Annotated in this window: 38 protein-coding genes; 6 read left to right on the forward strand and 32 right to left on the reverse strand. The window is 42.3% G+C overall.

Going from position 1 to position 55,010, the window contains the following annotated elements; translation table 11 throughout:
• A partial coding sequence (locus DW103_RS11940; RefSeq protein ID WP_147381210.1) for a hypothetical protein occupies positions 1–2,049 on the reverse strand: 2,049 nt, incomplete at its 3' end.
• Positions 2,050–3,164: 1,115 nt separating this feature from the next.
• On the opposite strand from DW103_RS11940, the gene DW103_RS11945 reads away from it, so the two are divergent.
• The 3 genes from DW103_RS11945 to uxaC all read left to right on the forward strand — a co-directional run bounded on the left by DW103_RS11945 (position 3,165) and on the right by uxaC (position 6,594).
• The gene (locus DW103_RS11945; protein WP_122276429.1) at positions 3,165–4,208 is read left to right on the forward strand and encodes a sugar kinase; all 1,044 of its coding nucleotides are present in this window, start codon (positions 3,165–3,167) and stop codon (positions 4,206–4,208) included.
• A gap of 293 nt (positions 4,209–4,501) precedes the next feature.
• Positions 4,502–5,170, forward strand: coding sequence for a bifunctional 4-hydroxy-2-oxoglutarate aldolase/2-dehydro-3-deoxy-phosphogluconate aldolase (locus DW103_RS11950; protein WP_122276431.1), 669 nt, complete (start codon positions 4,502–4,504; stop codon positions 5,168–5,170).
• 20 nt (positions 5,171–5,190) lie between these two features.
• Entirely contained in the window at positions 5,191–6,594 is a 1,404-nt protein-coding gene (uxaC, locus tag DW103_RS11955; RefSeq protein WP_122276503.1) for a glucuronate isomerase, read from the forward strand.
• Positions 6,595–6,667: 73 nt separating this feature from the next.
• On the opposite strand, the gene DW103_RS11960 is transcribed toward uxaC, so the two are convergent.
• The 11 genes from DW103_RS11960 to ribF all read right to left on the reverse strand — a co-directional run bounded on the left by DW103_RS11960 (position 6,668) and on the right by ribF (position 21,917).
• Entirely contained in the window at positions 6,668–10,207 is a 3,540-nt protein-coding gene (locus DW103_RS11960) for a cell envelope integrity protein TolA (protein ID WP_122276433.1), read from the reverse strand.
• A 36-nt stretch (positions 10,208–10,243) separates the two neighbouring features.
• Positions 10,244–11,047: a metal ABC transporter permease gene (locus DW103_RS11965; protein WP_122276435.1), complete on the reverse strand. Its 804-nt coding sequence runs from the start codon at positions 11,045–11,047 to the stop codon at positions 10,244–10,246.
• Between the two features lie 76 nt (positions 11,048–11,123).
• Complete coding sequence (locus tag DW103_RS11970; RefSeq protein ID WP_370453483.1) at positions 11,124–12,053, reverse strand: Abi family protein; 930 nt, start codon at positions 12,051–12,053, stop codon at positions 11,124–11,126.
• A gap of 195 nt (positions 12,054–12,248) precedes the next feature.
• Positions 12,249–12,671 (reverse strand): phospholipase, encoded by a 423-nt coding sequence (locus tag DW103_RS11975; protein WP_122276437.1) that lies wholly within the window; start codon positions 12,669–12,671, stop codon positions 12,249–12,251.
• 6 nt (positions 12,672–12,677) lie between these two features.
• Entirely contained in the window at positions 12,678–13,898 is a 1,221-nt protein-coding gene (locus tag DW103_RS11980) for a 3-phosphoshikimate 1-carboxyvinyltransferase (protein WP_122276439.1), read from the reverse strand.
• Between the two features lie 127 nt (positions 13,899–14,025).
• Positions 14,026–15,384: a Gfo/Idh/MocA family protein gene (locus tag DW103_RS11985; protein WP_122276441.1), complete on the reverse strand. Its 1,359-nt coding sequence runs from the start codon at positions 15,382–15,384 to the stop codon at positions 14,026–14,028.
• 27 nt (positions 15,385–15,411) lie between these two features.
• The gene (locus tag DW103_RS11990) at positions 15,412–16,458 is read right to left on the reverse strand and encodes a PmoA family protein (protein ID WP_122276443.1); all 1,047 of its coding nucleotides are present in this window, start codon (positions 16,456–16,458) and stop codon (positions 15,412–15,414) included.
• Between the two features lie 82 nt (positions 16,459–16,540).
• Positions 16,541–18,541 (reverse strand): hypothetical protein, encoded by a 2,001-nt coding sequence (locus tag DW103_RS11995; RefSeq protein WP_122276445.1) that lies wholly within the window; start codon positions 18,539–18,541, stop codon positions 16,541–16,543.
• Positions 18,542–18,641: 100 nt separating this feature from the next.
• Positions 18,642–19,916: a lipopolysaccharide biosynthesis protein gene (locus tag DW103_RS12000; protein WP_122276447.1), complete on the reverse strand. Its 1,275-nt coding sequence runs from the start codon at positions 19,914–19,916 to the stop codon at positions 18,642–18,644.
• A gap of 3 nt (positions 19,917–19,919) precedes the next feature.
• The gene (locus tag DW103_RS12005; RefSeq protein ID WP_122276449.1) at positions 19,920–20,975 is read right to left on the reverse strand and encodes a M20 family metallo-hydrolase; all 1,056 of its coding nucleotides are present in this window, start codon (positions 20,973–20,975) and stop codon (positions 19,920–19,922) included.
• Positions 20,976–20,990: 15 nt separating this feature from the next.
• Entirely contained in the window at positions 20,991–21,917 is a 927-nt protein-coding gene (ribF, locus tag DW103_RS12010) for a riboflavin biosynthesis protein RibF (RefSeq protein WP_122276451.1), read from the reverse strand.
• A 436-nt stretch (positions 21,918–22,353) separates the two neighbouring features.
• Here ribF and DW103_RS18130 point away from each other — a divergent pair, with 436 nt between their 5' ends.
• Positions 22,354–22,506, forward strand: coding sequence for a hypothetical protein (locus DW103_RS18130; protein ID WP_158576695.1), 153 nt, complete (start codon positions 22,354–22,356; stop codon positions 22,504–22,506).
• A gap of 36 nt (positions 22,507–22,542) precedes the next feature.
• On the opposite strand, the gene DW103_RS12015 is transcribed toward DW103_RS18130, so the two are convergent.
• The 9 genes from DW103_RS12015 to rpoN form a co-directional block, all read right to left on the reverse strand.
• Positions 22,543–23,835: a murein hydrolase activator EnvC gene (locus DW103_RS12015; protein ID WP_122276453.1), complete on the reverse strand. Its 1,293-nt coding sequence runs from the start codon at positions 23,833–23,835 to the stop codon at positions 22,543–22,545.
• Positions 23,832–24,701, reverse strand: coding sequence for a DUF4292 domain-containing protein (locus DW103_RS12020; RefSeq protein WP_122276455.1), 870 nt, complete (start codon positions 24,699–24,701; stop codon positions 23,832–23,834). The genes DW103_RS12015 and DW103_RS12020 overlap by 4 nt, the downstream gene beginning before the upstream one ends.
• Complete coding sequence (locus DW103_RS12025; RefSeq protein ID WP_122276457.1) at positions 24,685–26,448, reverse strand: lipopolysaccharide assembly protein LapB; 1,764 nt, start codon at positions 26,446–26,448, stop codon at positions 24,685–24,687. The genes DW103_RS12020 and DW103_RS12025 overlap by 17 nt, the downstream gene beginning before the upstream one ends.
• Positions 26,449–26,453: 5 nt before the next feature.
• Positions 26,454–26,888 carry a dUTP diphosphatase gene (dut, locus tag DW103_RS12030; RefSeq protein ID WP_122276459.1) on the reverse strand — a complete coding sequence of 145 codons (435 nt, stop codon included), beginning with the start codon at positions 26,886–26,888 and terminating at the stop codon, positions 26,454–26,456.
• Between the two features lie 99 nt (positions 26,889–26,987).
• On the reverse strand, positions 26,988–28,823 hold the full coding sequence (locus DW103_RS12035) for a 4-hydroxy-3-methylbut-2-en-1-yl diphosphate synthase (protein ID WP_122276461.1): 1,836 nt from the start codon (positions 28,821–28,823) through the stop codon (positions 26,988–26,990).
• A gap of 87 nt (positions 28,824–28,910) precedes the next feature.
• Positions 28,911–29,417, reverse strand: a complete 507-nt coding sequence (purE, locus tag DW103_RS12040; protein WP_122276463.1) for a 5-(carboxyamino)imidazole ribonucleotide mutase — start codon at positions 29,415–29,417, stop codon at positions 28,911–28,913.
• A gap of 25 nt (positions 29,418–29,442) precedes the next feature.
• Positions 29,443–29,823 carry a glycine cleavage system protein GcvH gene (gene gcvH, locus DW103_RS12045; protein WP_122276465.1) on the reverse strand — a complete coding sequence of 127 codons (381 nt, stop codon included), beginning with the start codon at positions 29,821–29,823 and terminating at the stop codon, positions 29,443–29,445.
• Between the two features lie 16 nt (positions 29,824–29,839).
• Entirely contained in the window at positions 29,840–30,460 is a 621-nt protein-coding gene (locus DW103_RS12050; protein WP_122276467.1) for a hypothetical protein, read from the reverse strand.
• An 11-nt stretch (positions 30,461–30,471) separates the two neighbouring features.
• Entirely contained in the window at positions 30,472–31,929 is a 1,458-nt protein-coding gene (rpoN, locus tag DW103_RS12055; RefSeq protein WP_122276469.1) for an RNA polymerase factor sigma-54, read from the reverse strand.
• A gap of 180 nt (positions 31,930–32,109) precedes the next feature.
• Between rpoN and DW103_RS12060 the strand changes: the two genes are divergently transcribed.
• The gene (locus tag DW103_RS12060; protein ID WP_122276471.1) at positions 32,110–34,272 is read left to right on the forward strand and encodes an ATP-binding protein; all 2,163 of its coding nucleotides are present in this window, start codon (positions 32,110–32,112) and stop codon (positions 34,270–34,272) included.
• Positions 34,273–34,284: 12 nt separating this feature from the next.
• Here the strand turns inward: DW103_RS12060 and DW103_RS12065 are convergent, their stop codons facing one another.
• Positions 34,285–36,369 carry a right-handed parallel beta-helix repeat-containing protein gene (locus DW103_RS12065; protein ID WP_122276473.1) on the reverse strand — a complete coding sequence of 695 codons (2,085 nt, stop codon included), beginning with the start codon at positions 36,367–36,369 and terminating at the stop codon, positions 34,285–34,287.
• 38 nt (positions 36,370–36,407) lie between these two features.
• Positions 36,408–38,075, reverse strand: a complete 1,668-nt coding sequence (locus DW103_RS12070; RefSeq protein WP_122276475.1) for a nucleoside kinase — start codon at positions 38,073–38,075, stop codon at positions 36,408–36,410.
• Between the two features lie 87 nt (positions 38,076–38,162).
• Between DW103_RS12070 and DW103_RS12075 the strand changes: the two genes are divergently transcribed.
• Positions 38,163–39,848, forward strand: a complete 1,686-nt coding sequence (locus DW103_RS12075) for a Na/Pi cotransporter family protein (protein ID WP_122276477.1) — start codon at positions 38,163–38,165, stop codon at positions 39,846–39,848.
• A gap of 67 nt (positions 39,849–39,915) precedes the next feature.
• Here DW103_RS12075 and DW103_RS12080 read toward each other — a convergent pair whose 3' ends face one another.
• The 9 genes from DW103_RS12080 to DW103_RS12120 all read right to left on the reverse strand — a co-directional run bounded on the left by DW103_RS12080 (position 39,916) and on the right by DW103_RS12120 (position 54,718).
• Positions 39,916–43,395: an alpha-galactosidase gene (locus DW103_RS12080; protein ID WP_122276479.1), complete on the reverse strand. Its 3,480-nt coding sequence runs from the start codon at positions 43,393–43,395 to the stop codon at positions 39,916–39,918.
• Entirely contained in the window at positions 43,392–45,518 is a 2,127-nt protein-coding gene (locus DW103_RS12085; RefSeq protein WP_122276481.1) for a glycoside hydrolase family 36 protein, read from the reverse strand. Before DW103_RS12085 ends, DW103_RS12080 begins: the two co-directional genes overlap by 4 nt.
• Before the next feature lie 66 nt (positions 45,519–45,584).
• Entirely contained in the window at positions 45,585–46,169 is a 585-nt protein-coding gene (locus DW103_RS12090; RefSeq protein ID WP_122276483.1) for an SIS domain-containing protein, read from the reverse strand.
• An 18-nt stretch (positions 46,170–46,187) separates the two neighbouring features.
• Positions 46,188–47,147, reverse strand: a complete 960-nt coding sequence (locus DW103_RS12095) for an ROK family protein (protein WP_122276507.1) — start codon at positions 47,145–47,147, stop codon at positions 46,188–46,190.
• A 5-nt stretch (positions 47,148–47,152) separates the two neighbouring features.
• On the reverse strand, positions 47,153–49,555 hold the full coding sequence (locus DW103_RS12100) for a glycoside hydrolase family 2 protein (RefSeq protein ID WP_122276485.1): 2,403 nt from the start codon (positions 49,553–49,555) through the stop codon (positions 47,153–47,155).
• Positions 49,556–49,575: 20 nt separating this feature from the next.
• On the reverse strand, positions 49,576–52,224 hold the full coding sequence (locus tag DW103_RS12105) for a family 78 glycoside hydrolase catalytic domain (RefSeq protein WP_122276509.1): 2,649 nt from the start codon (positions 52,222–52,224) through the stop codon (positions 49,576–49,578).
• A gap of 51 nt (positions 52,225–52,275) precedes the next feature.
• The gene (locus tag DW103_RS12110) at positions 52,276–53,289 is read right to left on the reverse strand and encodes a LacI family DNA-binding transcriptional regulator (RefSeq protein WP_122276487.1); all 1,014 of its coding nucleotides are present in this window, start codon (positions 53,287–53,289) and stop codon (positions 52,276–52,278) included.
• 149 nt (positions 53,290–53,438) lie between these two features.
• Complete coding sequence (locus tag DW103_RS12115; protein WP_122276511.1) at positions 53,439–54,332, reverse strand: slipin family protein; 894 nt, start codon at positions 54,330–54,332, stop codon at positions 53,439–53,441.
• An 8-nt stretch (positions 54,333–54,340) separates the two neighbouring features.
• Complete coding sequence (locus tag DW103_RS12120; protein WP_122276489.1) at positions 54,341–54,718, reverse strand: GntR family transcriptional regulator; 378 nt, start codon at positions 54,716–54,718, stop codon at positions 54,341–54,343.
• Positions 54,719–55,010 lie beyond the last annotated feature (292 nt).

Below are 55,010 nucleotides of genomic sequence, written 5' to 3' on the forward strand. Positions count from 1 at the left end.
TGTATTTGTTGTCAGGTAGTTGTCTGTTGCTTTTGTGGTCAGATATGCTACTTCTGCTTCCAATTGTTCTTCAATTGTACCTGTCAAAGCACTTTCTACTACATAATATTCACCATCGGCAGCAACCTTAAAGAATAACAGAACTGCATCTATGTTCTTTGAAACGACATATTTATTGCCAACTTTACCTAAGACCTTACCATCTTTAGTTTTGAAAGTATAAGCGGTAGCTAACAATTCGTCATTTACACCATATTTTGTTACTGTTCCTATTGTCGGATACAACATCAAGGAAGCATCATCTGCCTTTACACCCAGAACTGAGTCGGCTACTGTTGTTACATAGATGTTTGCACCGATACCGTTTACCAGACCTAATGCGAATTTCTTATAGTTTATATCAGCAGGATCGATTGCGAAATAATCAATAGCACCCTTCTCTGCATCAGCAGTTACGAATGCCAAAGTATCCAAATTACCCGTTGAATATAAACCATCGCCTACTTCATATAATACATCACCCAATACTTCTTTTGTATAACGGTTCTGAACTTTCAGCTTATCGTCTTTTCCGGATACAACCCATACTTGGTAAGAGTTGTCTGCAGAAGGTTCTGCGACATAACCTGTACCGTCTTTTTCGCACAAACCGTATACATAATATTTATCGTAGATCTTAACATCCGCATTTGCTTTGTCTGCTGCCTTATTCTTGATAAAGTAGTAACCTACTTCAATGTTAGGATATACAGGTGCTGTAAATGCGTAAGGACGCAAAATACCTTCTACACGTTCATCTTCTACAGCAAATACAGTAGAAACTAATTTCGTATTCTCCAATTTAGCTTGACCTAAAACGACTTCACCAGTTTTGTATTCATATTCACCAAGCGTCAAAGGCCCATTACTAGGGTTGGCTTCTACTTCATAATAAGGAGCTTCGGTTGCATTTTCTTTATATTTCACGATAGAAGCCGGACGGAAGATAATACTATCGGCATTACCTACTTCACGCATCAGAGTAAATACGCGCAGACCGTTCTTAGGGCTATCAGCATCCAATTTTTTAATAATCGTATCAGTATCCAAACCATAAGCATAAACAGCATCATTATGTTTACCTGCGATATTATAACGAGCTGTATCGATTGTATAATATTTAGGGTTATCCAAACCGATTTGTGATACGGGCAGGAATGCAAATGTAGTTTCTGTTCCCTTAGGATCTTTTACAACTTCAAGTTTATCAGTTCCAGCATTATATTCAACCGGAACAATCTGGAAGTTCACCAATCCCTGGATGTTCGTAGAACGGATACGAGAAGCTTTCAATTCTGAATAAGGGATGTTGTACATAGCGGTCAAGGCAGCTTCAACGCCATCATCCAGTGTCCACTGACCAAAATCAGCAATATGTATACCAGTAAGACCTGCTAAGTCACCTAAAGACGTGGCCATATCAGAACTAAACTCAACCCTCGCTGTACGAACCATGTAAGCTTCAGATTTTTCCGTATAACGATAAGCTCCAACAGCGACAACAGAATCACCATCTTCTGTATGATACTTATAAGCGATAGTATAAGTATCATTATACGCATCTACCGACCAATAAGAATTCTTATCCGTTGCTGCTACCACCTTAGCAGAATCAGTACTAGTAGCAAGACCATCATAGTTATCATTTTCAACCACTGCAGGTTGTTTCGGAGCATCATAAGCCATTACGACACCTGTTGCAACGTTTGTAAATTTATAATCTTTTTCACCTCTTGCATTTTCACGCACTGTAATTTTCCAACTAACAGAGTCTATCTTTGCTTTTGTATCCAGCACATAATCACTCTGTTTAGCAGTAACAATACCATTATCTCCTTGTGCTTTCAAATAAGTGGAAAAAAGATTAGAGCCCTGAGATTCATCGAAGGCATTCTTCACAAAAACGACATCTCCTGTTTTTAATTCAGTAGGGGCTATAGTCTCCGCAAACGCCCCGACACTACCGGCCAGCAGGACACTGGCCAAAAGAGTAGAAATTCTTTTGTTCATAATTCTAAATTTAATATTAATAATAATGTATCGAAATTAAAAAGTTCACTATCCCGCACGTTGTTAAATTCTGTATAATGACTAAATAAAACGTACGTTTATTTTTGGCATTTTTTTTGCGTTTTTGAAAGTTCGTATAAGAAAGGTGGTTTTTCGTACATCATAAGCTATCTGATTGATAAGAAAGCATATAGAAAAAATAAATTTCTTCTGGAAAATAGTTGTCAGTTTAAAACTTATCCGTATTTTTGTGACGAAAATAAACGTACGTTTTTTTTCGTCATTCTTACCATTCTTCTATCTTATTGTATATCAACACTTTTTATCGTTTTTACCCCCTATTCCGACCCCCTAAAATCAGCACTTTTTTCAATTTCCGGTTTTTGTTCATAATCACTTGTTAATCAATATGTAGAAACTATTTCCTGAAGTATTAGAACACCTTGATTTTTCGCGTTTTTCGCAAAAGAGCAAAAAAACGAGGTTTCGAGGCCTGAAAATCCATCGTTTTCAAGCTTGACTATTCCCCCTAAAATTGGGACTCCCCATCCTATTGAATATACGAATATCAGAAATACCTAATAGGACCACAGTACACGACAAAAAATATGTCATACAAAATCATCTGCCTTTTTCTTACCTCTACCGATTGACAGTATGCTCTCTATTTAAGCATTTTACTATCGGAATAATACGTCAAAAAAGGTTACATGTGCGGGTAATTCATTTTACCCGCCATACTAATCCCATTTAGTCGCTATGATAGTGACATTTTGATAATCGGGCAAATCTCTGCATTGTTATCTCATAAAGCAGAAGTCGAGCTTATAAACAACCAGATAAGTGTACTTTCCACTATATCATCTCTTCCTGTAGTGCTATTTTGGCATAGTTATTCTCATTTTTTAAAAAAAAGAAAAGACCAATGAGTAAAAGAAGATTAGCTGATAGAATTAAGTCCCTGTAATCTGTATCCAATCAATATCGAGAAATAACAGACAATTCCCCTTCTGACACAAACTTTGTGTTAATTAATATGTTTTCGCACACACAACGCGAGTATTTAAAAAATATTCTCCTATTTTTGTGAGCAGAATACATTATAAACCATTGATATGGATAAAAAAGTAATAACCTTTGGAGAAATCATGCTCAGGCTGGCTACGCCGGACTATCTCCGTTTTTGTCAGAGTGATAAATTGAATGCCACCTTTGGAGGAGGAGAAGCCAATGTGGCTGTGTCATTAGCCAATTACGGTATCCCGACAGAGTTTGTAACCCGTTTGCCCGAAAACGACATCGCACGCGCTTGCGTAATGGATTTACGTAAATATGGTGTCGGAACCTCACACATCGTATACGGAGGGGAACGCTTAGGGATTTATTTTCTGGAAACAGGCGCCGTAGCCCGCGCCAGCAAAGTGGTTTACGACCGCGCTCACTCTGCTATTTCCGAAATCACACCGGGCATGGTCGACTGGGAAGAAGTTTTTAAAGAGGCTGCCTGGTTTCATTGGACAGGTATCACACCGGCTATCTCGCAAGGAGCTGCCGATGCTTGCCTGGAAGCTATACAGGTGGCAAACCGTATGGGAATACCGGTATCGTGCGATTTGAATTACCGGAAAAACCTGTGGAAGTACGGAAAGACAGCCGGTGAAGTAATGCCGGATTTGGTGGCCGGCTGCGATGTAATCCTGGGAAACGAGGAAGATGCCGAAAAAGTGTTCGGTATCAAGCCGGAAGGTTTCGATGTCGCACAAACGGAGGGAGAGGTAAACGCTGCCGAGTTTGAATCCGTATGCCGGCAACTCATGACGAAGTTTCCACGGGCCAAAAAGGTTATTATCACCCTGCGCGGTTCCATCAATGCCAATCACAACACTTGGGGAGGCGTTTTGTATGCTGACGGCAAACTATACCAGTCCCGCCGCTACGATATCACACATATCGTAGACCGTGTAGGCGGAGGAGACTCCTTTATGGGTGGTCTCATTTACGGCCTGCTGACTTATCCTTCCGATGACCGGCAAGCACTCGATTTTGCCGTAGCTGCTTCTTGCCTGAAACACACGATTTACGGTGATTTCAACCAAGTGACTGTCGATGAAGTTGAAAAGTTAATGAAGGGAGATGCCTCGGGACGTGTTTCACGATAAAACCCATCCGAAAGCAGGAAAAGAACTTTCCTTTCTGGAAAAAGGCAACATCCTTTTCCGGAAAAGGTCAGTAGCTCCGAACAATTTCGTCCCATGCAAATATTCTAACCAGAATATGGAAAGATAAAAAGACATCTGTTGAATACAAGAAACACAATTGTCTTTTTTACTTTCAACATATATTGAAAGTATATTTGCATGGTAGCGTTGACGAATAAACACAGGACGATTCTTTATATTCGTCGAATGCTCTTTAAGAAAAGAAAGTAATAACTGTTTATAAATTTATCATCATGGCACGATTTAACAAAATGCAGGTACTGGATGCCATCATCAGCACCGGAATGGTTCCTGTTTATTACAATAAAGAGGCTGAAATAGCCAAGCAGGTAGTAAAAGCCTGTTACGAAGGGGGTGTACGTGCTTTCGAATTTACCAACCGTGGGGATTTCGCACACGAAGTATTTGCGGAACTGAACAAGTTTGTGGTAAAAGATTGCCCGGAATTGATACTGGGTGTCGGCTCCGTAGTGGATGCCGGAACAGCAGCCTTGTATTTGCAGCTGGGGGCGAACTTCGTAGTCGGACCGTTATTCAACCCCGAAGTAGCCAAAGTGTGCAACCGCCGTCTGGTTCCTTATACACCGGGATGCGGTTCCGTTTCGGAAATAGGTTTCGCGCAGGAAGCAGGTTGCGACCTATGCAAGATATTTCCGGCGGGAAACGTAGGAGGACCGTCGTTCGTTAAAAACATGAAAGCTCCGATGCCCTGGTCTCTTATCATGGCGACCGGTGCGGTGGAACCGACCGAAGAAAATCTCTCGGCATGGTTCAAGGCAGGGGTCACCTGTGTAGGTATGGGCTCCAAACTTTTCCCGAAAGAGATGATTGCCGGTGGCAATTGGGAAGGCATCAGCACACTTTGCCGGGAGGCTTTATCCATTATCAAAAAATACCGTTGAATTATGTAACCTCTAATATCATGAAAACATTCCTTGATTCTAATTTCCTACTCCAAACGGAGACAGCTCAAAAGCTCTATCATGCGCATGCATCCAAAATGCCGATTATCGACTATCACTGTCATCTTAGCCCGCAACAAATAGCCGATAATCACAAGTTTGCCGACCTGACGGAAATCTGGTTGGGCGGCGACCATTACAAATGGCGTGTTATGCGTGCCAACGGTGTCCCGGAAGAATACGTCACAGGAGACAAACCAGCATACGAAAAATTCGAGAAATGGGCGGAAACCCTTCAATATGCGATGCGCAATCCGCTCTATCATTGGACACATCTCGAGCTAAGTCGTATTTTCGGAGTCGATAAAGTGTTGAATCCGGCTACCGCCCGCGAAATCTACGATGAATGTACGGCTAAGCTGCAAACAGCGGAGTTCCGCGCGCAAGCCATCATGGAACGCATGCATGTGGAGGTGGTCTGTACAACCGACGACCCTGTCGATAATCTGGAATATCATGCCGCTATCCGCAAAAGCAACCTGAAAACGAAAGTTCTTCCCGCCTGGCGTCCGGACAAAGCGATGGCCATCGAAAACGTTGCCGCCTACAACGATTATCTGACTAAACTGGAAGCCGTTGCAGACATCACCATCCTGAATTTCAAGGACCTGCTGAATGCGCTCCGGAAACGGCACGATTTCTTCGCCTCGCAAGGATGCTGTCTTTCCGACCACGGGCTAAGCACCTTTTATGCAACCCCTTACACGGATGCCGAAATAGAAACAATCTTCCTGAAAGCCCGTATGAAGAAGGAGTTGACAGCAGAAGAAACCGACAAATTCCGTTCAGCCATGTTATACGAATTGGCACTGATGGATGCCCAAAGCAACTGGGTACAACAATTCCATATCGGTGCAACCCGCAACAACAATGCCCGCATGTTCAAAAAGCTCGGTCCCGACACCGGTTACGATGCCATTGGCGATGCCGAAGTAGCCACCCCGCTGGCCCGTTTCCTGAGTCGTCTGGATGAAGAAGGGGCTTTGGCCAAATCCATCTTCTACAATCTGAATCCACGCGACAACGAACTGATGGTCAGTACCATCTACAGCTTCAACGACGGTACGGTTCCCGGAAAGATGCAATACGGCTCCGGCTGGTGGTTCTTAGACCAGATACACGGCATGGAAAAACAAATAAACGTACTTTCCGATTTAGGGCTTTTAAGTCGTTTTGTCGGAATGCTGACCGACTCCCGCAGTTTCCTGTCGTATCCGCGTCATGAATACTTCCGCCGTATCCTGTGCAATATCTTGGGCCGGGAAGTAGAAAACGGCATGTTACCAGCCTCGGAACTGCCGTTCTTAGGCAAAATGGTAGAAGACATCAGCTACAATAATGCAAAACAATATTTCGGATTTTAAACCCTATCGATGACCATAAAAAAATAAGACCGCCTCGACTGGGGACGGTCTTTTTTTTATATTGCACGAAAGATTATCGTTTACGGGCAGCTTCCTTCGCTTTCTGGGCTTCACGACGCTCTTTTTCTTTCTTCTTCAGCTTTTCCTTATATTCGCGTTCTTTCTGTTTGCGTTCTTTCTCCTTCTGCTTCAAACGGTTCTTGTATTCACGTTCTTTCTGCTTGCGGAGTTCTTCGCGCGCTTTCTCTTTCGCTTTACGGTCGGCCTGCTGTTGCTTCATTTTTGTCTTACGGTCGAGTTCGAGCTTTTTCTCCTGTTCGGCTTTTGCTTTCAGGCGAGCCTCGTCTTCGGCTTTCTGCTTTTTCAGAAGCTCTTCATTCTCTTTCGCAGCACGTTCCTGCATTTCTTTCTTAGCTTTTTGTTCAGCTTCAAAAGCCTCGCGCTCCTCTTTTTTACGTGCTTCTTCCTCGGCTGCTTCACGCTTGCGGATTTCTTCAATCTCTTTCAGTGTCAGTTCCTTCGGTTGTTCTACCGGAGTGGAAACAGCAGGAAGCGTATCTTCGGTGACAGGAACAATCGTATCGGTTGTTACAGGCAGAATAGTTACCGTATCCACCGGTTGTTCTACCGGGACTACAACCTCCGGAATGACTGGAGGCACCGTATCTTTCGGTTGTTCTTTCGGACGAACCGTCTTAATAGGTTTCACCGTATCCGGTTCTGTAGCAGGTTCTACAACCGGCTCCATCATTTCATCTTCCGGTTCCTTATCTTCCTCTACAGCAGAATCCTCAGCTTCGGCATCCATCCGGGCCTTCCAGCGGGCAGCAAGTTCAGGAGCGACTTCGCCAAAGTTTTCTTCAAAGAAGGCAACGTATTCTTCCAACGTCTTCCCACGCATCAAAGTTTCGTAGTTATCGTCGGAAATAGGCAGGATGGCTACATTCTTATCCAACGCATTCGCATAGCCGTCTTTGCCGTATATCATCTTATAATATTGCAAGATTTCGTCGAAGTTATAGAAACCGCTTATGATAAGCATACTCATCGGACCGGCTTCTTCGAAACTCAAATCAAACTCTTTTACCATAAAGTTCGCAAAGTTGTAGGCGGCTACAGCAAACAAGAGTTGGTTTTTATCCACACTTCCGGTCGGATACATCAGAAGCATCCGGTAAGAAGTATTAGGTTCGGGATTAAATGTGCGAGCCGAGTCGGCAGCCGAAAGCGTACCATCATCCCCGACACCGAAACGCAAATTCCAAGTCATACCCGTAATTCCGCCTTGCACCATCGTCCGTCCGCGCAGGACACCTTTCAGCATCTCACCGGCCAATTCCGTCACATCTGCCGAAGGATACTTCTCCACCAGCGCTTTCAAAGCATTCTTAAACCCTTCGGCATCACCGGCTTGTACATAAGTCAACGCATCCAAGAACATGAATTTCGGCATCAGGGTAGCCAACGGATATTTCTCGCTCACCTGACGGTAATTCCGGCGCACGGAAACGGTATCCCCTTTCAGGTAACGGTCGTAAGTAGCCTGGTAGATAGAGTCCTGCACGACGTCCATCATCCGGATGTTATATTCGTAATTCGGGTCGGCAATGGCTATCGCATAATCCGATTCCGGGAAAGCAGCTATCAGCTTGTTTTTATATTCGGTAGCCACTGCCGTATTGTTGGAGCGGAGTGCCATCAAATAAACCTGATAATAACTTTCCAAGCGGTGCTGATTATCCGGGAAACGGCGTTCCAACTCTCCAAAGGCTTCGATAGACAAAGGAATATCTTCCAGCTTGTCCTTGTAAATCATGGCCATATTATACAGGCCGTCTTCTATAATCACATTCGAGGCATCCACATCTTCAGGTGTGAGAGGAAGCTGTTGGATATAATATTCGCGCGTTTTCGGATCATCGGCGGCAACTTCCGGCAGGCCGGCTTCCAATGAATCGGACACCATCGCTTCCCCTTCCGCACCGGCAATTGTCTCCTGCGTGTCAACGTTTTCATCCGCCATGTTTTCGTCGAAAGTAGACATTTCCTTCTTACGGCGGCGCCAGTTATCTTCGAGTGTACGGCGACCCCATTTGCGTTGGAATTGTGTTTTACCCTGTGCGACAGTTTGCGGATTATAGAAATAGAAGGTAGCACCACCGGTTGTTGTCGGCAGCGTAATCCCCCCTGTCTCCGTTCCGGGACGGTCTATTCCGTTCCCTTGCGCTTCCTGATTAGCCAGATAAGCATCTTTTTCAGCGAGAGCTTTTGCTTCTTCCTCCTCTTTTTTGACCTTTTCAATAATTTTATCGATGACAGCCAAACGTTCACCTTCCGGCATTTTTGCCAAAGTCTGCAAACTATCCTGCAAATGGACGGCCTCCACGTGTACGACCAACTCATCCAATACAGATGAAAGTTTAGCTACACGTTCGTAATCTTTATATTCTTTTTGTATACCGGACAATGCGCCACTGAAACAAGGTTGTGCTTTCACATAATCGCGCATCTTGAAGTAGATGTCCCCCAACCGTATCTGGCAGACTGCTTTATCCAAGCCATTCTGTGTACTTTTCTCGATGCCCGACTGATAATTCAGGATGGCATTTGTCGTATCTTCCCGGCTCAAATACACATTCCCGAGAGCATAATAAACCTGATCCAACAAGTCTTTGTTTTTATCGCTTTTCGCCATCTGGTTAAGCATCTTTACCACCTTCTGATAATTATTCCCGGTGAAAACCTCGGTCTGGCGGATACGAGCGGCAAATTCCAGTTCATACGGCGGATTAGCTTTAGCCACTTCCCCAAACATCTGGTATGCCAAGCCATTCTGTTCCTGTTCCGCATAAATCTGTCCCAACAAATATTTCATCCGCGTACGCTGGCGCTTGTTTTTTTCCGCCTTGATAGCTGTTTTGAAATAAGGGACAGCTTCTCCATATTGCTTATTTTTCACCAGGTAATCGGCATATACGGCAGCATATTGTTTCAGGTTTTTACGGGGAATTCCGTTTGTATTGAGTTTACCGAGAATATCTTCCGATTCATAAAACCAGCCCATTTCCGAATAGCAACGAGCTTGCCAGAGACGAGCTTCCGTCACGACTTCATCATCCTGCGCATAATGGCGGGCGATATAAGAAAATGTGGCGGACGCCTGCAAAAAATCGGCATTGTAGAATTGCGCCTGCCCCATCATCAGCCAACATTTCTTCAGAAAAGGATTATACTCTTCCTGCTCTTGGAAAGCCCGCTGTTTAGGGTCATTGCGCCACCCCGGCTTTTTAGCGGGCTTGGCCTTTATGGAGTGCAGTTTGATGGCTTTATTGCTTTTCTCGATGGCACGGTCGAAAGGGCCACCTGTCGTTTGTTTATCTTTCGGCTGGGCACTGATAGGATACATATAAATCATATCGGAATAACTCTCCCTATAACCATTTTGCATAGAAAGGAGTGCCTCGTCAAAAGAGGTTTTTCCATTGAAATAGATGTTGTACCGGCTATTAAAGGCATGATAAAAACGGCTTGCTTTGGTGTTTTTCTTCGTGCTGCACGACCAAAGCAAAGAGATAGCCAATAATGCGATTATATAGTAAAAGCTTTTCTTCATTTTTATTGTAAAAACCGGGCAGAGCCTGTCTTTACATTAACGATTAAACCAATACTTTATTGCTTTGACTATTAAAAAGAAAACAACCAAAACTAAAATGATAAAAGCTCCGGAAGGGACATTGAGGAAATAAGATAGAACCAAACCGGCCACGCATCCCAAAAAGCCGATGAGAATACTACCCCAGATTATCTTTTTAAAATCCGAAGTGAAGAGGTTTACCGTAATCTGCGGCAATGTTAACAGGCTCATAAGCAACATAATACCGACCAGACGGATAGAAAGGACTATGGTAACAGCTATGAAAAACATCATTATATACTCTATCCATTTTACCGGCAACTGCTGGGTAACGGCAAAATCACGGTCGAAAGCCACATACACTATCTCCCTCAAAAATAGGGAAAAGAGAATGACTAAGACAAAAGAAAGTCCGGCTATCCAATAAATATCTCCCTTCGAAATAGTCAGTATATTCCCAAACAAATAGGCAGAAAGATTAGGAGCATATCCGGGAGTCAGGAAAATAAAGACAACCCCCAAAGCCATCCCCAACGACCAGACACCTGCTATAGCCGAGTCTTCCCGTATATTCTGCGTTTTGCTCACCCACTCCACACCAAAGGCGGATAATACAGAGAATGCCATCGCCATCAAAATGGGGTTCATTCCCAGATAAAAGCCCAGCCCGAGTCCCCCGAAGGATGCGTGCGTAATGCCTCCACTGATAAAAACCAAGCGGCGCGAAACGATATAAGTCCCGACAATACCACAGGCAATTGCTGTTAACAAGCTGCCTATCAGCGCATGTTGAAAAAAACTATAGTGTAGTAAATCCATACGATATTCCTTTCGGATGTAATTTATTTTCTTTCGAATGTCTATGCAAAAGTATAAAATTTATACTCAAATTTCTTCATAAAAATCGCCAAACGGGAAGTGATTGCCAATATTTGGGAAGTCCCATATCTTTAAGGTCGAGCAGACGGCAATCAGATTTGAGTAACTCCTTGATATTCTTTTTGAAGTCGCTTCCGGGACTAATAATATCAAGGATATACGCGATACAAGATAGTACGGCAAACAATTTATTCGTGCGTATCTGTCCGATTGTAGTTCTATCCATAAAAGGATAAAGGGTGTTGTATGGCAAGGTTACACTGACCATAAAACGACGATTCCAAACGCGACTGTGGTGAGCGCAGCAATTTCGGAGATTGGAAATGGCGTGTAGCCAATTCTCCAGTATAGCCACTTTCTTCAAGCCGAATTGTTCGGTAATATACTCTTTGCAGCTGTCTAACTTTAAGGATTGGAACAAGCGGCTCAATGTGGCAAACGACACTACTTCGAGTGCCATCCAACTTGGCGGCATTGGAGGATTGTCGTATTTAATGTTATAATGCTTAATAAAATCTTCGTTGCTACGGTTTACATCCGCTTCGATATGTTTCATCAAGTCGTTATAACCGAAACGATACAAACTTTCATCATCGTACCAATGGCTATCGCTTGTACTTTCAGCATAGACCTGTACAATTTTCGTGCGCACTGCGACTTCAATCTTTTCAATGGCATTGAAGATAAGCGAACGCAGTCTGCGGTCAAAACAATAAAGGTCTATGATGTCTTTGAAATGAATATCTTTACGAGTGAAGTTGTGTTCGGAATCCTCACCATTCTCTTGGAACGGATAAGTGTAAGCACGAAGTCGATAGTAGCTAATATTAAAAAGATAAGCGATTGCCTCGCTTTCATCATCGAAAACGAGTCCCCGTTGTTTAAGTCGTGCAATTTGCTCGGTGAGTGTCAACGGCTTCTTGATATAATCTATTCTATCAGTCAATTTAACAAGAAGCTACCATGTAAAAACTCGAAGACCTCCCCGGGTGCGCTGTTCTTCGGGAAGCGTGGGAGGTCATATCAGATGCGAAGGTAATACTTTTATTTGATTTTGCAATGGGCGTGCCAAAAATATTTGCAACATAGTAAGGAATTCTATTTTAAATCCTTTCGGATAAAATAAAAACCCATTCCCTAACTAATGAATACGACGTTCGCCGACTATCAGAAAAGCTTCATCTTTCAGCGCATCCGGCAAATTGACACCCCGGAGCTGAAGGCTACGGAGCCAACCGGCAACCTCAATATCCTGAAGGGTATAAAGAACCTCCCGGAACTCATCGACTGCTTCCTCCTCATATTCGTCCGCTTCCACTCCTTGAAAGCGGTCCAACTCCTCATCATCATAATATTCCACCTTTTTGCTGACAGCAGCAAGCAGACTATCGCGTTCGCAAGTTTCATGCTGTCCGCAACATTCGGCATCCGCCAGTTCTTTGGCTTCCGGTATTTCAGTTATCTCGCCGCGTTCAAGCATTCGCTGCAATTTCCGGTTTCGAAAATAACCGGCAATGGCTGCGACGATACCTAATAATACAATTCCTATAACAATATACCACATATTCTTTTAACTTATCGAAAAGCCGGCAGTTTTCAAATCTTCCCAATAATGCGGATAACTTTTACTTACAACTTCCGGATTCGCAATCTCAATTCCCTCCGGACAGAGCAGTGCAACCGGAGCAAAAGCCATTGCCATCCTGTGATCCTCGTAAGTAGCGATAACCGGATTCGCCTCAGGTTCAGTCCGTTCACCATTCCATTCCAGAATACTATCATTACTATCTTTCAACAGATAACCGAGTTTACGAAGTTCCGTCTTCAGTGCTTCAATACGATCCGTTTCCTTTATTTTCAGACTTTGCAAGCCGGTAAAACGGAAAGGAATATTCAACAACACACAGGTGACAACAAATGTTTGAGCTAAATCCGGTTCGTTGACAAAGTTATAAACGAGTTTCTTTGTCACACTCCTCGTATGTCTCAACACAACTCCACACTCCGTAAAAGTAGTGCCGACACCCAATTCCGCAAATAGTTTCGCACCCGCAGCATCTCCCTGGAGGCTGTTTTTGAACAACCCCGACAATTCTATTTCCGCGTTTCGGGAAAGCGCCATCATCTCATACCAATAAGATGCTGCGCTCCAGTCGGATTCGACCGTAAAACGAATCGGCGTATATTCCTGAGGAGCAACTTTGATGGTCTGACCATTCCAGTCGGCTGTGACACCAAACAATTTCATTAGCTGTAACGTCAGATTGATATAAGGTTTGGAAATAATATTGCCTTCCAGATGAAGCGTCAATCCTTTTTCCATTAAAGGAGCAATCATCAATAAGGCAGATATATACTGTGAACTAACGCCTCCTGCCAGTGAAATTTCGCCACCATGCAAGGCACATCCGAAAATACGAAGAGGCGGATACCCTTCTTTCTCCATATATTCGACTTTAGCACCTAATTCATTCAAGGCATCCACCAAGATTTTGACCGGACGGTTCTTCATCCGTTCTGTTCCTGTAATGGTCCATTCTCCTACGACCTTCGACAAAAAAGCCGTAAGAAATCGCATGGCTGTCCCGGCTGCTTTTATATCAAAATCGCGCATATTCGAATTGAGTGCTTTCACCATCACTTCGGTATCATCACAATCCGACAAGTTTTGAATATCGTAAGGACTATAACTCAAAGCATTCAGTATCAACGCCCGGTTACAGATACTTTTGGAAGCCGGTAGTTGTACGGAAGCCTTCAGGGAAGCGGGACTTTTTATTTTGTAGTTCATTTGTATCTGCTTTAAATGGGATACAAAAGTACGGATTTTATTCCGAAAAACAGACTATGGGAAGGGCTATTCTAACAGAAGAGGAGACATCCCGCTTCGAATGTCTCCCCTTTTTTATCTCCAACCATCATATAATTTCAGGTAAAACATAAGGAGCGCGATAATCCCGGCTCAACATCGCATTTGCTTCATTCTCAGCATCCCCGATAAACCGTTCGGCTACCGGGTCAAAGCGCAATTGTTTCCCCAGCCTGAAAGAGATATTTCCTAAATGTGCAAGTGCAGAGGACAAATGCCCTGTTTGGACAGGACCATTCTGGATACTCATATCACGTGCCCTCATCGCATCGACCCAATTCTGAAAATGACGAGTCAATTCCCCTCCTTCCGAACGGCTCGGCCCTTTTTCTCTTTTTTCTCCTAAATACGTTTCATAGGTATCATATCCTTTAATCACCATATATCCTTTATCACCGTAAAAGATATTACCCACACCGGCTCCATCTTCCAAATTCGTACACCAGTTCCTCACCTCAAACTGAATCATCTTCTTTTCCTTCGGATAGTGATAAACAGAAGTCTGTATTTCAGGCACTTCTTTGCAATCATCCCATAAGAACTTTCCTCCCATAGAGGTGATTTCTTCCGGTAAATGGTCGACCCCCAGCCCCCACATACACAAATCCGTTTCATGGATACCTTGATTACCGACATCCCCGTTTCCATAATTCCAGTGCCAATGCCAGTTGTAATGCACCAAGTTTTTAGTGAACGGAACCATCGGAGCCGGTCCGCACCAAAGGTCATAATCCAGACCGGCCGGTTTCTTGGAAATACCTTTATTCCCTATATCCGGTCTCCAACGATAAACCAGTCCTCTCGACATATATACACGGCCTATCAATCCGTTTCTCAGATGCTCTACAGCTTCCCGGATGGCAACCGAACTCCTTAATTGTACCCCATGCTGTACAATCCGATTATATTTATAAGCGGCTTCTATCATTTTCCGTCCTTCATAAATATTATGGGTTGCCGGTTTTTCCACATAAACATCTTTCCCGGCCTGGCAAGCCCAGATTGTTTGAAGGGCATGCCAATGGTTCGGGGTTGCCAATGTTACCGCATCGATATCTTTATTATCGTAAATCTTTCTGAAATCCTGCTCAAAAGCAATCTTTTTATCATATTTATCCCGGACTTCCGCCACTCTTTTTTGTAAAATGTCCATGTCAGGGTCACATAAAGCCACCAATTCAACCTTATAATCGCCGGCGATTTTCATGATTTCCTCAATATGGTTCTGTCCTCGTCCGTTAACGCCCAGCACGGCTATCCGGATACGGTCATTCGCCCCTTTAGCCGAGTCTGATAATATTTCAGGAGCCGGTATCGTTTTTGCATCCAACACAGAGGGGGTAATAGCCGCTGCCACAGCACCCATAGATGCTTTCCGGATAAAGTCTCTTCTTGAATTTGTTTTCATGTCCGTATGATTTAAAGTTATTAAAATCTAATATTCCCGGGAGAATGCCGAAAAAATACTGTTTGCCTTCTCCTTTGTTACCTTCTCGCCCGATTCCAAATAAAAACGATGTTTCAACGTCAGAGATTTTCCTTTCCGTAGCATTACATTTATTTCCGCATCCTTTTTATTATAAGACCGGGCACCCAAGTTGTTGGAAGCAAACAATCCATATCCGCGAGCATGGGAATGAAACGGATAACCGACATTTCCAGGATGATCAAAAAAACCGAACGTGATTACGGAACCATCCTTTTCGCCTGTCAATAAAACCCAGTCGTTCCTTGTGGACCAAACATCATCACCGGTATATCCTCCGCTACTGTAATACAGGCCGTTGACATCCGTGTTATCTGCCTGGGCCTCTACTTTTGTCGGATTGCCCTGTTCATCCGTAAATATCAGCGTTTCATTTGTCGGTTTTTCGAATGCCCGGTCCACCCTGATTGCAATCATTCCTTCTTTGTTATCCGCGAATGTCACATCTTGTAAGGCTTTCAAGGTCGAAATATGGTCGATTGTACGAGTATTCTTTGTTGCCGTAATGATATATTCGGCCGTTTCTTCGAGCAAAGCCTGATCTTTCCAGTCTCTCCATTCCGAAACGACTTTAATCCGTCCCTGTTTTCCCCCTTTTGCTTTAAGAATTTTAGTGACTACGATATGTCCATATTTCTCTTTGTCTTTAATCGCAAAAGAGTTATTCCAGAAATCAAGTCCGTTCACATTCCCGTGATTAAACCACAAACCGACATGATGAGGATGGTCCACCCGTTCCCCTTTCCGGGGAGCTATCGGATACCCCCTTGTGATAACCGAACCATTTGGCGAGTAAACCGGATAAAGAAACGGTTTCTCGTAATCGGAAGGATATTGAAATGATGTAAACAACTTTCCATCAATTACAATATCAATTTTCCGCTGTTGCTCATCTTTCGTAACAGTTATATCCGATTGCTGTGCCTCGACAGGCAAACTGCCGGCAAAGAACAAAACGCAGAATAAGAAAAGGAAACCTTGAGCCTTGAAAATCATATTGTTTATTTTTAATGGGTATTATTTAGACCTTCTTTCTCTATTTCTAAAAGAGACAACCAGCAACCCGGTTTTCAACATTCTATCGTTTTATACGAATTTCCTCGCCTTCTTTTATTTTCCGGTTACAAAGAACCTTATCTCCGGCTTTTACCACGACACTCAACTTGCTATCGGATAACCGCTTCACCTCTATATCGACATCTCCGCCAAAAGCACCGATTTTTCCGAGATTCATATAATCCCAATCTTTCGGCAAACGGGGAGTCAATGAAAACGACTTCAAGCCGGTCGGACGGATACCAAACATTCCTTCCGTAATGATACGACAATATAAACCGCTTTCCGCTGACAAATGACGCTGATTACCTTCCGGCCATGCCTCTATCGCATAAGGGACATGCTCGCCCAGAAGACGCTGGTTTGAATAAAACTTCAGATAATCGGTTGCCTTCTCCGTTTCCCCGCAAGCATATACCCCGCGAAGCGCATAAAGCGTGGAACGGTCCCAGAAAGTCTCACTTCCCGCCTGTGTCAACAAACCGTCCGGTGTCCACAAACGCGGTGAAAACAAGGCTTGTATGGTCGCATCCTTCCGGTCGTAAATTCCAACCGTCAGCGGAATACAAATCCAAGAGCGCAAAACATCATTTCCTTCATAATACTGATAAGTATCGAAACCCTCGACTGTTCCGCCAAAATAACGGTCCATATTCTTTTTCAAGGTTTCAGCCTCTTTTGCGTAAGTAGCCAACTGTGATGCCTTCTTCCCCAAATCCTTTCCCAAATAAACGGCAGAGCGCAATGCATCATAATAAAGAGAAGAAGTACAAAGATTTGCTTTTCCGGCAGGAAAACGGCCTTCCAATTCGTCGGCATCCGAAGCAACGACGCCCCCTTCGTTCAGGTTACGTTTGCAATACTCAAGTGTCCATTCGATTAACGGCCACAGTTTTTCAGCTTCCGCCTTATCACCACGTGCCAAAGCATAGCGGGATGCTCCGTAGGCCACCATCGCGGCATCTCCACGGTCACCGGCTCCCGCCCATATATCCGTACCTTCCGCAATGATGGAACTCGGTAATGCTTTATACTCCGGGTTCATAAAACGGGCAAAATGCTCGTATGAGCAAAATGCCGAACGATTACCGATTTCATATCCCAAATAAGGGAAAAAAGGATTGATATATTCAGCCTGGTCGTTTGCCCAGATAGCAGCGTAATACGATTCGCCTCCCGGTCCGTGCAATAAACCGCCTTTCGTGTCATAGATACTTTCGGCTCCACGAATTTTAGCAAAAGCAAACATGGTATTGATAACCGGGTCCGGAGTATCCAGTACCAGTTTATCCCAAAAGCCGGCAATCAGAGCTTGGCGGGCCTGCAATTCTTTGTCTATATCCAAAGACAATTCCTTTTCATTTGGCTTGTAACCGGCAAACGAAGCACTGAATATCAATTCTTCACCGGGTTTCAACTGCTTGGCTGCCTGTCCGTTAATGGTAGAAACCAGCTTATAGCTGCCGTCCACACCTTTTGCCTTATCCGTTTCTATCACGGAACGGGAAGAGGGAATTTCGACAGAAACGGTTGTTTCACCGGTATTCTTCAAACTATATTTTTCACAAAAAGCCGGGTTGGAGGTAGAAGGGAACAGAATGCGAGTCAGTTCGAGCTTTCCTTTTCCGGAAAACTTAAACTCGCTTTGTACCTGCATCGTACCATTCAAAGTTATAGCCGTCACTTTCTCGTTCTGCAAGGATTGCCCGTTTACTTCCACCATATCCGTAATATTCCAGGCAAAACGTCTCATCAAGCTGGCATGTGTATTATTCGGGATAGTCCGCAGCATCGGCCAAATCATACTTCTGTTTAGCATAAACGCTCCTTTCTCGTTCACCCCGTAACGCAAAACGGTTGACACTTTCAGGCCACTCATTTCGATATGGTCTTCATGCGGTATTTTTTCGTCTATCTGCCATGTGATACCACCGGCAGGATTAATAACCCAACGATTAGCCGCCGAAAGGGGCATACAGCTAATCCATAAAAGAGATAAAAGGCAATAAATTTGTGTTCTCATCTTATTTTATTAATAATGTTTTTTCATGATATTCCTTTTCGCCATAAAGATACAACATCAAAATGAGAAGAAATACGAATCTGAGAAAGAATATTGTGCGTTAAAGAGAGCGGCGAAATGTTTTCCGAATAAAATCAAGGTCTTGCTTATTTACTGCAAATTCAGAAAAAGAGGTACCTGTCTGTTTACAGAAAACAATCCAGGAGAATGCAAGCATCGCACAAAAAGCGATACTGGAACTGACCGCCGAGCCGACAATTCCATACAGCGGAATGAGTATCGCGCCAGCTATCAGCAGACTAAGAAGGCCGATAATCGAGCAAACGGCACTATACCGTATCTTCCCGCTTCCGATAAAATACTGGCTTAGGATACTGTTGCACCCCAAAGCGATAATACCGGCAGAAAGCCCGATAATCACTTTCCGTACTCCTGCAAATTCATCACTAAACAGGTAATCCGTATACACCCATTCTGGGACAAACAGGACACAAACAGTCGCCAATGTCACGGCACAAAAGGTAAGTTTGAAATATTGCAATGTAATCTCTTTTTGCCGTGTCTTATCGTCCGTTTGAGCTACCCGGCTATATTCGATGAAACCGATACTGCGGTTGATGTGCCAGACACTTTCCGAAATCTTGGTCCCGGCATCCAACAAACCGACACTTCCCAAACCGCCAAATCGACCTATCAGGAAATAATTAAGACGGGTAGTCAGTACTTCCGCTATATTGTCGGTACTCCCCCAAAGACCATACCCGAACATCTCTTTCAGAAGAACCGGAAGCGGACATTCTTTGCCGGCATCCGCCTCTTTCCGCCTCAGATAAGGCAAAAGCAAGAGGAAACTGATAAGAAAAGCAATCCCGTTGGCCACATACATCCCCTGTAAATAGGAAGAAACATCCTGTCTGCCAGCCCCATAATAAAGATAAAGGAGAACGAAAAAGAGCAATCCGCCCTGCAACATAAAAGTTATATTGAAAGAGAATACCCTGTTTTTCCCCAGCAGGAAACGCGAATTGGCTGCAACCAACGAAACCAGTACGGACAAACAATAAACATCCGTAAAATACCCCTCCGGCAACATACCGATAACCGACATGACACCGCAAGCAAGCCCGGAACCGACAAGCGTCCAGAGATAAGAAGGACGAAAAACAGCCTGTAAGGAATACCGATTCATAAAATAGACAATCGTATTCCCTGCCAAAATACCATTAAACATCATCGCGATATTGACAGAAGCAAGAATAATTCCGATTAATCCGACACCTTCCACTCCCAGAACCTTGGCATTGATAAATATCAGGACAAGGTTCAGGACGGCAATCAGATAACGACTGGCAATTGTTCCGACAATATCGCGCATACCTTACTGCTTCAAGTCCAGTTGGTCCAACAGACGGACATAGGTATCTATGGCTTCGCGTATTTCCATCAAACCGATATATTCGTCGGCGGCATGGGAACGGGCAGAATTACCCGGCCCTATCTTGACAGAAGGGAAAGGCATCAGTGCCTGGTCGCTTAACGTAGGAGAACCGAAAGGCTCTTTACCCATCAGGACGGCACGTTGTACAAATGGGTGTTGCAGGTCCGTACGGGTCGAGTTGAGACGGAAACTGCGGGCTTTTACCTCACAAGCAACCTTCTCCCGGATAAGTCCGAATAGTTGTTCGTTCGAATAAAACTCATTCGTCCGGATATCGACCGTAAATTCACAGCGGTCAGGAACAACGTTATGTTGCGTTCCGGCATGTATCATAGTGACGCTCATCTTCACCGGCCCTAGGAAATCACTTTTTTCCGGAAACTGATATGTATGGAACCATTCGATATCTTTCATAGCCAAAGCGATAGCATTTATCCCCTCGTTGCGGGCGGCATGTCCGGCTTTCCCGATACTGACACAATCCAACACCATCAGTCCTTTTTCCGCCACGGCAGGTTGCATGCCCGTAGGTTCGCCTACAACGGCAAACGCGATGGGAGGAAGCTCGGCAAGGACACTTTCGAGACCGTTTTTACCGGACACTTCTTCTTCACAAGAGGCAAGGAAAATAAGATTGTAAGGCTGCTCCTTTTCGCTGAGAACCGTAAAAGCTTCATAGAGGGAGACAACACTGGCACCGGCATCATTACTCCCGAGGCCATACAGTAGTTCCTCTTCGGTTTCTTCCGGAACAAACGGGTCTTTCGTCCAACCGGCAGCCGGCTTAACCGTGTCGATATGGGAGTTGAGCAGAAGTGTCGGCTTTCCGAAGTCGAAACCGGGCGCTATCAGCCAAAGGTTGTTTCCCTTACGGTAGACTTTGTATCCGGCAGCCTGCCAACACTGTTGCAGAAAATCGGCTACACCGGCTTCATCCCGACTGAAAGAAGGACGGGATATCATGCCTTTTAACATGTCAATAGCTTCGTAATACATAAGCCTGCTTTTATTTTATTCCTTTAATAAATTGTTCACCGTCTCCCTGTCGCGTCCCAATTGCGCAACCAGTTCGTCAAGAGAATCGAATTTCACATCGCCCCTCACATGATAAATAAACGCAACTGTGATTTCGTTATTGTAGATATCCCCCGCGAAGTCTAAAATGTTTACTTCGAGCGTGATATTGGAGCCGTTGTTCAAGGTAGGACGGTCGCCGATATATAACATTCCTTTATAACGCTTCCCGTTAAGATGAACCCAGACGGCATAAACTCCGATACCCGGTAGAATCTTAAAAGGCTCGTCCACCTGTATGTTTGCAGTAGGAAAACCCAGTTTACGGCCTACCTTATAACCACTGACGATAGTCCCTTTCAGTTGGTAAGGATAAGTAAGCAAATGCGCTGCCTCTTCCACCCGGCATTCCGACAATAAACCACGAATTTTCGAGGAACTGACGGCAGCTTCCCCTTCACTGTAGCGGGCTGCCTTTACCACTTGAACTCCACAAGCTTCACCGTAAACGACATATTCCTCGAAACCGTCTTTCCGATTGTGTCCGAAACGATGGTCGTAACCGATAAGCAACGTCTCGACATGTAGTTTTTCCGCCAATATGGACGTGATAAATTCTTTTGCCGTCAACCGGGCCAGCTCGGCCGTAAAATTCAGTACAATACAATAATCTATGCCGGTAGAAGCCAAATGCTCCAATTTCTCTTCGAACGAATTGAGCAGCTTAGGTTGGTAATCCGAATGCAGTACGGCACGCGGATGTTCCGGAAAAGTGATGACAGCAGAGGGTAAACCCGACAAAGCCGCTAACTGCTTCAGTTCGCCAATCAGAAAACGATGTCCCCGATGTACCCCATCGAAGAAACCGATGGAGGCAACCAACCCTTTTCCTTTTAGCATATCCGTATCTCTGACAACAATCATCTTTTATATTATTAGCGCAACCGATTGCAAAAGTACATAAATTACATGCCGTATAAAAGAGAAATCAAGCAGAAACTCTTTTGCCGTATCAATTATTTCATCCATATATACGCTTTGCTGCAGCGAATACGGAATATTGCAACAGCATTCATGTCAAAACTTTTATTTTATCATGGATAGAATAGGGAACTATTGCATACCTTCGGACAATCTATTTCCGAAGATGGTATCTTTTCCTCTTTGCTCCCGACTCGATAACCTTGCCGACCAAGGTCATTAAGCTTACCTACCAAGCTCGCAAAGGTTAACGACCCAGGTAAAAAAGGGAATAAGTGGCAAGGGTAGCCTTAATTTGTACGATACTTTCTCTTAGTATCCATAGGAGAAAGAGATAGCTTTCAAGCACACAAAAGAATAAATCTTTTGAGATTTTTCGATGAAAAAAGAAGCTGATCTTACCAAAAAACAGGGAAAAACAGCCTTTCCTGAAGGATTTGAAGGATGGCTGAAGGATGATTCGAGGAGCATCATTCAGCGTAAGAAACACAGTGACAAATACTTATTCTCAAAAATGAAGGATGAAGGATGAAATGGGAAGAAACACAGGGAGAGAAGCAATATAGAGTCATTCCAGCCAAGGGGCCGGATTTAGTTTTGTTTTCTCTTTCCAAAGCTGGAAATGAAGGATAGTGACATTGCCGTCTTCCGTATCGGTAAATATTTTGCCGATAGCCTGGCGGGTGGAAACTTTATCGCCGGCTTTCACGTAAACCTGACTTAAATTGCTGTAGACTGTCAGGTAATTTCCATGACGGATAATAACGGAATTGTTATAACCGGGAACTACAAACACACGTGTGACTTCGCCATTGAATACGGCACGGGCATCTGCCCCCGGGGAGGTTTGGATGTCGATTCCGCTGTTGTTGGTACGAACATATTTCAATTCCTGATGCTGTTGTTCTCCAAAAGTCGCCACAATAGTATGACGTCCGGATACAGGATAAGGCAAACGGCCACGATTACCGGCAAAATCGTCGGAAAGCCGTTTTTCTTCCTTAGTCATGGCATAGCCCCCTTTCGTCTCGGCAACCCGTTCTTCACGGATAGGTTCGGCCGGCTCGGTCTTATCGGCTTTCTTCGCACCTCCCGTACTCCGTTTGGCACGCGAAGCTTTCGCTTCGGCATCGGCACGGGCTATTTCATCCGCTATCTGCTTTTCTATCTGACGGTTCAGGGCATCTGCCTGACGCTGCTTGTTCTTCAAGGCAGCCTGCAGGTCCTTTTGTTTTTTACTCAACTGTCGTACTTCCTCTTTTTGGCTGTCCTCTTCGGATTGGAGTTTACGACTTTCATCTTCCCGGACTTCGAGCAATTGATTTTTCTCATTGCGTGTCTTTTCAAGTTCTTGTTGTTTGGCTGCTATCTCTTTTTGCTTATCTATAATCTCCGTAGCCTGCAATTTCTGCCAATTGGCATATTCGCGAAGATACCGCATACGACGAAGAGACTGAGCGAAATTATCGGCAGAAAGGATATAAAGAATTTTATCCTGCGACGAACGTCGTTTGTACATACTCTGCACAGACTTTCCGTAATTGGCACGTTTTCCTGCCAATTGTTTTTCGAGAGCAGTGATTTCACGACGGGAAGCAGCTATCTGCTTGTCAATCTCTCCGATTTCCTGGTTCAAAAGGCTGATGACCTGCTTGCGGGAAAGTATTTGTTTGGACAGGAGATTCAGCCGGTTCAAGGAATTTTGGGCCGTCTGGCGTGTCTCTTTTAAAAGCTGGTTAGTCATTTCAATCTCGGCAAGAGCCGCCTTACGCTGCTTCTCAAGCTCTTTTACCCGGGCTGAATTTTGTCCGAAGAGAGAAGTTGCAGAAAACAGCAATATGACGAACCAGATATACCTCATTTCGCTTTCGTTTGAGTCAGGGATTTAATAATCTGCGCCAACGTAACGCGTTTATATTTGGCAGGGATGGAGAAATCCATCTTTACCGGAACATTCGTTTGTATACGGGAATAGTTTAAAATAACACCACCTTTGGAAGAACCGTCATCCATTACATACACATTCATCTGCATAGGGAAAGGTTGCCCGTCGGTCAAACGAAAATCCGAGTAATTCCATTGCAAAGCATATTTATCGGACGGTTCGGTAACGAATGTAGATAAAATCTTTTCCTCACCGTCAGCTATAAAGGTGTACAGTAAACCCATTGCATCTTTTACCCGTATCTCCGACGAAGGTCCTTCCTGTTTCAGCTTGAAACGGTTATATTGTTTCGGAGAGATATGCTGTTGTCCCGGTAAAAAGAGTTGATTGGTGAATAGGGCTTGCAGGTTATAAAAATTAAATTCGATAGGAGTTTGCCCTTTCAGGTTCGCATAGTTATCGGCAATGTAGCGCTTTCCCATACGGTCGAGAACCTTTATGCTATCCACACTCAGTTCTATACGGAAAATCTCTATGCCGAGAAAAGGCTGAACGGAAAGTTGGAAAGCACTGTCTTTCACCATTTTCAAATCCACACGGGAACTCATCTTATTACCCGGAACATCCAATTCCGCATTCAACCGGGCGGAAAGAGTCTTATATTCGAAAGCCGACTCCTGCATCTGCTCAAAAAATTCTTTGTGGCCTTTCACTCCGGTCGACTCGACTGTACCGACCTTCTTGGAGGACTTACAGCCGGAAAGGGCCAGAATAAAAAATAAAACCAGGGCAGGAAGGTAAGCCAAGCTACCTCTGCGGATGTAATTATTTGTTTTCAACATTCTCTTCTATATATTTTTCTTCTGCAATCTTACGGTCCAGTATCTCACTTTCTTTTCCTAACTCCTTCGCTTTCTTCCACTGCTCGACGGCATTTTCTTTATCGCCGAGCATAAAAAGGATGTCTCCGTAGTGGTCCACCAATTCAGAACTCTTAGTGGTGTCGTTGGCAAGCGCACTTTCGATATACATCTTGGCCAGTGTATAGCTACCTTGCACAAAGAAAATCCAGGCATACGTATCCAGATAAGTAGCATTATTAGGCTCCAGCTTGACACACTGCGCGCTCATACGCTCCGCTTTTTTCAGGTCTTTCTTCTCGAGAGAAAGGAAATAACTGTAGTTGTTCAGAACTACCACGTTCTTATCATTATACTTCAGAGCCTCGTCGTAAGACTTATAAGCCTGTTCCATTTGCTTCATCTGGTAATAAATATCCCCTATCTGCCCGTAAAAGTCGGATTTCAATCCCAAGTTTTCGGCAGGTATAATATTCAGACCGGCATAATATACGTTTAATGCCTCCTGATACTTTTCCTGCTGATAATAAGCAATACCTAAATAAAAATAGTATTCGGGAGCATCAGGGAACAACTCTTGACAACGGGTACAGATACGGATGATTTCCGGAATATCTTCCGATTTTAAAGCCAAATTCAACAATTGCTGCCAGGCAGGAGCATTATCCGGCTCCATCTCCGTAACCAGTTGAAGCTGGAAACGGGCTTCATCAATCTTTCCTTGCGCAATCAATAAACCGCCGTACATCTGTTTCAGGTCCGTATCCTCCGGATGTTGTTCAAGCAAAGTTTCGAAAAGGGCGTTGGCACTCTCGGTCCCTTTCTGTGTTTGCTGCAATTTCAGGATATACCGGGAGAGGATACCGACTTTGGTTTCCACATCCAGTTTTTCATTAATCAAAGCATTGCGTATCTGCGTTTCGGCAGCTTCTTTATTACCCGTAACCTCATAATAGTTCGCCATGGATACTACATAATAAGGATTTTCCGGGTCAATGGCATGCGCTTTCTCATAACAGGCTAAGGCTTTGACGGTATCATTCTTTTCAAGATGCAAATCTCCTAGAATAATCTGGTAGCGGGATTGCATAGGAAACTTGTCTGCAAGTTTTTCTATTTCCTGAAAAGCTTTATCCGACTGTTCCAACGAATTATACAACTTATACTTTTGCATGGACAATGCTTCGTTCATTCCGATGGACGACTCGAGAGCATCATAGGCATCGATTGCTTTTCCAATCTCGCCTTCTTGTGTAAGAGCATCGCCCAGATAATAGTTCAATTCAGGTTTGGAAGGGAAATCTTTTACCAATTTCTCATATTCGTCTGCAGCTTCGGCATACATACCCAGGTTACGGCTCATCGTTGCCAAAGCCATCCGGTATGTGAAATTGTCGGAACTATAGGCAACCGCACGTCTCAACATCTCGAGCGACTTATCCGGACGGTTCAACTGGGCATAGAAAGAAGAGAGTTCATATAACACAGATGAAGCAGTCGAATCGATTGCCAGACAATGATTAAACGCATCATAAGCGGCGTCAAACTTACCTGCCGTCTTCAAGTTTAACCCCTCGTAAAAGAAATAATCAAACTTCCGCTGATCGGCTTCACTTATTTTAGCAGGATGGAGCGGGCTAACGGGTTTATTATCTTCATCAGCCTGTACCTGCACTGTGCCTGCCAACAGCAATAAAATAAAAAATATATATTTCACTGACTTATACATATCGATTACTCCTTTCCTGTATGCCCGAAACCTCCGGCACCTCGCTCGGTATCATCCAATACTTCAACCGGCTGCCAGTTGACTTGGCAATGGGTAGCGATTACCATTTGGCAGATACGCTCTCCGTCGTTCACGGTAAAAGGTTCGGAAGAGAGGTTTACCAGGATAATACCGATTTCCCCGCGATAGTCGGCATCGATAGTTCCCGGTGTATTCAACAGGGTAATGCCATGCTTCAGAGCCAGACCACTACGGGGGCGCATTTGCGCTTCATAGCCTTCAGGCAATGAAATATACAGGCCGGTTGGTATTAACTTACGTTCCAACGGCTTCAGGACAACCGGTTCCGTCAGGTTTGCACGAATATCCATTCCTGCCGATAGCGGAGTAGCATATTGTGGCAGAGGATGATGTGACTTATTTACAATCTTTACTTCCATAATGTTACAAAGGTAATCCAAATTGACAATGAACAGTTGGCTATTGACAATTATTAGTACAATCCGCCTCCATCGTCAGTTTCGATTTTTCGAATTTTATTAATCGCTCCAATCCCCGTTCTCTTTTATCAATTGAACAAGACGTTCAACAGCTTCGTCTTCGGGTATATTTTTTAATACACAAGTTTTCCCCTTATACAAACTAATTTGTCCACGCCCGGCTCCTACATATCCGTAATCGGCATCAGCCATTTCGCCGGGACCGTTTACGATACATCCCATAATACCGATTTTCAGTCCTTTCAGGTGTGAAGTCGCCTCTTTGATACGGGCAATTGTTGTCTGCAAATCATACAATGTACGTCCGCAACTGGGGCATGAAATATATTCGGTTTTACTGATACGGGTACGGGTTGCCTGCAAAATACCGAACATACAGCTATCGCCAACCATAGCTTCGCCACCTTCGTTGTGTAACATAATACCATCCCCAAAGCCGTCCAGCAATAATGCACCAAAATCGGCAGCCGACTTTAATTGCAATGCTTCTACATCCGTTTCCCGATAATCCCGATGAAGAATTACAGGAACATCGCAACCGGCGGCCAGCAATTTATGCAAAGCTGCACGTTGAGCACCCAATCCGTTCTGATGGTATGTACTAAGAATTACAACCGTACATTTATCTTGCTTCAACAATTCCATCGTATGTTCCGTCAGGTCATTATTTGTCAGACGAATAAACTTCAAAGGGGTCTGGTAATCTTTCAATTCTTCTATTTCGGAAGCGATGAAAAAAGGAAAAGCATTCGGACGTTCTTTCCAGAAATGAGCGTCTACAAGCAAGCGAAAGTTATCCGGAAGATTTTCCGGGTCTTCCTTTCCTATATATATATAGTCCGGAAGAAAAGAATAATCAAATTCAAAGTCTCCATTCCCCCGGTCAGAGATAACAACAGGGGGAAAGTTTCCTCCTATTCCCTCCGTCACACGGCTGGCGCGGCGACTCACATTGATTGGGTCATAGCCCGGAGCCAATGAAGCAGAAATCGGAGTATGTCCTTCACGCTCCAAAATATAATCGACAAGTTTGCGGGCAACCGGTATTTCCGCCTCCGGGTCCTCACTCAAGGATACACGAATAGTATCTCCAATACCATCGGACAGCAATGTACCGATGCCGACTGCACTCTTGATACGCCCATCTTCCCCATCTCCGGCTTCCGTCACACCCAGATGCAACGGATAATACATTTCTTCGGCCTCCATCGTTTGAACCAACAAACGAACCGTTTTCACCATCACAACCGTATTGGAAGCTTTGATGGAGATAACGACATCGGTAAAATTCTCATCCCGGCATATACGCAGAAACTCCATACAGGAAGCAACCATGCCTTCCGGAGTATCACCGTACCGGCTCATGATACGGTCGGATAATGAACCATGATTCACACCGATGCGAATGGCTGTTCCATGCTCTTTGCAAATATTCAGGAAAGGGACAAATCGCTCGCGTATCTTCTGTAGCTCTGCGGCATATTCTTCGTCAGTATATTCCAGCAAATCGAATGTTTTTACTTTATCAACATAATTACCGGGATTAATACGAACTTTCTCCACTTCTTCCGCTGCGGCATCGGCTGCACGAGGATTAAAGTGAATATCAGCCACTAACGGGGTTGTATATCCGGCTGCATTCAATTCCTTACGAATAACACCCAGATTGCGGGCTTCGCGCTCTCCCTGTGCAGTAAACCGCACATATTCGGAACCGGCCTCTATCATACGGATAGCCTGCAGAACAGCAGCCTCCGTATCCATTGTCGACACGTTTGCCATGGACTGGATACGTATCGGATTATCATCTCCCAGCGGAGTACTTCCTATATGGACTACAGACGATTGACGACGATTGTAATTAAAATAATCCATTTACAAATAACTTGGATTTATACTTTAGAAAGTGAATGATGATTTAAAAGAATAAATCATCATTCATTATTTCAAAACAACTCTTGGTTAATTTGTTTTATATTTAAAAGAAACCTTTGCCAGTTCCTCGTTTGCTTTAACGATTTTCTTCTTCAGGTTTTCCTTATAAGCGGCGAGTTTGTCTTGAAGCTGTTCATCCCCTACGGCAAGCATTTGAACAGCCAGAATACCGGCATTAAGCGCACCATTGATACCGACTGTGGCTACGGGGATTCCCGGAGGCATCTGGACAATTGCCAACAGGGCATCCATACCATCGAGCGTAGAATTGATAGGTACCCCTATCACAGGTACTGTTGTCATAGATGCAATCACTCCGCACAAATGAGCAGCCATACCGGCAGCAGCGATGATAACCTTGATACCACGGCTTTTTGCTCCTTTTGCAAAAACTTCTACTTCGGCAGGCGTACGATGAGCCGACAAAGCATGCATTTCAAATGGAATTTCCATTTCGTCGAGCAGTTTTGCCGCTTTCTCCATAACGGGCAGGTCGGATGTACTGCCCATAATAATACTTACTATAGGTGTCATATTTCTTATTTTATAAACGCTGTCCTTATTTAGCAATCAACTTTTCGTATTCTGCTGCGGACAACAAATCATCCAATTCGGAAGGATCCGATACGGAAATCTTTATCAACCAGCCATTGCCATAAACATCTTCATTCACCAATTCAGGTTTGTCGTCCAGTTCAGCGTTTGCTTCAATCACTTCACCTGTTACAGGCATAAACAAATCGGATACGGTCTTCACTGCTTCGATAGTACCGAACACCTCTTCTTTTGCAACTGTTTCGCCCTCTGTTGTAATGTCGACGAAAACAATTTCACCCAGTTCTTTTTGAGCATAATCTGTAATACCTACATAAGCAATATCACCTTCTACACGGATCCATTCATGATCTTTTGTGTACTTTAAATCTGCAGGAAAATTCATAATTTTAGTGTTTTTATTAGATGAATAAATATATATAACTTAAAAATGAGGAGACAAAGGTACATATAAATCCGAGACAAAACCCTGCATACACTTGCATGGACGTATGTCTTTTCAGAAAGATACGCGAAGTCCCCACCAATCCGGCTATCACAATCACAATAATAAAGGTCCAATAAGGATTCATCAAATGGATACGGGAAATCCCCATAATCCCTCCCAACAATCCGCCCACTCCCAGCATATGGGCACTTATTTTCCAGTAAAAGTTAATCAGCATCGCCAGTAATAATGCGACACTGGCCCCTACCAGCAGAGACAAGAGCCAAAACGGAAGCATCATTTTATACATATAAAAGACACATACCAAGATTGAAGTGATTAGTATCAGATATGGGACTACCCGCTCCTTGCGGTCAGACAACTCCAAGTCACCGGCTGCGCCACTTCGTACCATCATATAAATAAACAGCCCCGGAATAACCGCAGTCGACAAAAAAGCCCCCCCTATAAGCAGCAATTTCATTGCCGGAGGATAGATGGTCAGGTACGTAAACATAAGAGCCAAAATTACGCCATACGTAACCATCAATAAAGGATGGAACATTCCGGATACTATGTTTGATAATAGTTTCATGTGCTTAAATTTTATATTTCTTTTCTGAGCCGTGCAACCGGAATATCCAATTGCTCACGGTATTTAGCGACTGTACGACGGGCGATGATATATCCTTTTTCTTTCAAAATAGCGGCCAGTTCCTCATCCGTCAACGGTTTGCGCTTATCTTCATTGTCGATATACTCTTCCATTATCTTTTTAACTTCACGAGTGGAAATCTCTTCACCACTATCCGTCTGCATTGATTCTGAGAAGAAGTATTTCAAAGGATAAATACCGAAATTAGTCTGTACATACTTACTGTTGCTGACACGCGAAATCGTCGAGATGTCATATCCGGCCCGCTCGGCCACATCTTTCAATATCATCGGACGAAGAGTCGTTTCGTCTCCTGTCAGGAAAAAATCACGTTGCAGGAGAATTATTGCTTCCATCGTACGCTGCAAAGTTTCCTGCCGTTGCCTGATAGCATCGATAAACCATTGTGCCGAGTCCAGCTTTTGCTTAACAAACTGTACAGCTTCGCGCATTTTGTTTGTCTGATTAGCTTTATTACCGGCATAATCTTGAAACATTTCCGCATATTCCCGATTGATACGCAAATCCGGTATATCCCGGTTGTTCATGCTTAATATCAATTCACCATTAACAGCTTCCACCAAAAAATCAGGAATAACCTGGCTCATCGCTGTTTCCATAGAACCGCCCCAACTACCACAAGGTTTAGGATCGAGTGCTGTTATTTCGTGAATAGCTTTTTTCAATGCCGTTTCATCAATTCCCAACCCACGCAATATCTTTTCATAATGTTTACGGGTGAATTCTTCAAAATAATCGGTTAAGACACGAATAGCCAGTTCCACTTCCGCCGTTTTCTCCTTGCGATCAAGCTGCAAAAGCAGGCATTCCTGCAAATTGCGGGCACCAACTCCAGCCGGGTCGAGGTCCTGTATAATGGCTAATACTTTTTCTATCTCCTTCTCTTTTACGTCCTGTCCGGCTTGGAAAACCAAATCATCTGCTATCGCAGACAAATCACGGCGCAGATACCCGTCATCGTCAATATTGCCAATAATATATTCGGCAATACGAACCCTTTTCTCCGATAAATTGCGGAGTCCCAGCTGCTGCAATAAATATTCGTTCAGGGATTGACTGACAGAAAAAGGTATATCCTCCTTTTTCTCTGCGCGTTCACTTAATTCACGGAGTTTATAATCGGGAATATCATCTTCACTCATATAATCACCCAAGGAAAGGTCCACATCGGCATCCGCTTCTCCGGAAACACCTTCTTCAACATCACCGTCAGCACGTTCAAAGTCTTCAGTAACCTCTTTCCCCTCTTCCAGAGCCGGATTATCCTCCAGTTCATGCTTGACACGTTCTTCCAATTCAATAGCCGGAAGTTCCAAAAGACGTATCAGCTGTATTTGCTGAGGAGATAGTTTTTGCTGTAACTTTTGTTGTAACTGTTGCTTCAACATAATTTCTTATAATGTTAGAACATGCAAATATAACTTTTTACCACGAACAGCCTTTACATTAAAAATATAATTGTTCTAAAGAAAAAGCGGAAAACAACATTTAACCCCACAAAATCATATAACTATCAAAAGATATTTCTATTTTTGTGAATAGAAAAGCTATCAATTGAATTACATAGAATGCCATACAATCAATTAACAAAAAAAGAACTTATCCGGCTATTGGAAGAGAAAGACCGGAAAGTAGAACAACGCCGGAACAATCATGTTTCCCAGACTTCCAATATTAAACGTATCATATCGGAAGTATTAATCCTTTTGTTCAATGAAGAGAACCGGCCGATAGAGAAGTCTATGCGCCTACTGCTAAACTTCTTCGATGCGGATTGGGGATATATTGCAATTTTTGAAGAAAATAACCGGATAGCTTATTTTCCGTGCGAAGTGACCAGTTCATATATCGAGACGCCTAAAGATGACCGGAACCAACTAACTTACAGTACAATGCCATGGATTATCAATACCGTTAAATCCGGAGAGGATATTGTCCTTTGCGACATTGACGACCTCCCGCCGGAAGCACATACCGACAAATTGTTATTACAAGAACAGGAACTCAAGTCCTTGCTGATTATTCCATTGACATTCCACAATAAAGTGCAAGGATTTATCGGCTTCGATTCCATCCGGACCCATCGGAAATGGACAACAACGGAAGTCGAAGATATGCATCTGATTGCCAGCATCTTCTCCATATTGATAGAACGGTGGCAAACAGAAGAAAAAGAAGAGAAATCCAGAAAACTTCTATCCGAATTAAGTACCAAGTTCCAGCTGTTCTTTAACAATCTTCCTATCGGAGTGGAATTATATGACTCCGATGGTTATTTAATAGATGTAAACGAAGCTGATTTACAAATTTTCGGGACTACACGCGAACAAATAATCGGTATCAACCTTTTTGAAAATCCAGCCGTTCCCGTCCGGATATTAGAGAGTATAAAAAAAGGAAGAGCTTTTAGTTTTCCTTTAATCTACCAATTTGATAAAATACACAAGGCTAATTACTACGTTTCAAGCCTAGCCGGACAAGAAAAGCACCTGCTCATAAAAGGTTTTGGACTGAATGATTCAGATTCCGGACGCATCGGATACCTGTTTATCATCTCCGACAATACAGAAAAGCAACTAAAAGATGCGCAGACACAAAATAATTTGGCGATACTGAAAGCCGTCTTACTTTCAGGGAGTTCCATTGTCGGAGAATATGACGTTGAAAAAGGAACATTTTATATCGATCCCGTACTGAATGATCATCAGAACAATAACAAACTGTTCTCATACATGCAGAAACATAATACTTTATCATTTAAAGAACTGATAAACATTAGTTATGCTTCCGGACATATCAGCACTCTCTACCGGGTCATTGACGGGACACAAGATAATTGCAGTTTTACTTGTCGGACCACCATCGAAAACGAAACTATTTGGATACGTTTTAATGCTTTGGCCTACACCATAAATGGGCATAAGCGCCCCAATAAGGTTATTTGCCATCTTACTGATATTTCTGAAGAAAAACTTCTGGAAGAAAAATTACGACATGCCGAATATGAAACCCGTCAATCCGAACAAGAAATACAAAAGGTCAAAGAAGCTGACAAATTAAAATCAGCTTTCCTGGCCAATATGAGTCATGAAATACGCACTCCGCTGAATGCGATTATCGGTTTCTCGAACATTATTACCGAAACCGACGACAAAGAAGAAAAGGAAGAATATATAAATATCATCAATAAAAACAGTGACTTGCTCCTACGCTTGATTACTGATATTCTGGATTTCTCCAAAATAGAGTCCGGTATACTCGACTATACGCTGACAGACGTCAGTCTGAAAGAAATCCTGCTCGAACAGTATCAGGTTCATGCGCTAAAAATGCCTCCGGCAGTTAAATTAATTTGCGACAGAGATAAATTACCTGATATTATTCTGAATACCGACCCTAAACGTATTACCCAAGTTATTTCCAACCTTATCTCCAATGCGACTAAGTTTACGGAAGAAGGTTCTATCACACTCTCTTACCGTATCATAGAGAAACGGGTATTGGTTGAAGTTATAGACACCGGAATCGGTATTGCACCGGAAAACAGAAATGCCATCTTCGAACGTTTTGTAAAGATAAACAGTTTCAAACAAGGAACAGGCCTCGGATTGACTATTTGCAAGACAATTATCGAGGCCTTGGGCGGAACCATTGGAGTCGATTCGGAACAAGGAAAAGGCTCACGTTTCTGGTTTACATTACCTTGTAAAGAGGAAGAGATTACCAACTAATCCCCAAACAGTTCATTCGAAAAGTGAAGAAACAGTTTTTTCTCTTTCCTTGACAATCCGATTGAACTGTTCTTCCCGCTCTTTGGGCAAGCGAGCTTTTTGTTTCCATGCCTCATCTCCATAAACCCCGGCTTCTGTATAGTCAAATGGTTTAAAGCCTATTTTACGGATTACATTTTGTTTTTTAAAACGGAAATCCAACCGATAAGGATCTTTAAATCCCGGATCTTGCACAATCGAATGTTTATCTTTCAACTTCTTCCAATCCTTAAAAGAATAAGTTAAGAAATGAGGAACTGAATCTTTCCGCAAATCCCAGTAACAGTTATTATCCATTTCCATTTCAGCTTTATCCCAAGCCCCATCGAGATATACCCCATGGTCCATTAATATGATGTTGGAAATAAAACTGAATGAGCGATGTTCTTCTACCCGTGTAAATTGAAGTTGCTGATAATGATTGAAAGCAAAGATATTATTCCGGAGTATATTTTCTTTTCCGTAATGCTGGTGAAAACCTCCGCTTTTACAACCATACACAAGATTGTCCTCTAAAACAATATGGGTACTTCCCTCATCGGTATAAAGCCCCCATCCGCCATAATCATAAGAATAGATATGATGAATCGTATTATGATGAATATGTGTCCCCGGAGAAACGCCCAGCGTATAAACAGCTCCCATATCGGACAATTTTCCCCAACCGATATGATGAATATGATTGTAAGCTATTTTATTGTTGACGGCATAACTTGTTCCATATCCCCAAACCCAACCGACAGAAACTCCGGAATAGAGCAAATCCGATATTTCATTATGAGTAACCTTATTATCCGGTGAATGAAAGATTATAACCCCGGCTCCGCAAGGGAAGACGAATCCGGTCTTTTGTATGATATTATTATTGACTACGATATTCCGGGTCAAGTAATTCGGGTCGGGCGTCTTATATTCCCCTATTTTAACGCCCCCCGCTCCTAAATCCGTCAAATAAGAATGCTCCAACTTACAATTCGTACAACCCTTCCTGAACCATATTGCATAGTTGCCCGTATGTTTGATTTCACAATTTTCAAACAGGATATTATCCGCATAATCCAGATGAATAGCCGCACCGACAGGAGCTGCAGCCTGAGCCGGATCATCTCCTGTTTCAGGCATCACATACCCCGAATGTTCGAATGATAAATTCCGAAATGTAATTGCTTGAACCGGATGCTCTTTCCCACCCTGTATTGATAATAATGTACTTAATATCGGAGCATACCCAACGGATGCTTCTATCTTTTCCCCTTCTCGCGGTATATAATACAAATCACCGGATGCTTCCAAAAACCATTCTCCTTCAGTCGTCATTGCTTGTTTATAATTTTCCAATATAAAACGACTTCCTTTCCTTATCGAATTCCAGGATTGCATACCTTTTCCATTCAAGAAGAAATAACCGGAATCAGGAACAGCATAGGAAAGATACTTACGAGTATTATCCCAATTATGATAACACATGACCATTGTGTTATTTATTTCTTCAGCAGACAGTCCTTTCAATGATTTCAAATCTTCCGGTTTTGCCTGAATACGTTGTGTTGAGTATTCCGGAGAACGACCTGTCCCTTTATAATGAACAGTTTCGTTCGCATCCTCCACCAAAAACCAACCCTCATCGGGTGTTCTGGCACGGATAGCTCTTTCTCCGTTCACATACAGTTGTTCGACCTTCAATCCATAACGTTCCACCTCATCAATATGAGTCTTCCACCATCCTTGCGATGTCTTTTCCCATGAGGTGAGAGCAATCGCCCCACTAATAACCGGCTTCTGTCTTTCATCTCCTTCAATAACAATCGGCACAGCGGGGGTCTTTTCTATCCGGATGGTTTTATCCAAGAGATATAAACCGGAGTTAACATGGATATAAACAGTATCCTTGCCTGCTAAGCCCGCTACATGCTTCAGAGCAGCCTCTATCGTCCGAAAAGGAGCTTCACGAGTTCCTTTTTCCTCCTTTTCCCCTTCAGTAGATACATAAATCGTATTTTGCGCCATAAGGACAAAAGAACAAAGGAAGAAAACAAATAAACATATAAACCGCTTCATAATAGTTTGATTTTATCGTTTACGTATAACAAAAAAGTTTAATACTTAAAACTTCCACCACCCAAAAATTCACGTAGCAAAGAAGTTCCCGGCAAACTATCGTCCGGAATATAATTAAAGTAACGCAGAAAACGCATCAGACGGTACGCTTCCGCATTTTCAGAATCACATTCACGAACTTCCGACAGGATGGGTTCTGCATACTTTCTCAAAGCAGCCAACTCATACAACATTGCACTGTTGAACATCGCATCCGCATTTTCCTGATAGGGGAATATCCATTTGTCCTCGCCTCTCCGTACACTGGGCCAACGGGCAATCGTGTCATGGGCCGAATAACCACGAAAGCGATAATCGCGGATAATACGACGAAGCAAACGGTTGTCCGTAGTCGGTATCCAGTTATGATTGTCCAGAGAAATAGTAGTGAGAACAGATACATAAACACGGTATTTATAAATATCATCAATCATGGAAGTTAGTTCTGGATTTAATGCATGAATACCTTCGATTACCAGTACGGAGTCTTTCTGTATTTTTAACTTTTTACCTTTAAAGACACGTCGTCCGGTTTCAAAGTTGAAAGAAGGAACCTCAATCTCCTCACCGGCAAGTAATTTCCGCAACTCACTATTGAAATAAGGTAAATCGAGTGCATAAAGCGATTCAAAATCGTACTCTCCGTTTTCATCTTTTGGCGTATCTTCGCGATTCAGGAAATAATCGTCCAAAGAAATGCCGACCGGATGAATCAAATTAGTTATCAATTGTATCTGTAAGCGTTTACAGAACGTCGTTTTTCCTGAAGAAGAAGGACCGGAAATCAAGACAATCCGTACTCCTTCCTTATGACGGCGAGCAATATCTTCGGCAATACCCGCTACCTGTTTTTCCTGCATGGCTTCGGAAACCATAATCACTTCACGGCTAGCACCCTGTTCTATCGCCTTGTTCAAATCGCCCACATTATTCAAGCCGACTGTACGTTGCAATGTCAAGTGCTGTTTGTAAACTTCAAACATTTTGTCTTGTCGTATGACCGGTTCCAGTTCCAACGGATTAGCACGTTGTGGAACACGTAGCAGTACACCGTCAAAATAAGGTACGATATCAAACAACTGAATATAGCCGGTCGACGGCGTCAAGCATCCGTAAAAGAAATTAATGTAACCATCCAAATCATAATAAGACGTATACGGCATACCGGCCGTTTCCACCAATTGCGCCTTGTCGTCCATTCCTCTCTCCCGAAATAGAATGGCTGCATCAACCGTACGAACAGTTTTCAGACGAAAAGGAAGGTCGGCGTCTATTATCTCGCGCATCCGTTTTTTTATCTTTCCTATAGTTTCCTCGTTTATGCTTTTGCCATTGTGAATCACGCAATAATAGCCTTTCGATACCGGATGCTCCAAGTTCAAAGTTGCTTTCGGCAACACGTCATTGACGGCTTTCGAGAAGATATGACAAAGAGAACGAACATAAGTACGCATTCCCGAAAGTTGCGTATAATCCACATATTCAACATCTTTCGGATACCAGCAGCGGAAATTCAAACCTTCTACCTTGTTATTCACTTGCGCATTCATCGGCCGAAAACGAAGCGGTGCGCCTATCAGGGTATAAATATCCAACAAAGAGGAACCAATGGGTACTTCTTTATAGGTCTTGTTATTTTTACAATAAATTGTAATAGTTTCAGACATAGACTATCAGTTATTATTTGTAGTTTTGCACCCTAAAGTTAGGAATATTAATCGGATATACACACATCCACTTAAACGGAATTTTAAATGGACTATTCTTTTTTTGATTTTCTGCGTCTGATAGGCTCGTTAGGTCTTTTCTTGTACGGAATGAAAATCATGAGTGAAGGTCTGCAGAAATTCGCAGGAGACAGTTTGCGAAGAATTCTTACGGCCATGACGACAAACCGGGTTACCGGTGTATTGACGGGTGTACTGATAACTGCCCTTATTCAATCCTCATCTGCGACAACCGTTATGGTTGTCAGTTTCGTAAATGCCGGACTTCTTACCCTGACCCAATCCATCGGAGTTATCATGGGAGCCAATATCGGTACGACAGTTACAGCATGGTTGATATCAGCACTCGGCTTCAAAGTCGACATTGCAGCTTTCTCCCTTCCTTTACTTGCCATTGGTATTCCACTTTTGTTCTCCGGCAAAAGCTCCCGGAAATCCATCGGTGAATTTATATTCGGTTTCTCTTTTCTGTTCATGGGACTTCAGGCTCTTAAATCCAACGCTCCGGACCTCGGAGCCAACCCCGATATGCTGGCCTTTGTACAGAGCTATACAGATTTGGGATTTCTCTCCATTATCATATTCCTCATTATTGGCGCCATCCTGACAATGATAGTCCAGGCTTCGGCTGCTACCATGGCGATTACATTGATTATGTGTGCCAATGGCTGGATTGATTATCACTTGGGAGTCGCACTCGTTTTAGGTGAAAACATCGGAACCACTATCACTGCTAATTTGGCTGCGCTGACAGGAAACACACAAGCACGCAGAGCGGCTTTGGCACACTTGGTATTCAACATATTCGGTGTTTGCTGGGTACTTGTCCTGTTTTATCCGTTCACTAATGCTGTTTCATGGTTCGTAACTCACATGATGCACATTACAGATCCGGCCGTTGCCGTATCTTTCAAGCTGGCAGCCTTCCACACGGCTTTTAACATCAGCAATACGTTCATTATGATTTGGTTTATCAACCTGATTGAAAAAACAGTCCGTGCCCTTATCAAACAAAAAGACGAAGAAGAGGAATACCGCCTGCGTTACATCACCGGAGGTATGTTGTCCACCGCAGAGCTTTCCATTCTGCAAGCTCATAAAGAAATTTCCCTGTTTGCCGAAAGAACCGGACGTATGTTGAACATGGTAAAAGAGCTTTTCTATGAAAAGAATGAAGATGCTTTTCTGAAAACCTATAGCCGTATAGAAAAATATGAAAACATCAGCGACCGGATGGAGATAGAAATTGCCAATTATCTGACTTGCGTTGCCGAAGGTCGCTTGAGTTCGGAAAGTAAAGAAGAAATACGTATCATGTTGCGTGCCATCACGGAAATCGAAAGCATAGCAGATTCCTGCAATAACCTAGCCCGCAGTATCAAACGTCGTAATGAAGGAAAATCCGTTTTTACCGACGAGCAGAATCATAATATCGACCAGATGTTTGCCCTTGTAAGCAAAGCCTTGTATCGCATGATAGAAATTCTGAACAAGACAGAAATCGTACACGATGACATCAATCCGTCATATAACCTCGAAAACGAAACCAATAATTATCGTAATCAGCTAAAAATCCACAACATGGAAGATGTAAACAACAAGGTATATTCATACCAGGACGGTGTTTACTATATGGATATAGTTGCCGAAGCCGAAAAGCTTGGCGATTATGTGCTGAATGTGGTACAAGCTGTAATTGAGAAAAAGATATAACCTTTAAGATGAAACTCATTGCTTCCGGTTAACCCTGATGAGATAACCGGAAGACCGACAAGCATTATTACTCTTCTTTTAACAGAAGTACCGAATTAGCCGGTACTGTATAGGAAATATCCTTTTCAGCTTTCAGGGAAAGTTTTTCCGGAGAAATCTGCTTATCTCTTTTCGGCAGGGTATCCTGCGTGTATTTATAAACTTTATAGGTTCCTTTTCCTGCTACGTGGCCATTACTCACCTGAATTCTTTTCTCATGGTTTGTCCCGTTTGCAAAAACATAAACCCATTTTCCATCCTTATTTTTGATAGCAGTACCTGCATAAAATTCCTCAGGAGTCGGTATCGGGTAAACTTCGGCTCCGGGACGGATAAAACGCGTCAATAGAGAATAAGCAAAGTATTGGGGACGGACTTCGTAATCACTCGTTATTACAATATTCTTATAACAAGTATCTTGAGCATAAGCACTCTTTACATATTTCCACAATCCCAATTGTTGCATATTATCGTAATTGTCATTTTTACCATAATACTGGTCTATCAAACTCCAATAGCTGACACCACTTGCTCCGGCATTCAACAAATTGATTGCAATACGCACCATCAATACACCCCGTTCATACAAATTTATATCCCGTTGCCGGGCTGACCCGACACACTGATTTCCTCCAAATTCACCCACAAAATGAGGTTTTCCGGCCGATTTGGATAATTCATAATTCTGCCTTTCCCAATCCAAAATCGTAGAGTTTGGTGTTTCATAGCCAAAGATATAAGTATGGGAATTAAACACATCTGCCACATCTGCCAACTCACGGGTACAAGCAGCCAAATATTTATGAGTTCCTATGCCTCCGTCGGAATTGTCAGACAAACTGAATTTCACCAGATTCCGGATTCCATCCTTCTTAAAGCGCCGGTCCAAAACTTTACACATTTCAATATATTTCGCCGTGGAAGCTCTCTTTCCGTTGACAAGGAATGACCAATCGGGCTCGTTGACCGGCGTAATTTCTTTGATGCAGGTATATTTCTTCTCCTTTATCAAATATTGAATCAGAGCAGAGAAATTTTCACTCCACTCTTCATTATCTTCAGGGGCAACCACCCAGTTCCCTGAATTCTTTCCGGCCAGGAAATGCTTATCAGGAGCTCCCCACAAAGTCAAAGTAACTTCCATATTTTGCTTTTGGGCTAAATCCAACTCCCGGTACAGAGACTGCATTTCAGGCGAATCAAACGTGAACTTATCCCAATTTATCACATTAGGGTCATCGTTATCATTTTCGGGTTCATACCATTGCGGCAAAACCATCACACGAAAGCGATGAAGCTCCATCTCCTTAACTCTTTTTTCAATGATACTTTTCCAATCCTTTTCCTTTGAACCATCATTACGAGTTACATTTTGAGAAAGGAAATGTGGGTCGAACTCAGCTCCTATTGCCTGAACTTCCGCATTTGTTTTTTCCCCGACGACTAAATTATGTACCGGTTCGAATAGATTATTTTGGTATTTGATTATCAAACTGCTTCGCGGCTCATCCAAAGTCAGTATAAGGCCTTCCGACAGTTCTTTTCCTGTTTTTCTTATCGAGTCACCGGAATCCTTATTGATAAGTAAATAAGTTTTATCCAAATCCAAACCGGATAATTTGACCGGATAATCCTTATCCGGACACTCTTTACGGCGAAAAGCAATAATATAACCGCTATCATCCGATTTACGATATAGTTGATAAGCTAACCAGGTATTTTCCCCGGTTGTATTATCTATACCACTCAAAGGATAATAATTTTCCAAAAAGTAAGGACGTAATTCTTCAAATTCAGCCTGTCTGTCCCACATATCATAAAGAGAAACACCAGCCTCTGTAACTTTCCAGTTGAATGTCACGGCAGAACTCAAACTGGAACGACAAGTATATTTGTCTACCCCCCAAGAACCGGTTCCATGCAACGGCAAATAAAAGTTCAGTCCATAAGTATGACACTGGTAACCATCCGGTTCGCCATAACTATAATCCGTTCTCCATAAGGGAGCACTGCGGGATGTAGTTTCCAAATCCAAACGACGGCCCCCACTGGCGCAATTATCAATCAAGGCATTCGGAAAACGTTCCAACAAATAATCCCAGAAAGCATACAAACCTTCGATATATTTGACTTCACATATGCCCTGTCTACCCGGTTCATCATTTGCTTCCCAAAAGCTGGCTGGTTCAATATTGAAATCCTGACGATAGTAATCGATGCCATTCTCCTCCATGAAATCCCCAATATATTTACTCATCCACCGACAAGCCTCAGGATTACCCAAATTAACTAAACAGGCATCTGCTCCCGCCCTTTCCAACATCCATTCCGGATGTTCGGTAGCCCAAGCCGAACCATAATACACTCTTTCCGGTTCAAACCAAACCATGAATTTAGAGCCGACTTTATGAATTTCGTCTGCAAGGGGCCTCAATCCTTCTGGGAAACGAATAGAATCCACTGTCCAATTACCGACTGTATTCGCCCAATTCTTATTATTGGCTACATCAGCAGATTGATCGTACCAACCGGCATCCAACCAAAAAACTTCCGGTACAAGTTTAAACTGTTTATATCTTTTCACCAATGCAATAGCATAATCTGCCGTCAAACAGGTATATTCATTACATGGGGTCGGGTCACCATAGTTAAATCCTTTACAAAACGGATATTGGGCTGGTTTTCCGTCTACCTTACGTGTATGGTGCGCCAATATAAAACGACGGAATTGATTATGGCCAATCATCCGGTTGTTTCCTTGCCAGAATAGCATGCAAACACTTGAGGTACGAATCGTCTCTTTAGGATATAAGTAAGCCTTCAAGCGTTCAATTCCGGATTTCAACATCACACTCTGTCCATCTGTACAACGTATATCAGAAAACCAAGTTCCAGTCCATCCTATCGCAACCATCACACCTTGATTACAAGGCGACTCGATATTAAAGAAAGGGAAACTGCTATCAGAAGAACGTCCGCCATAAGGTCGCATATAGAAGTTCTCACCGGAAAACAACACCTTCAACTGAGGAGCAAAATCCGCTTTGGAAGCAGAGCTACCTTTGGCATAATGCAAATTGAATTTACCCGGCCGCTCATACCGGAATAGGATATCGGAAACACAAACATTTGCTATTTCAGACGTATTATCAGTCCCTGTATTTGTAAAATGGAGTACCCATTCTATGGCCTGTGAATCTGTAAAACCTTTTACATCACAATCTACTTTCAGACCACTTACGGGGTCCTGATAAGTATAGCAATACCGGACTTTATTCCGGTCGTCACTATTCAACGATTTGGCCGAATAAACCCAATTCTTAATAAACTCTTCAGATGGTTTTCCTCCATATTCAAACGAAAAAGGAGGAACTACACCTTGTGCAAAATGCGAAGATATCCAATGTTCAACATCCACCGGCTTGCTCATCGATGCGACTGTTTGCCCTATACATAAACAAGGGTATGCAATTAAGATGGCAATAAAATACAACAACTTTTCTCTCATTTCTTGATAGTATTAATGGGTTCATATTTAATCAAAAGGGAGGAACGAGGGTTTTCAATCTTAAGTATTAGTTTATTCATCAACTCTTTGCCTGACATATTACAGACCTTATCAGTGTCCATATTTATCACTCTATATTGTTCTTTCGCATTTATTCCCCGTAGTTTAACGCTAATTTCATTCTTACTGGAGTCAGAACGCCTGAAAGCTACAATAATGCCACTGCCGTCCGATTGACGATGCAACTGATAAGCTATCCAAATATCGAGAGGAGTAATATCTTCTATTCCAGTCAACGGATAGTAGTCTTCATAATAATAGGGGCGTATTTCACTAAATTCTTTCAGACACTGTTGCATTTCTGGTATGGAAGCTTGAGTATTTGTCACTTTCCAGTTATAGATAAGAGCGGAACTCATACTCGAGCGAAAAGAATACGTATCCGTATTAAGACTACCCGTACCATGTATCGGTAAGAAAAATTCCAGCCCGTATGTCTGGCTCTGCAATCCATCCGTATCGTAATAATGATAGTAATCACTTCTCCACAGAGGTGCACTCCTTCCTGTCGTTTCCCAATCAATTCTTCGCCCGCCACTGGCACAATTATCAATCAGAAGATTAGGGAAACGTTCCAGTAGATAATCCCAGAAACTATACAACCCTTCCACATAACGAATTTCTTTCATTCCGATACGTCCGGGTTTATCATTTGCTTCCCAATATTTAGCAGGTTCTATATTACAATCTTGCCGGTAATAGTCAATGCCATTTTCTTCAATCATATCGCCAATATATTCCGACAGCCATTTGCAAGCCTCCGGATTACCTAAATCAAACAAAAGCCAAGTATTATCTTCCCTGTTGTCATCTCCCAAAATAGGCTTCTCAAGCATCCATTCGGGAAACTCGACAGCCCATTGGGTTCCCCTAACTACACGTTCTGGTTCAAACCAAACCATAAACTTTGCTCCAACTTGATGTATCACATTGGCAACTGGTCGCAAACCTTTTGGGAAACGCAAAGTATCAACCGTCCAGTTTCCTGTTGTATTGGCCCATGATTTCCCGTGTTCAAAATCAGAAGCATCCGTATGCCAACCTGCATCCAACCAGAAAACTTCGGGTTTCAATCCAAACTGGATATATCTTTTCACCATTGCTATGGCATATTCACTAGTAATACAAGAATATTCTCCGCAAGGAGATGGATCTCGATAATTAAATCCGCTCGATAGTGGATATTCGGCCAATTTCCCGTTAATCTTTCTGCTATTATGTGCTAAAATAAAACGTCTGAACTGATTATGTCCATCCATCCGGTCTTTCCCTTCCCAAAACATGAGGCTAATGCTTGGAGTACGAATACTTTCACCTGGATACAGAAACAAATTCATTCGTTCCATGCCTGCCGTCAGAGCCACCGTATTTCTGTTTTCCGCACAGACGCTTGTCTGCCAAGTTCCAGTCCATCCGACACTCAAAACAACCCCTTGTCCTGCAGGTGATTCTATATTAAAGAACGGTAAATAATCACCTTGGGAAGAACGTCCTCCCTCCGGACTCATTTGTTTCCTTTCGCCAGTAATTAATTTGATAGAACGAGGATGAAAATCATATTTGGAAATATGACTTCCTTCCGAATAGTGGAGATTAAAATCTCCCTCCACCGGGTATTGTATAGAGATATTACATACATTTACATCTTTTATCTCCAATGAATTTCCTGTACCTATGTTTGTAAAATGTAAAACCCATTCTACGCCACGATAATCAGGATATCCTTTTACGATACATTTCACGGATAATCCGTTGGAAGGATTTGTATAGGTGACTATATATTTTATTACATCCGGCTCATCCACTGTTTGTTTTTCTGCCGAATATTCCCACTGTTTAATAAAACTATCTGATTGTTTACCTCCATAAATAAAGGAAAAAGGAGGTATTTCCCCTTCGGCAAAATATCTTTCAATCCATTGTTCCACAGCAGGTAAGTGTTTGGTCATTTTTATAGAGGCTTGCCCCATCACACAAAAAGTATTTACATACATTAGCAATAATGACAGCAATATTTTGTAAGAATACACTATTCCTTTCGACTTGAATTGACTGTTATCCATTACTATTATTTTTAAGTTACTATTATAAGAGCCAAGCTCCAGCTTTTTACAAATATAATACTCATTTTAAGATTGACCGACTTTCAATAGCTCCTCAATAACCTGAATGAGAATATGAATTACTTTTATATGAATTTCCTGTATTCTATCAGAATGTGCCGCACTTGGAGCACAGATTGCCACATCCGCATTTTTTGTTAATTCATTTTTCCCCTGAGAAGTAAGTGCTATCACAATCATCTCACTTTTATGAGCTTGTTCTGCCGCATCTATCATATTCTTTGAACGTCCGCTTGTACTTATAGCTAAGAGAATATCCCCTTGTTGCCCCACAGCTTCCACATAACGAGAAAAAATCTCATTAAAAGAAAAGTCATTACCTACACAAGTCATATACGCAGCGTCATTAATAGCCAAAGCAGGAAACGGTTGCCGGTTATTACGATAACGCCCTGTCAGTTCTTCCGCAAAATGAGTGGCATCACATAAAGAACCTCCATTGCCACAACTCAGAATCTTATGGCCTGTACGTAGTGCCTCAGCACATATAGAAGCCGCTCTATAAATAATTTCAATATTTGCATCATCATTTATAAAAGTATCCAACATGGATTGGGCTTCTCTTAAACTATCGCGAATAATCTCTTTCATGGTATTACAATTTATCTGTCAAGCCGCAGCAATTGAAAGAGCTGCATAATCTCCGATATTCTCTCCCAAAGCTGCTGGTTTTACAACACACACTTTATTTGCATTCGATAAGGCTTCTTCATCAATGATTTTTTGCATGACAGCTTCCATCATATCCTTATTGCGGGAATAAATACCTCCAACTACTATCACCTCCGGATTCAAGATATCAATCACAACGGATAACCCTTTTCCCAGATAAACAGCGGAAGTCTCATAAATGCTTTGAGCCAGTTTATCTCCTCTGATTGCCGCTTCCGCAACTTTTTGGGCCGTCACCTGTTCCAAATCCTGTAAAGTACACCAAGAAACCTTTTCTCCTTTCTGAAACTTTTCCAGAAGGAACATTTTTGCCAATTGGGCAATTCCTCCTCCACTGACAAAACCTTCCAGTGAGCCTTTCTTCCCGTAGCCGACCGGACCATATTCGGCCATACGGATATGCCCCAGTTCGCCGGCATTATCATTTGTTCCGGAATAAAGAGCACCATTTAATATTAATCCTGCGCCTAAGCCGGTCCCAAATGTCAGAAAGACCATATTTTTCGTTCCCTTTCCTGCCCCGAACTTCCATTCTGCCAACGCACAAGCGTTCGCATCATTCTGAAGTTTGGCTTTTATCCCAATCCGCCTCTCGACAATAGACACAATCGGAATATTATCCCAACCCGGCAAATTAGGTGGAGATAAAATAACGCCTTCGGAACTATTAAGAGGCCCACCACATGAAATCCCGATAGCATCTGTATTTGAGGATGTAAGCCCGTAAAGCCTCATCATCTCCTCAATTCCAGCTAAAATATGCTCGATAGTATCATCAACATTCGTTGTTTCAAACTTTTTCTTATCGACAAGAGTCAGATTATCACCCTCCTGAATACCATAAATAATAGCACATTTGGTTCCTCCAATGTCAATTCCCAACAAATTTCTTTTTATCTCCATCATTTTACAGTGTATAAATTTGTTTTTTGTAATAACCGCTTATATTCCGCTAATTTAAAGGGAGCTTTACCATATAAATAATGATTGGAAAACTCTTGATTTCCCACTTTATAGCGGATTAACCAAATACCTTGTCTCTTTTGCCCGGGTAATGACGAAATTTGTACTTTGCCATTAGCCGGTACATAAAACTGACCTTCAAAGACCTGCTTACCCGATGCCACATCCGTTACCGTCACTTCCCCTTCACTGTCATGCCGGGTATCATTTACCGCAACAAGCAGATGGTTATCCCCTTTAGTATCGTTAATTAAGATACAAACATTCTTCTGAACATTCCTGATGTAATAATAAGCCATCTTCTTCGAATTATAATAATCCACTATCGCATCAGAAATTAACGGCCATCCATCCCGCAAATTCCACCAAATAATTCCGGTTTTATTGTGTTTATTTCCACGCCACATTTCAATGAAGTACTTCATGGCTTCCGCTTGTACGGATTGTGAAGCAAAAATAAAATCTTCCAATTTTGAAGGCACTTCGCCAAATAATAGACGGACTTGATTAATCATCAAATTGTTGCGATCAAATGTCTTTCCCCATACCGGAAAACGTCTGACAGATTTAGTCACCCACTCTTCATTCCATTCATGCTCCTTTATCCAAGGATATACGCAATCTTTTGTCATCATCTTTTTCAGGCTTTCCAGATTGGGACAGCCATGATAACCTATTTCACTGACAAAGGTACATTGAGCATCTATATAAAACGGGTCTTTATAATACCCTCGGGGTCCCCAAAGATGATTCTCCGGCCAATATTTTTCATCACAACCTTTTTGGTAGACAGCCTCACTGATATAAGGAGAACTGGGGAGATAAGGTCTTGTCGGGTCAAACTCATAAAGAACAGAAGGAATAACTTTACGGGTTACAACATCACGATTCGGATCCAGATTGAAAGGCAATAAAGACCAACGCAAAGCGATATCATCCTCATTATTACCAGACCATAAAACAAGAGACGGATGACTACGTAACTTGCAGACAATCGATATCACTTCTTTTTCTATATTCTGGGTAAATGTAGAACGTTGCGGATAAAAAGTACATCCCATTACAAAATCTTGCCAAATCAAAATACCATTCTCATCACACAAATCAAAGAAATGATGATCTTCATAAACACTTCCTCCCCAACATCGAATCATATTGCAATTTAAATCGACAGCCATATCAATCGCGTTATCCACCAACGAATTATCACGACTGTGCAAAGCATCCAGTGGAACCCAGTTTGTTCCACGAATAAATATGCGTTCACCATTTACGATAAAACAGAACTTCCCGGGATTATCCGGCAGATTAATGTCTGTCCTCTCCAACTGTACAGTTCTTAAACCGATACGCTTGGTATCAGTCGACAAAACAAAACCATCTTCATCCACTAATTCTACTTTCGCTTCATATAATGCAGATTCACCATATCCTCTCGGCCACCATAAATCTGCATTTTTCAGTTCCATAACATAACGGAACGCAGGAGAAACAACGACAGTGCTTCCCTTATACGCTTCTTTTCCATTGCGGCTTAATGTATATATAGCTTTCACTTTGTCGAATTTCTCAAAAGGAAGTTTCAGCTGAGCATCAATATATAAACGGACATCACGTGTTGCCGTATCCAGAGCGGCTACCATATAATGCACATCTTTGAACCGGGCTTGTTCCAATATCTGTAATTCAACATCACGCCATAAACCGGCACTAACCAACCGGGGTAATATATCCCATCCATACATATGGGGAGCTTTGCGGATAAAGGTCGACTCTTCCGATGGGAAATTGCCAATACTAAAAGAACCCAGAAAATAATTCTGTCCTTCCAGTACTGCCGAACGGATAATCACTTGCAACAGATTGTCCTCCCCCGGCTTAATTTCGTTTGTAACATCAAAAGCATGTTCTATCAACATATTTTCCGGTGAACCGACATGCTTTCCATTCAACCAAATGTCAGCCAGGCAATCAATCCCTCCAAAGGAAAGCTGATAGCGTTGCCTTTTTTCTATTTTCGGAGCAACAAACGATTTCGAATAGCACCATTGATATTCTTCCCATTTGCGTAAATCATTTACGTTATTCCCTATCATCGGGTCTTCTATCAAACCTGCAGACAGCAAGTCTAATTCAACATTTCCAGGGACAGTCGCCTCAATTGTATTTATCGTAGCGTCTTTCATTTCCTCAGGAGCAACAATCGGTTGTTCCGGCTGTCTCCAATAAGACAAATTCCATTTTCCATTCAAAGATATCGTACTATTATCAGATGCAGAAAAGGTCTCCATACTTATGAAAGAGAGAAACATTACTAAGATGCATACATTTAGTTTATTCATGTCATTCCTTTTTAATAATATTATTCATTTAAGAATTTCAATCGATGTTCGCCAGACGCCAACTCAATTTTCTTCTCACCCACTTCCACCGTAGCCGTGCAATTAACAGGGATTGTTACATTCAATAAAACCTCATTCCCTGAACGTTTCCATTCGGAACGTATCAGTCCTTTTATGGAATGATATTCAGCTTTCACCCAATCCAAGCCTTTTACAAAATGCGGTTGAATCAAAATATGTTTAAAACCAGGTCTTTGTTCATCATAATTAATACCGGCTAAAGCATTATACATCCAGGCATCAATATCTCCAAGAAAAACATGATTCAGGGACGCATCTTTAAAAGAAGGCGAAAGTTTCCATGTCTCCGCCAAAGTCGTCAACCCTCTTTTTATCCAATTTCCCCAAGATGGAGAATCCTCTTGTATAGCCAGTTCATAAGCTTGATCCGCATGGCCATATTTAGTAAGCATGCGCAATACTGTTTTACTGCCCAACATTCCGAAATCCAAATGATTCTGATTATTCTTTAACAGAATACTCAGGTTATCAGCCACTTTCTGCTCGTATTCAGCCGGAACTATTCCCAAGTATAAAGCTACACCTTGTGCAGCTTGCGAACCATTAGCATACAATCCTTTTTCCGCATCAAAATAATGGTTGTTGATAAATGCTTTAAGCGCTTCTGCCTTTTTGCCATAAGCTGCGCCGTCTTTTCCTAATAACCGGGCAAACCGTGACATATATAAATTGTCTAGATAATAATAACAAGTAGTTGTATAATCTGTCGGAGTTTGAGTATCATAGAATACCCAGTCACCAATACCATAGGTCACTGTTCCGTCTGCATCCTCGCGCGCAGCCAGATAAGCAAGATACTTTTCGCATACAGGCCATATCGTTTCAATGCTTTTTGTGTCACCATAATAATTGTAGATAGCCATCGGAATAATAAACATTGCAGCATCCCACACAGGACCTATCCAATCATCATATCCCCAACCCGAACTCGGAATAATTCCAGAAATCCGTCCTTCGGCTGTTTGATTATCTACAAAATCATTAATCCATTTCTCATAAAATGTTATTCCATTATAATTAAGCAATCCCAAATCCATACTAATATGAGCATCGGCTGTCCAGCCATTTTTCTCACGCTGCGGACAATCAGTCGGAATACTCATCAGGTTGGATAAATAAGACTGATTAGTCGCTTTCCATATTGTATTAAGCAAATCGTTTGAACAACTAAACCGGCCGACCGGTTTCACCGCTGTATGAATAAAGATGGCTTTCAAACTTTCCTGTGTCAATTGGATTGGGCGATCCGCTTTTACCTCCACATATTGAAATCCATGATAAGTAAAATCAGGGATAAATTCCTCTTCGCCACCATTCAAAATATAAGTATCCGTCTGAAAAGCCATATCCGGCAGAGGCTTATAATAAATGTCTATGTTGCCCATTTCAATATTTCCATCAGCTTTCTGTATTTCTGCATGTCTCAATGTCACTTTCGTACCTTTTTCACCCTTGATGGAAAGACGGCAAAAACCACTCATATTAATACCAAAATTATATACATACACACTGTCTCCAATATTTTTCATCGAAGTAGCGCTTATTTCACGTTCCGTCTCAATTGCCGGCATTACCTGCGACGTCAATAAGGAAGAAGGAGCATCAACCTGTATTGCATTATTCCAGGACGAATCATCAAAGCCGGGTTTTTCCCATCCTTTAGCTTCCAAGCGGGCATCATACATATCCCCACCATATATATTATTCTGTACATACGGTCCTGTTGTCGTCTTCCAAGTATCATCCGAGTTTATAATTTGGGAACTCCCGTCGGCATATTTAATCTGTAATTCACAAATCATCCTTGCCCGATTACGCCAGCGAGCTTTTTCAAAATCCCAAGTTGCAACAGAGGCTATTTCATTATAAAATCCATTACCCAATACGGCAGAAATAACATTCTCTCCTGATTCCAACAAAGAGATGACGTCGAACACACTATATAAATTTCTTTTGTCATAATGCGTATATCCCGGATTCAATACAGAGGCAGACACCGGACGTCCATTTATACTCATTTTACAATAGGCTGCAGCACTTACATACAGTCTTGCCTGCTGGATTTTACTGTCATTCACAACAAATGATTTACGCAACATCGGGGCAGGATTGAAATCCTTGTCATGATTATCCGTAATCCAGACTCCATTCCATTCGGACTGGTCCATTTTAGCCGTTTCAAAACTATCAATGGGAGAAACTATCGTATTTCCACTCTTATCGGAAACCGTTACCTGCCAATAATATTTAGTATGAGAGGCTAATTTATCCGTCCCGATATATCTCCCGATAGGTTCCTCAGACTTGATTACTCCGGAATCCCAGATAAACCGGCCATTACCCGCAGATTGATTATTCAGAAGATACTTATCGACAGCTATACGCAGGCGATATTCCCCCTGTTCAAATTTATCATCCAAAGAAGAATAGTTCCAAACAAATCGCGGATTCGGAGTATCTATACAAATAGGATGTTCCGAATATTCGCAAAACATCTCGGCTACCTCAACTTTATTGTTTTTACATGCACAAAACAATATTGCTTCTAAAGCCAGGAGAGCATAAAATCTACAATTCATTTTCTTCATCATACACATACGACAATCTACTTAACCGATTAAACTATTCATTAAAAAATACTAGGGAGTTGAAATTTCACAACGTAAAACAATCGTTTCCACTTTATCCATAACCTTCGGATTCCCTTGACGGTGCTCGATATCCTTCAACAAAATCCTGACAGCATTCTCTCCGATTTCATCAATCGGCATCAGTGCTATATTTATATTAGGAGCCAAGGCCCGGAAGGAAGGAACACTATGTATACAAGCCAAGGCATATTTCTTCAGGTCGATACCTTTATCATAGAAATAGCGAAAAGCTTCAATAGCCAAAATATGAGTAGTAAAAAAAAAGCCATCGACATCAGGCACTTCTTTAAATATCCGATCTAATATTTTATCAATATTATGCTCATAATCAACAAACGGCACTTCTCCATAAAGTTCCGCTTCGACAGAAAGATTCATTTCCATTAGCGCTCTGGCATAGCCTTCTCGTCGCATATTCATTGTCCGCAAATAGGAATTCGTTGTAATGATAGCAATTTTGCGAGCACCATCGACAACCATTTTCCGTACTAACTGATAACTACTTTCTTCATTATCAATAATTATATAATTCGTATTTATTTGCGGGAAATAACGGTCGAATAGAACCAAGGGGAAAGCTTCATCAACCAGTAGTTCGATTTCAGTCTTAGAGACTTTAGTCGGAGCCAATATCAAACCATCCACTTGCTTGGCCTTCAAAAGGCGAATCAATTTATTCTCTCTTTCAATCTTAGATTCAGAATTACCAATCATCACAGAATATCCTCTTGCGTCAGCTTCTCTTTCTATGATACAAGCTACTTTTGAGTAAAAAGAATCCGTAATATCCGGTATAATCAAACCAATTGTTTTTGAATATCCCGAATGCAAGCTTCTTGCTAATAAATTAGGTTGATAATTTAATTCTTTGGCACATTGAAATACCTTTTCCTGGGTAGCCATACTTATCCCTTTCTCATCACCCTTTCCGGAGAGAGTCCATGAAATTGTCGCCTTCGACAAGTTCAATTTTTCTGCTATGTCTTTGAGTGATGTTCTCATAAAAAGCACTTATTAATCGGTTAAGTAATTGCAAACGTAAACAATTATATTAAAAACATACAAGACTATTCGTTAATTATTGCAAAGTGAAGAAAAAACTGATAATCTTAATAAGGGTGGTGAAATCATTACCACCCTTATTCCTTATATTACCCCTTAGTAGGCGTTTCATTACTCCTTGCCAACGAGACCAATCCCCCCATGGCACCCAAATTCATAGTGTCCAATGCCGAACTGGGGACAATCACCATAGACCCCTTTTCCTTCAAGCCTTCAAACAACATATTCATGCCCCTAAGATGCAATGCCACAGGATTATCTGTGTATTTTTTACTTGCTTGCTCAAACTTTTCGGCAATTTCCGTTTCAGCCGTTCCCAAAATAACGCGTGCTCTTCTTTCACGCTCTGCCTGAGCCTCCTTACTCATAGCATCAGCCAAAGCTTGAGGTATAGCAATATCTTTAATACCAACGGTTTGGCACGTGATACCCCATGGATTGGTATTTCTGTCTAAAACCTGTTGCAAATCTTCGGCAATTTTATCTCGTTCCTGTAAGAGGGCCGCCAATTCGTGCTTACCGATTGTATCCCTTAAACCAGTCTGGGTAATATGCTCAATAGCCTTTTGATATTCCTGAACTTCCAAAGCAGCTTTCTCCACATCCCAAACCGTCCAGTACACAACTGCATCCACATTCACCGGTACCGTATCTTTGGTAAGAGTTTGCTCCGCCTTAAAAGCAGTTACCCGTACCCGCTGGTCAATATAAGTAGATACTGTGTCGATAATAGGAATAATCATAAAAGGACCAGGCCCTTTCAAACCATTGTATTTTCCCATACGCAACACCACAGCCCGCTCCCATTGGTCGGCAATGCGGATAGCAGAAGCCAATAATCCGGAAAAGAGGATGAAAAGCACCAAGAGCTGGACATTTACAATTTGCAAGACATACAGAACAACCGATACGATAACCAGTACCAGTAATACAGAAACAGAAATAGGATTAAACCATCCTTTAGTCATTACATTTGTTGTCATATTCATTATTATTTAGAAGTTTCGATGTTCTTTAATTCCTGCATGATTTCGTCTAAACTAAAACCATAACTGAACGCGACGGAAGAAAACTGTATACAAATTTCTTTTAGCTTATCTTCCCGTTCCTCTTCCAGCACTACTTGTTCTATCTTGCTGATAAACGTTCCGGTACCTTGCTGAGTTTCCAAAATATTTTTGATTTCCAACTCTTTATAGGCTTTGGAGACCGTATTCAGGTTTACTTTTAATTCTACGGCAAGCGCCCTGACTGTAGGAAGTTGTTCACCCAGTTTAAGTTGCCCGGATGATATACCGAATCTAATCTGGTCGATAATCTGCCGATATATAGGCAGACCGCTGGAGTAATCTAATAAAAACTTAATCATAGAATTGTTCCTTACATTATATTATAATCATATTGTACTATAGTTATAGTACAAAGATACAAAAAAAACAATCCCACCAAACTTTTGATAAATTTATTTTCTTAATATAATCAAACCCATTCCCGTAGCCATCATTATACACCTCCTTCAACCCGTGTCCAAATCAGGGATTTGTCAGATTTAAGTTTCCTTCGCCCTCTCCCGATTTCCACAAAAGCTTATTATGTCTTATGCGTTTCACGTTCGATGAACGAAAAAAATACGAACGTTGAACGCAAAAAATACGTTCGAT

Source organism: Parabacteroides sp. AM08-6, assembly GCF_003473295.1.
Classification (GTDB): domain Bacteria; phylum Bacteroidota; class Bacteroidia; order Bacteroidales; family Tannerellaceae; genus Parabacteroides.

Coding starts and splice junctions, on each gene's coding strand:
- DW103_RS11960 (WP_122276433.1), bottom strand. CDS start 10,207: ATGAAGAAAAGCTTTTACTATATAATCGCATTATTGGCTATCTCTTTG.
- DW103_RS12100 (WP_122276485.1), bottom strand. CDS start 49,555: ATGAATAAACTAAATGTATGCATCTTAGTAATGTTTCTCTCTTTCATA.
- DW103_RS12065 (WP_122276473.1), bottom strand. CDS start 36,369: ATGAAGCGGTTTATATGTTTATTTGTTTTCTTCCTTTGTTCTTTTGTC.
- DW103_RS12110 (WP_122276487.1), bottom strand. CDS start 53,289: ATGAGAACATCACTCAAAGACATAGCAGAAAAATTGAACTTGTCGAAG.
- DW103_RS18130 (WP_158576695.1), top strand. CDS start 22,354: ATGAAAAAAGAAGCTGATCTTACCAAAAAACAGGGAAAAACAGCCTTT.
- DW103_RS11995 (WP_122276445.1), bottom strand. CDS start 18,541: ATGAGAACACAAATTTATTGCCTTTTATCTCTTTTATGGATTAGCTGT.
- DW103_RS12120 (WP_122276489.1), bottom strand. CDS start 54,718: ATGATTAAGTTTTTATTAGATTACTCCAGCGGTCTGCCTATATATCGG.
- DW103_RS11965 (WP_122276435.1), bottom strand. CDS start 11,047: ATGGATTTACTACACTATAGTTTTTTTCAACATGCGCTGATAGGCAGC.
- DW103_RS12115 (WP_122276511.1), bottom strand. CDS start 54,332: ATGACAACAAATGTAATGACTAAAGGATGGTTTAATCCTATTTCTGTT.
- DW103_RS12005 (WP_122276449.1), bottom strand. CDS start 20,975: ATGTATTACGAAGCTATTGACATGTTAAAAGGCATGATATCCCGTCCT.
- DW103_RS11990 (WP_122276443.1), bottom strand. CDS start 16,458: ATGATTTTCAAGGCTCAAGGTTTCCTTTTCTTATTCTGCGTTTTGTTC.
- DW103_RS12050 (WP_122276467.1), bottom strand. CDS start 30,460: ATGAAACTATTATCAAACATAGTATCCGGAATGTTCCATCCTTTATTG.
- ribF (WP_122276451.1), bottom strand. CDS start 21,917: ATGATTGTTGTCAGAGATACGGATATGCTAAAAGGAAAAGGGTTGGTT.
- gcvH (WP_122276465.1), bottom strand. CDS start 29,823: ATGAATTTTCCTGCAGATTTAAAGTACACAAAAGATCATGAATGGATC.
- DW103_RS12090 (WP_122276483.1), bottom strand. CDS start 46,169: ATGAAAGAGATTATTCGCGATAGTTTAAGAGAAGCCCAATCCATGTTG.
- DW103_RS12060 (WP_122276471.1), top strand. CDS start 32,110: ATGCCATACAATCAATTAACAAAAAAAGAACTTATCCGGCTATTGGAA.
- DW103_RS12075 (WP_122276477.1), top strand. CDS start 38,163: ATGGACTATTCTTTTTTTGATTTTCTGCGTCTGATAGGCTCGTTAGGT.
- uxaC (WP_122276503.1), top strand. CDS start 5,191: ATGAAAACATTCCTTGATTCTAATTTCCTACTCCAAACGGAGACAGCT.
- DW103_RS12105 (WP_122276509.1), bottom strand. CDS start 52,224: ATGAAGAAAATGAATTGTAGATTTTATGCTCTCCTGGCTTTAGAAGCA.
- DW103_RS12025 (WP_122276457.1), bottom strand. CDS start 26,448: ATGTATAAGTCAGTGAAATATATATTTTTTATTTTATTGCTGTTGGCA.
- DW103_RS12035 (WP_122276461.1), bottom strand. CDS start 28,823: ATGGATTATTTTAATTACAATCGTCGTCAATCGTCTGTAGTCCATATA.
- DW103_RS11985 (WP_122276441.1), bottom strand. CDS start 15,384: ATGAAAACAAATTCAAGAAGAGACTTTATCCGGAAAGCATCTATGGGT.
- DW103_RS12085 (WP_122276481.1), bottom strand. CDS start 45,518: ATGGATAACAGTCAATTCAAGTCGAAAGGAATAGTGTATTCTTACAAA.
- dut (WP_122276459.1), bottom strand. CDS start 26,888: ATGGAAGTAAAGATTGTAAATAAGTCACATCATCCTCTGCCACAATAT.
- DW103_RS11975 (WP_122276437.1), bottom strand. CDS start 12,671: ATGTGGTATATTGTTATAGGAATTGTATTATTAGGTATCGTCGCAGCC.
- rpoN (WP_122276469.1), bottom strand. CDS start 31,929: ATGTTGAAGCAACAGTTACAACAAAAGTTACAGCAAAAACTATCTCCT.
- purE (WP_122276463.1), bottom strand. CDS start 29,417: ATGACACCTATAGTAAGTATTATTATGGGCAGTACATCCGACCTGCCC.
- DW103_RS12000 (WP_122276447.1), bottom strand. CDS start 19,916: ATGCGCGATATTGTCGGAACAATTGCCAGTCGTTATCTGATTGCCGTC.
- DW103_RS12020 (WP_122276455.1), bottom strand. CDS start 24,701: ATGTTGAAAACAAATAATTACATCCGCAGAGGTAGCTTGGCTTACCTT.
- DW103_RS12070 (WP_122276475.1), bottom strand. CDS start 38,075: ATGTCTGAAACTATTACAATTTATTGTAAAAATAACAAGACCTATAAA.
- DW103_RS11950 (WP_122276431.1), top strand. CDS start 4,502: ATGGCACGATTTAACAAAATGCAGGTACTGGATGCCATCATCAGCACC.
- DW103_RS12015 (WP_122276453.1), bottom strand. CDS start 23,835: ATGAGGTATATCTGGTTCGTCATATTGCTGTTTTCTGCAACTTCTCTC.
- DW103_RS11945 (WP_122276429.1), top strand. CDS start 3,165: ATGGATAAAAAAGTAATAACCTTTGGAGAAATCATGCTCAGGCTGGCT.
- DW103_RS11980 (WP_122276439.1), bottom strand. CDS start 13,898: ATGAACTACAAAATAAAAAGTCCCGCTTCCCTGAAGGCTTCCGTACAA.
- DW103_RS12080 (WP_122276479.1), bottom strand. CDS start 43,395: ATGAGAGAAAAGTTGTTGTATTTTATTGCCATCTTAATTGCATACCCT.